The following is a 57,045-nucleotide window of genomic DNA, read 5'->3' as shown; positions in this document are numbered from 1 at the left end:
TACAATTTTTGCAGAAATAAGTACCCATCCTGCATGACAGATTGCACCAACTAACTTATTAGACTCAAACATTTTTCTAACAAATGTGAGGACTTTTTCATTTCTTCTAAGTAAGTCTGGTGCATATCCTCCAGGTATTATAACACCATCAAATTCGTCGAAGTTTATTTCATCAATTGATTTCTCAGCCTTCATCTCTAATCCTACTTTAGAATGATAGGTTTTTAGTTGGGGGCCTACAAGAATTGATTCAAAACCTTCTTCTTTTAATCTATAGTAGGGATAAATTAGCTCAAATTCGTTAAAATTGTCTTCAATAAGAACTGCTATTTTTTTCATAATGTTCACCTCCACTTAATTATACTATAAAGCTTTCTATTTATACAAGTTTGTGATAGAATTACAAAAGTGGAGGTTATAAATGAATGGATTAAAGGAAGCCGTAATTTTAGGTATCATTCAAGGAGCAACTGAATTTTTGCCAATAAGCTCCTCTGGTCATCTTGTTCTGGTGTCTGCATTGTTTAACTTAAAAATTCCAAATCTTTCATTTACATTGGGACTTCATGCAGGAACTTTGCTGTCTCTTATAGTGTATTTTTATCGGGAAGTAATCGGTCTTTTAAAGGGTTTCATTACTGTTTTTAAGCAAAAGAAAACTGAGGAAGAAAAATTTTACCAAAGGCTTCTTCTTATGATTATCATAGCTGTAATTCCTGCAGGAATTGCTGGTGTTTTGTTTTCCAAAAGAGTTGATTTACTGTTTCAAGATCCCAAAAAAGTTTCTTACCTGTTTTTCATCACAGCAGCTTTTCTTGTATTAGCAAGCATCTTATCTAATAAAAATAAGAGAACCTTAAAAGATATTAATCAAATAGATGCAATTATTGTGGGAATTTTTCAAATATTTGCACTTCCTCCGGGTATTTCTAGATCAGGATCTACAATAACAGGTGGAATAATTTCAGGTTTAGATAAAGATAGTGCCTCAAGATTTTCTTTTCTTATTGCAATCCCAGTTATATTAGGAGCAACCCTTTTGGAAGTACGAGGAAATGTTCTTGGTACATTTACTCTACTTGATCTTCTAATAGGCATCTTAGTTTCTTTTATTGTAGGACTAATTTCTTTATGGATATTCTTCCCATTGATAAAAAAGACAAATTTTTATGTTTTTGCTGGGTATTGTATTTTTATTGGTTTGTTTGGATTAATTTTTATAAAATAGGAGGGTAAAGATGATCCAAAAAATTTTATTTCCATTCGATTTTTCTAAGTTTAGCGAGCAGGTAATTCCTTACATAGCAAAGTTGAAAGAATTTGGTGCTAAAGAAGTAATAGTTGTAAATGTTCTTGAATATGAGGAATTTACATGGAGGAGCTCTTCTAAGCTCGAAATTGAAGAATATAGAAAAAGGAATTTTGAAAGGATGAAATACGTGAAAGAAGAGCTTGAAGAAAAAGGCTTCAATGTAACTTTGAGAGTCGAATTCGGAATTCCTTCAAAGGTTATTACATCTTTAGCAGAGGAAGAAAAAGCACAATTGATAACAATAGCCTCTACTGGTGCAGGATTTACCCCTACTTTAATTGGAAGTACAGTTCAAAATGTAATTAGACTTTCGAAAATTCCTGTCTTAGTTATTCCATCAGTCTAATTCAATAATTCCTGCTACTTCAAGACATGCACCCATTGGCAACGAATTTACACCTACTGCAATGCGGGTATGCTTTCCTCTTTCTCCGAAGATACTCACAAGTAAGTTAGAAACTTCATTCATAACTTTTGGTTGATCCTCAAAATCTTCGGTACAATTTACATAACCTTCAATTTTTACTATTTGTTTGATTCTTGAAAAATCTTGAGTTATTTCTCTTATATTGGCAAGAATTGAAAGCACAATTAATTGTGCAGGTTTTTTGGCTTCCTCTAATCTTAGATTCTTACCAAATTTACCCTTTATTACTTCCCCATTTTCAACGGGAATAACACCAGAAAAGAAAAGTAATTTAGAATCAATTACAATAGTTGGAACATAACTTCCAAGAGTCTTTGATGGTTTTGGTAATTCTAAACCTAATGACTTTAAATTGTCTTCAATGCCCATTTTACTACCTCCTTTTATTTATTCAATAATATACCCTAACTTCTTTAATTTTCCTTCGAGTTTTGGCCAATCCTCCTCAACTTTAACTTGTAACTCAAGATAGATTGGTTTTTTCAAGATTTCTTGAAGTTCAAGTCTTGTTGTAGTTCCAATTTTTTTAATCATTGAGCCATTTGCTCCAATAACTATACCCTTTTGAGACTCTTTTGCAACATGTATTACTGCATTTATATAAAGGACGCCATTTTCTCTTTCTTTTACTTCCTCAACTGTCACTGCGGTTTCATAAGGAAGTTCTTGTTTAAGTAACAAATATAACTTTTCCCTAATCAACTCTGCAACCTGAAGATGAAATGGAAGGTCTGTTACTTCTCCTTCTCCAAAGTAGCGAGGTCCTTCAGGGAGATATTCGACAGTTTTTTCAATTAAAGCATCAACATTCTTACCAGTTAGCGCAGATATCTTAAAAACCTCTTTAAAATCATAAAGACCTCTAAAGACTTCCTCAGTTTTCCTTATATCTTCATCTTTATACATATCAATTTTATTAATTACTAAAAATACGGGCACTGTTAAACCTTTAAGATGTTTGAGCAATTCAGGATATTCTTCTCCAATATAGTCTTTAACTTCAACCATTAGGTACACAAGATCAGCCCCTTCAAGACTTTTTATTGCAACATTAACCATATACTTGTTTAAGGCACTTTTTGCCAAATGAAAACCAGGAGTATCTGCAAACACGATTTGAGCATCTTTTAGGTTTTTTACTCCTAAAATTCGAAATCTTGTTGTCTGTGGTTTTGGAGTAACAATTGATATTTTTCTCTGTACAATATAGTTAAGAAGAGTTGATTTACCAACATTGGGTCTTCCTAAAATTGTTACAATTCCACTTTTCACTTTGCACCTCAGTTTATTTTTTGTTTTTAAATTATACAATCTTTTCTCAAACTTGCAAAAAATAGCAAAATTATTAGAATAATACTTAGCAAGGAGGTAAATAAAAAAATGTATAAAAAGGTTTTAATTCTTATTGATAATTCCTCAATTATTGAAGAAGTTGTTCAATATACCTATAATCTTTTTCCTGATTCAACTCTATTTCTTCTAAGTGTTATAAATCTTGGTCCCTTTGCTGGTTACTATACAAAGACAGTTTTTAGAGAAATGAAGTCACTTGCAGAGGAAACTCTTAACAAATTAGAGTTGTTATTGGAAGAAAAGGGTGCAAAGTTTCAAACAGAGGTAATAGAAGGAAATCCTGTGCATGTACTTCTTAATTATGCAAGGAGAAAAAATATTGATCTAATAGTTATAGAAACTCATGCAGGATTAGGGGCAAATAAGATAAAGATAGGAACAACTACTTATAATCTTTTAATTAACTCTCATATACCGGTGCTTCTTTTGGGCGAAAATCTGGAGATAAAGAAATCCCCAAAAATTCTACATCCTACATCTGGCAGTAAATATTCAGAGATTGCAACAGTAGAGGTTGGAAAGTTAGCTTCTTTTTGGAATTCTGAAGTTGAAGCATTAATTTTAAGAGAGCCTAAAGAGAAAATTGCAGAAAGGGTCAAAGAACTACTTAATAATTATCATGTAAATTACACTATCACTTATGCAGAAGAAAGCGAAATTAACTCAATTCTAAAAAGAGCAGAATTTTCTGACTTAATAGTTGGTTCGAGAGGTTCTCCAAGACCGTCTTACACTCTTCATAACATTTTTAAGCCATTTTCATTAGATGCAACTCTTAAATTGGTTGTTGCCTTTCTTCCAAAACCATTGCTTTTAATTTGCGATTAAACTGGAGGTAAACATGAATCCACAAGCTCTAACTTCTTCATTAATTTTTATTTTAGTTTATGCTTTAATAATCGCAGACTTATTGCCAAGGTCGATAACAACATTGAGTGGAGCTGTTTTGTTATTTATTTTAGGTATCATAAAAGATACGCAGGTAGTATCATTGATAAATTGGGAAGCCATGGGGCTTATCTTGGGTATGTTTATTCTCGTTAGAATCCTTGTTGAAAGTGGCTTCTTTGATTTTTTGGGCTCATATGTTGTAAAATTTTCAAAAGGGAAACCTTCAATAATTTTCATTGGATTGGCTGTAGTTACTGGAGTTCTTGCTGCTTTTATGGATAGTATTACCGTGATGCTTTTTATGGCTTCACTTAGTATTCAAATTGCTAAACAACTTGATGCAAATCCTGTTCCTTTTGTTTTGTCCCAAGTAGCAGCATCAAATTTGGGCGGTTCGGCAACACTTATGGGAAACCCACCAAATATTATTCTTGGAACAGGTTTAGGTATTTCCCTTGAACAGTATGTGATTTACTTAGCACCATTAGTGATAATTCTTCTTTTCTTAAACGCATTTCTATTCTATTTTGTAAATAAAAATGAATTTGCTAAAGCAAAAAAATTAAGTGAAAGTTATGTAACGTCAATAAAACCTTTTGAGCATATAAAAGACTCATACATGTTTTATTCTGGTATTTTTAGTTTTTTGCTTACAGTTCTATTTCTCATTATCCATGATAAGATTGGGATAAGCGTAGGACATGTGGGAATTATTGGCGCCACTATTGGATTGATACTAAATGCTCGCCAATTAGGAAATATTTGGGAAAAGATAGATTGGGAAGTAATTGTGTTTTTCGCAACACTATTCATAATTATCGGGGCTCTTGAGGTGACGGGAGTTATTCAGTCAATTGCAAACCTAATAATTATTTTTGCAAAGGGAAGTTCATTTATCACTAAGAACATCCTACTTTGGACTTCAAGTATTTTATCAGCTTTTATTGACAATGTTCCATTTGCTGCTTCTATGGTTCCTTTGATAAGATCGCTTGCGGGTAAAGTGCCCGTAACTATAATAAGTATGGCTCTTATAACTACTTTTGGAACTGATGTAGGAGGCTCGATGACTCCAATAGGTGCTTCGCCTAATGTAGTTGGCCTTTCTATTCTCAAAAACGCTGGAATTGAAGTCAGTTGGGGCGAATATATAAAGAGAGTTGCTCCTATAACATTGCTTGAAATAATAATTTCTGATTTAGTATTTATTCTACTCTACCATTAGAATAGTAAGAAGGATTTTATTAATTGATAAAACATTAGACATCAAAAGCACTTGGCGCAAGTTCCACGCAAAAGTTACATTTAATGCATTTTGATTTATTTATTGAGTATTGAGAATTTTTATTTTCGATTGCTCCGGTTGGACAGAAAATACTTATGGATTCAATCTCTTTATCCTGATTTATTAATTGAGGATGTATTTTCTTATCAAAGTATTTTTTAAACTTCAACTTTTTTGTAAGTTCTTTTCTAAGCTTTATAAAATCTTCTCCATCTATTACTACTTCTTTCAAAAGACCATGTCCTAAGTCATATATTGAACCTAACTTATTTGATTCAATGTCGGAAGAACGAAAACCTATAAGAACTGAAATTACAGAATCTAAAGAGAGAAGATCATTAGATGAAAAGAGTACTCCAAAGTCATCGTCGTCAGTTTTAGTTAGATCACCAACTATACCATCAACTAAACCAAATAAAATTGAATTTTTTATTACGCCATAAACATCAAGCAATGCGTCGGTAAATTTCAAAGAGAGTGCTTTTAGAAATATTTCAGATCTCACGTTTGTTGGGACCATATATAGCAAAGAGTTTATAAATCCACCGATTTTGTTAATAGGGGAATCTTTTAGTTTTATTACTGGAATTATGTAATCACTTGATGCTATTGATTCTGGAATAAATATTTTTTTAAGAGTTCTCACCTTGAAAATGTCTGAGTTTTCAAAAGCTTTTTCTGTTTGATATTGTGATGGAGAGAGAACTTGATATCCAAAAAAATGTTGGCTCTTTTTACTTTTTAAGTCGACCCCAAATTCTTCATACGGTTCATTTCTAAAATCATGCAAAATGAAACCCTGTTTTTCAATTTCAGATATCAAATTTTTTTGCATTTTCGTCATTACTGAAGTTCCAAATTCAATAGACTTTGCACCGTTAGATTTTAGGAGATTGAACAATGTTTTTAATATTAGCAAATTAGGCGTTGAATAATCAAAAAATATCAAAATTTTTTTGTCTTGGACTTCTTTTAAATTTACCCAATCTAAAACCTCAGTCAATTTTTCCTTTAATAAATCTTCGTCGTATGAGACCTGATCTACAATTCTAACTATACTCATTTTTAACTCCTTTCTTAAGGCAATCTTTATTTAAAGGACAATTGTTACAATTTGGCTTATTTTTGCAGAAATTCTTTCCTAACTCAACAATAAGAGCGTGCATTTCTTTAAATGTTTGTAAGGTAATGTTAATATCCTTATTTTTTAGGGAGCTTTCAAACAAATCTCTTACCTTGTCATAAGAAATATCTTCATCAAGTATGCCAAAACGCATACCAAATCGTTTCGTGTAGTTATCTACTACAAATATTGGCTTATTAAGTGCATAAAGAATTATTGAATCTGCAGTTTCTTTTCCAATGCCTTTTACGCTCAATAATTCTTCTCTTAAAGAAAAAATATCCTTATCTTTCAATTTATCGAGGTCAAAATTATAATTCTTGAAGAACTCCAAAAAATTTTTCAGTCTTTGTGCCTTTAATCTGTAAAAACCAGTTTCTCTTATCAGTTCTGCAAGCTTTTCTATCGGAAGGCTAAAAAGTGCTTTAGGGTCTAAAAGGCCATTCTTTTTTAATCTTGTAATTGCCTTTTCAACATTTTTCCAAGAAGTTTGGTGTGTTAAAATGGATCCAACAATCACTTCGAATGGCGTTTCGGCAGGCCACCAATTTTGTCTTCCAAAATATTCAACGAGTAAGTTAAATGTTTTCGAAATTAACTTCTGCCTCTTTTTTAACCCTTGAGAGGTAACTTCTAAGCTCATCACCCTGGAGTGTCTCTTTTTGCTTAAGAACATCAACTATTTCAAAGATAAGTTCTTTATTTATTTCAATCACTTTCTTTGCCTTATTATAAGCTAATTCTACAAATCTTTTTACCTCTGCATCAATGAGATCAGCAGTTTTTTCACTGTAATTTCTTTGCTCTCCCAATTCTTTTCCAAGGAAAATGAGCTCCTCTTGCTTACCAAAAGTAATTGGACCAAGCTTTTCTGACATGCCATAAGCTCTAACCATTTTTCTTGCAATATCCGTAGCTCGCTCAAGATCATTTGCAGCCCCCGTTGAAACTTCACCTATAAATATTTCTTCCGCAGCTCGTCCGCCAAGAAGTGCAGCAATTTTATTAATAAGTTCGCTCTTTTTCTGAAGATATTTATCTTTTTCAGGTAACTGAACATTATAACCAAGAGCTAAGCCTCTTGAAACAATGGAGATTCTATGAACTACATCACCAGAAGGGAGAGCGGTAGTGACAACTGCATGACCTGTTTCATGGAAACATACAATTTTTTTCTCTTCTTCGGAAAGGACAAGTGACTTTTTCTCTGGACCTGCAATAATTTTGTCTATTGCTTCTTCAATCTCTTTTTGGGTTATTTTTTCTTGTCCCTTTCTAACAGCAATTAATGCTGCTTCGTTTAATAGATTCTCAAGATCTGCTCCAGTAAAGCCTGCAGTCTGTTGTGCAATTGCGGTAAGGTTTACATCCTCTGCTAAAGGTTTTCCTCTTGCATGAAGCTTTAATATTTCTTCTCTTTCTTTAGTATCTGGGAGACCAACAACAATTCTTCTGTCAAATCGTCCTGGTCTTAGTAATGCTGGATCAAGTATATCGGGTCTATTTGTTGCAGCAATAACAATAATTCCAGTATGCGGATCGAAACCATCCATTTCTACAAGAAGTTGGTTTAATGTTTGTTCTCTTTCATCATGTCCACCACCAATTCCTGCGCCCCTGTATCTTCCAACTGCATCAATTTCATCTATGAAAACAATGCATGGTGCATATTTTCTTGCTTGATCAAACAGATCTCTTACACGTGAGGCTCCAACTCCAACAAACATCTCTACAAATTCTGAACCAGATACAGAGAAAAAGGGAACATCTGCTTCTCCTGCGATTGCTTTGGCTATTAATGTTTTTCCACAACCGGGAGGACCAACTAACAAAACTCCTTTAGGTATTTTGGCTCCGTATTTGGTGAATTTACGAGGATTTTTAAGAAACTCAATAATCTCTTTAACTTCTTCTTTTACTTCATCTGCTCCTGCAACATCTTTAAATGTTATTTGTGGCTTGTTTTCTAAAAAGAGTTTTGCCTTACTCTTTCCAAAACTAAATGCTTGATTTGAAGAGGATGAAGCACCACCAAGCATTCTTTGCATTAAAAACCACCAAAGAGCTATCATAATGACCCATGGCACAATATTCCAGAGGATATTAACAAATGTGGAACTTGTCTGTTGAACGTCGTATGTTGTCCCGGACTTTTTTAGCTCATCTTCAAGAACAGTTGAATATGGTAATGTTTTTGCTTGTACTTGCCTTCCATCTTTTAAGGTGCCAACAACCATTGTCATTACATTATCCTGTGTTTTTATTACAACATTAGTAAATTCTTTTTGCTCAACATAGTTTAAAAATTGCGAAAATGGAATAGTTTCAACTGTAGTATTATTACCACTAAATAAAAATTTAGAAGCAAAGAATAAAACAATAATTAGAAGTATCCATCCAATTGCTTCTCTTATCATTGTATTTTTTAAATTATCATTTTTTGGTGCCATTAATTCATTAACCTCCCTTATAAACTCTTTCTTTTAAAATGCCTATGTAAGGTAAATTCCTATATTTTTCTTCATAATCAAGACCATATCCCACCACAAAACTATTTGGAATTCTAAAACCATAGTAATCAACTTTGACATTTATAATCCTTCTTTCAACTTTATCCAACAGGGTGCAAATTTTGATGCTTTTAGGTTTTCTTGTTTTAAGTAATCTTGTCACAGCATCCATAGTTAAGCCAGTGTCAACTATATCCTCAATAATCAAAACATGTCTATCTTCGATTGGAGTATCTAAATCTTTAAGTATTTTAACTTGTCCACTTGATTCAGTTTTCCCGCTATAACTTGAAATTGCCATGAAATCAACTGATATGGGGATATCAACTTCTCTTACCAGGTCTGCAAGAAACACAAATGCTCCTCTTAAAATACAAACAAAAAGAGGAAATTTGTCCTTATAATCTTTAGAAATTTCCTTTCCTAACTCTTTTACTCTGTTTTTTATCTCTTCTTGAGATACTAAGATTTTTTCAATATCTTCATGCATACTGCAATTATATCATAAATTTTCCTTAATTAAAACCGCTCTAAGACAAAGTGCTTTTTTTGTATCTTTCTCAATACGAGCTCTTGTGCTTCTTCTTAAGCCACAAACCCATAGAATTTTATCATCATTATCAACTACAATTGGTATTTTGTATCTAATGTCTCGTCTTATCTTTAAGTCAACGAATAGATCTTGCAATTTCTTTTTTCCATTTTCAATTTCTATAGTATCTCCCTCTTTTCTAAATCTAACAAAAATCGGGAATTTTAGTGCGCTAAAATCGAAAATAGCAATGTTTTTATCATTTAGATTAAATCCATCTAATCCTTTGTCAATATCTACAATTTCTGTAATTACTTTAAGCCCGGCTTCAGGTATTAAAGTTTCTCCAGGTACTTCCAAAATGTAAGATTTGTCAATTGTAAATGGAAAAGCACGTTCAAAATAAAATGAATCTTTTGTTTTTGAAATGTAGAGGTCCTTTCCGATATTCATCCTTTTTTTATTACTATTAAGAAATTCTATTACCATATTGATGCGTTCAAAGTTAGCATTTTCTTCTAAAAGCTTTTTTAATATTCTTCTCTTTATTGACAAATGAAGAGCCTTGAAAAGTGCAATTGAATACTCATTCTCACTCTTTTTAATGCCTTTCAGTTCTATTTTATTTATTTTTTCAAGAATATTATTATCGTAAAACATAATATCTGAAACATTAAAGATGTGGTCTACAAAATTTTTGTATGAAGACATTATTAAAGGAATAATCTGATATCTTAATCTGTTCCTTTCATAGCTAAGGTTATAGTTTGTTAGATCTACAACGTATGGTATATTTTCATTTCTTGCATAAGTTTCGATTTCTTCACGCTTTACTTCAATTAACGGTCTTATCAAATCCCCATCTTTATTTAACATACTCGTTAACCCGCTTAGCCCAGATCCTTTAAATAGATGCATAAGAAATGTCTCTACAAAGTCGTTTTTATTGTGTGCAAGTGCAATTTTACTAAAGCCATTTTTGTCTTTTACTTCTCTTAAAAAATTAAACCTTTGACTTCTTGCAACATCCTCAAGGTTTTGTTTTGTTTCCAAATGCAATTCAAGAGCATTACCCTTTCCGTAGAAGAATGGGACATTCAATTTTTTGGAAAATTCTTCAACTATTTTTATTTCTTCCGCACTTTCTCTTCTTATTCCATGATCAAATGTAGCAACGCCTATTTCAATTTCAAGGATGTTTCGTAGTTTATGAAGAATATAAAGCATAGTCATTGAGTCAATTCCACCAGAAACCGCAAGTAGAATTTTCTCTCTTCTTCTAATTAATTCATACTTTTTTATAGTGTTTAATACCTTCTCTAAAATTTCTTCCATCACAATATTTTATTAAAATCTCTAATATTTTTAAATCTTGTTTTAGTTCTTGACTAAAATCAAAATTGTAATATTATATATTGGTACTTAGGTAAGCTAAATTTATTTTTCTTTTACACTCAAGCGAGGTGGTTTATGTTTTCTGATTTACCCTTAAAAGAATTTATTGAAGAGTTATCATCTTCTAACCCTACTCCTGGTGGTGGGGCTGCATCTGCTATTGTAGGAGCGTTTGGATTTGCACTTGTAAGTATGGTATTATCAATTCGACAAAAGAAAAATCCAGATGCTGAAACAGAATTACTCATTAAAGATGCAAAAGAAAAATTAAATCTTCTTATTGAGCTTTCTTCAAAAGATGCAAACGCTTTTGATCATTTTATGGAAGCTTTGGAACTTCCAAAAGAATCAGAGGAACAAAAGGAAATAAGAAAAAGGAAAATCCAGGAAGCACTTAAAGAGTCAACAATTGTGCCGTTTGAAGTTATCAATGTCCTATATGAAGGAAGTAAAATGTTAAATAAAGTAAAGGAATTATGTCCAAAATCTGCGATTTCTGACTTATATACAGCAATAGGTTTTTTTGAGGCTTCATTTGAAGGTGCAAAATCGAATGTATTAATAAATTTACAATCTGTAAAGGATGAGAAATTTGTCTTAGATATTAATTCTAAACTTTCGGTTATAGAGAGTGAGCTTAAAAGTCGTTTCTATACATTGAAGGATGAAATTTATAGCACTTTAAAGCTTAAGGAGGCATAATCTAAATGGATGAAATATTAAATTTATCTGAAAGCGATTTAAATGCAATGACTGCAAGGGAGCTTTACAAAATTTCTCAAATTGTAAAATTAAAGAATTATTCTCATTATAGAAAAGATGAACTTGTTAAAGAATTGTATAGGCTAATTCAGTCTTTAAAGCAGTCTTCTAATAACAAAAAAGAAACTTTAAGAGAACCAGCAAAAGAATCTTCTGTGAAAACTAAAAATACACCAAATGAGTCTCACGAGCAAAGAACAAAAGAAGAAAAAGTCGAACAAAAAGAAAGTCTTCAAGATTTACTTGATACCTCCAAAGGGACAGCTGAGACGGCTTATGTAAAGGTTGAAAATGAACCTCAACTTTATTTTAAAGGACTTTTTGAGGCACACCCCGACGGATATGGATTCTTAAGAGCAAATTATTTTCCATCATTCACTGACATTTATGTTTCTCCTCCATTGATCCGTAAGTTTGGATTAAGAACGGGTGATGTTGTATCTGGTCCTGTCCAAAGACCACAAAAAGAAGGTGAAAGATATCCTGCTCTTGTTAATGTTGATACTATAAATGGAATTAAAGTTTCAGGATATTTAAAACGCCCTATATTTGAGAACTTAACCCCGTATTATCCTACAGAGAGGGTTGTTCTTGAAACTCCTGGTTGTAATATTGCATTAAGAGTTATTGATCTTATCGCACCTCTTGGAAAGGGACAAAGAGGATTGATTGTTTCTGCTCCAAAAGCTGGTAAAACAACTCTTATGAAAGAAATAGCTAAAAGTGTTGTGAAAAATCATCCAGAAATTTATCTTATGATTCTTCTCATCGATGAACGTCCTGAAGAGGTTACCGATATGAAGAATTCTGTTGCAGCAGAAGTTGTTAGTTCTACGTTTGATCAGCCACCCGAAAATCATATTAGAGTTGTTGAGTTAGCACTCGAAAAGGCAAAACGACTTGTTGAAATTGGAAAAGATGTAATGATTCTACTTGATGGTATTACAAGACTTACACGCGCTTATAACCTTCTCAGTTCAACAAGTGGAAAAACCCTTTCTGGTGGTCTTGATCCTGCTGCAATTAGAGGACCTAAAAAGTTCTTAGGTGCAGCAAGAAGTATTTTAAACGGTGGTAGTCTTACAATACTTGCAACTGCATTAATTGATACAGGCTCAAAATTAGACCAAGTTATTTATGAGGAATTCAAAGGGACTGGAAATATGGAAATTGTCCTTGATAGAGAGCTTGCAGAAGAAAGAATATTTCCGGCGATTGATATTAAGAAGTCTGGCACAAGAAGAGAAGAACTTTTGTATAGCGAGGATGAATACAAAAGAATTTTGACTTTAAGAAAGTTTATAAGTTCCCTTGAGCCTGGAGAAGCTCTTGAAAGACTTATAGAAATGTTAAAGCAGACAAGAACAAACGAAGAACTTTTAAGGAGTATAGTGCCAGATGAAAGGTAAAATTGGAAAAATTGAAGTAGTAACTGGTTGTATGTTTTCTGGAAAAAGTGAAGAATTGATAAGAAGAGTAAAAAGAGCAAAGATTGCAAAACAGAAAGTTCAGGTTTTTAAGCCAGCCATAGATACAAGATATTCGGTTGTTGAAGTCGTTTCTCATGCAGGCGAGAAAGTTGAAGCAATCCCAGTTTCATCAACAAAAGAACTTTTAGAAAAAGTCGATGAAGATACAGCGGTTATCGGAATAGACGAAGCTCAATTTTTTGATAACGAAATTGTAGATGCCTTAAGAAAGCTTTCAAGGCTTGGCAAAAGAATAATTGTTGCAGGTCTTGATATGGATTTTAGGGGAGAACCTTTTGGACCAATGCCTTTTATAATGGCAATTGCAGATGAAGTGTTGAAGCTTCATGCAATTTGTACCGTATGTGGCGAGGATGCAACTATGACTCAAAGACTTATAAATGGAGAGCCTGCAAACTATAATGATCCAGTAATAATGATTGGAGCAAGTGAATCATATGAAGCACGGTGTAAATTGCATCATTATGTAAAGGGTGGTAAGAATGATTGATCGACTTGAAAAAACTGTCGAAAGATATAATGAACTTTCAAGATTGCTCTCCGATTCATCTGTAATTTCAAATCCTGATTTATTTAAAAGATATTCAATAGAATACAAGGAACTCGAGCCAATAGTAAATCTATATTTGAATTATAAAAGAGTTGAGTCTGAAATAAAAGATGTTTTGGATCTTCTTAGTACTGGGGATCCTGAACTTCAAGAATTGTCAAAAGCCGAACTGGAACATTTGGAACAGGAAAAAGAGAGAATTTTAAAAGAACTTAAAATTCTTTTGATTCCAAAGGATCCATACGAGGGTAAAAATATAATTATGGAAATACGTGCTGGAGTTGGCGGAGAAGAAGCAGCACTCTTTGCAAAAGATCTTTATAAAATGTATCTTGGATATGCGGATAAAATGGGTTTTAAAGTCGAAGTTCTGGACTCCCATGAAACTGACCTTGGAGGATTTAAGGAAATTATTTTTTCTATTTCGGGAAAAGATGTGTATAAACATCTAAAGTATGAAAGCGGAGTACATAGGGTACAGCGTGTGCCAGAAACAGAAGCTTCAGGAAGAATTCATACTTCTACTGCAACAGTTGCGGTTTTACCTGAAGCAGAGGAAGTTGATGTTCAAATCAACCCTGATGATTTGAGAATTGATGTATTCCACGCGAGTGGACATGGTGGACAGAATGTTCAAAAAGTTGCAACAGCTATTAGAATCATTCATAAACCTACTGGTATAATGGTTACATGCCAAGATGAACGCTCTCAACTTCAAAATAAAATCAAGGCAATGAGAATTTTAAGGGCAAGACTCCTTGATCTTTATGAACAGCAAAAGGAACAAGAAATAATAAGTGCAAGACGTGCTCAGATAGGTAGGGGCAATAGAAACGAAAGAATTAGAACATATAATTTTCCCCAGGGGAGAGTAACTGATCATAGAATAAATCTTTCTCTTTATAATCTTCCCGAGATTATGGAAGGAAATTTAGACGAACTTATTAACGCTCTTATGGAGAATGAAAGAGCACAACTTCTTGAAGAATACTTTGGAAAGTCATGACAGTAAAAGAGGCTTTTTTGGAGTCAATACGGGCTCTAAAAGGTATAAGTGATGAATATTACCTTGAGAGCTTAATTTTGTTATCTTATATATTGAATACAAGTAAAGAAAAGGTTTATCTTAAAGAAAGCGAAAGTTTAAATGAAAGTCAGATTGAGCTGTTTAAAACTTCCCTTGAAAAATTAAAGAATAAATACCCTCTGCCATATCTAATAAAACGTAAGGAGTTTATGGGTCTTGATTTCTATGTTGATGAAGGCGTATTAATTCCTCGACCTGAAACAGAAACTCTTGTAGAACTTGCAATCGAGTATGGATGTAAAATGGAAAATTTTTTAGACATTGGTTGTGGTTCTGGCGTAATTGTTCTTTCTATTTTGTACTACTGTAAGAGTCTTAAGGGACATGCGATTGATATCTCAAGTGATGCGATAAAGATAACAAAATTAAATGCCGGACGTCTAAAGGTATCTGACAGACTTGAATTAACCTTGGGTGATTTTAGAGATTTTAATTTAGATATTAAATTTGACTTTATAGTATCCAATCCTCCTTACGTCAGAAAAAGCAATCTAAAAAATCTTTTCTATGAGCCGTTGATTGCCCTTGACGGTGGCGATGATGGTTTTGAGATTTACCCTGATTTGATTAAAAAATCAGTACGTTTACTTAAGAATGATGGTTTTGTAATCTTTGAGATTGATCCATCTATAAGGGATAAGGTTCTAATTGAAATGAGAAAATACTTCAAAAAAGTTACCATAATCAAAGATTTGGCACAGTTCGATAGATTTGTTATCGGGAGGTTTTGACAATGAAAAGACAATATGAAGAAGCTCTCAAACATCTCAATAATCATGGAGTTATAGCATTTAAAACTGACACAGTTATGGGGCTTGGTGTTAATGGACTCGATAATATTGCAGTGAAGAATTTGTTTGATATTAAAGGTAGATCTTATGATAAGCCCTTATATCTTCTTGCTTATTCCATTGAGCAAATATATGATTATGTATATGGTGTGACTGAAGAAGCACTCAGCTTAATGGAAAAACATTTTCCTGGGGCGCTTGCAATTATTCTGAGATCCCAAAAGAAACTCTACACAAAGCCCAATGAAAAGGGGGAAACTTTGGGTGTAAGAATCCCTAATTATCCTGACTTATTGGATTTTTTAGCATTTATTAAACTTCCAATTTTGAATACTAGCGCTAACATTTCAAATTCGCCACCTTTACTTACGAAAGAGAGTGTTATTCAAACGTTTGATGACAAAGTACTGTATATTGAATTTGAACATGATATAGAGATGCTCGAATTGCCTTCTACCGTTGTTGACCTAACTTCTGGAAAACCTACTATAATAAGAAAAGGGGCAGTTGAAATATGAGGATATATACATATGGACACCCGATTTTAAGAAAGAAGGCAAAAAAATTAACAAAAGTAGATAGAGAAATTGAGAAGATTATTAATGATATGTTTAAGACTATGCAACTTAATACACCCAAAGGTATTGGACTTGCAGCAACTCAAGTTGGGGTTACTTACTCCTTTTTTGTATATGAATTAGAAGACGACAGAGGGGTTGTTATAAACCCAGAAATTCTAGAAAAAAGGAAAGAAACAGAAAATGAAGAAGAAGGTTGTCTCTCAGTTCCAGGTATATATGGAATTGTGGAGCGACCCAAGGAAATCGTTGTTAGGTATTTAGATCTTGACGGGAAAGTCCATGAAGAGATATTAAGTGGCTTAAAGGGAAGAGTTTTTCAGCACGAGATAGATCATCTCAATGGAATAATTTTTACAGATTATATCGATAGTATTGATAAGTTGGAAGTTGATGAAGGGTACGAAATACCAAAAGAACTTATCAAAAGATACATGGAGAAATGAGAATTGTTTTTTTTAGTGGATCTGAGATTTCTATTCCTTTTGCTAGAGCTTTAATTGAGGACATTATTTTATTTGTTACGCTTCCACCAAAAATAAGAGGAAGAGGAAATAAAATATCTCCGAATCCTATAAAAGTATTTGCAGAAGAGCATGGGAAGGCTACAGTAGAATTAGATAATTTTTCAGATGGAGCTGTAAATAAAATAGCATCTTATAATCCTGATGCACTTTTAGTTTTTTCTTTCGGAAAAATTTTACCAAAGTCGATCCTCGATTTGACAAAATGTCCCCTAAATATTCATCCTTCGGATCTTCCACAATATAGAGGTGCAAGTCCTATCGAAAGACAACTTATGGATGGAGTTAGTCGATCTGCAGTTACTATAATAAGAATGAATGAGGAGATCGATAAAGGAGAAATAATTCTCAAGAAACACTTTGATGTTTCAGTATATGATGATTATTATTCTTTTCTAAAAAAAGTTTATGATATTGGCATCCCTCTTGTGAAAGAAGCTCTTGTGTGTTGTCTTAGTTCAACGTGTGTCAAAATTCCTCAGGAAGGAGAAGGGAGTTATGCAAAAAAGATACGCAAAGAAGAAGAAAAAATAGATTGGAGTAATGATGCATTCAGTATACACAATAAAGTTAGGGCACTCACAAGGATTGGTGCTTATACAATTTTTAGAGGGAAAAAATTGAAAATTTTCAAAACAGACTTTATAATTGATTTTTATACTAGCTTCTTACCTGGTACAATAGTTGACGTTAAAAATGACTACTTTCTTGTTTCAAGTGGAAAGGGTTGTCTTAAGATTATCTCAGTTCAGCCAGAAGGAAAAAAAATAATGGATTCAAAAGATTTTATAAATGGATACAAACCAAAAGTTTCAGAGGTGCTATTATGAAAATCATTGTTCTCGTAAAAGTTGTTCCGAAAAAGGTAGAATTTGATAAGGATAAAAAGAGATTGAAAAGATCTCAAGAAAGTATGATAAATCCGAGTGATTATTTTGCTTTAGGAGCTGCAATAGAGCTAAAAAATAAGTTTGGGTTTAACGTTCACGCGGTTAGTATGGCTCCACCAAACTCAAAAGATTTATTGGTTAAACTCTACGATTACGGAGTAGACCAAATATTTTTACTATCTGATAGTTTGTTTGCAAATTCTGATGTATTTGCAACTTCAAACGTATTAACAAATTTTATTAATAAATTTGATAGTAATTATGACTACATATTTGCTGGAAATTTTTCTTCCGATGGTCTCACAGGAGTTCTTCCTGGAGAAATTGCTTCTAAGCTTTCAATTTTCTATTTTTCAAATGTAGTAGCAGTAGATTACCAAGAAAATCATCTAATAATTGAAAAAGCAAACATTAATCAAATAATTCGATTTAGGATTGAAAAAAAGGCTTTGTTGAGTTTCTCTGATAAGGGTATGTTTAAAGCACTACCAAACTTGTATTATGCATTTGAGTCAAAAGAAAAAACAATTGAAATATTATCAAACGATACTTTAAAACTTTCTACGCTCGATGTGGGTACTGAAGGATCAAAAACAAGCATAAAAGATATATTTGAAATAAAATTAGATATTCAAAATGATCTGATAAAAGAGAACGGCAGTATGGTTATTACTGAGATCCTTTTGAAAGAGGTGTTAAATGAAAGCATTGGTGATTTATGAAAACAATTTACCTAATATAAAATTGTTAGCTTGTAACTTTGATAGTATAAAAGTTGCGAGCTTTAAAAAAGATAACGCCGCAGATTATCTACCTTCTAATCCCATTAAGTTTAGCCATGAAGGTTTTGATTTTATTTCTAAGATCAAAGATATAAAAGATTACGATGTAATCTTTTTTTCTAACGAAGTTTTGTCCAAAGAAGTTGCATCGCTGTATGCAGGAAAAAATGCGCTTGGTGTTATATCACATGTAAGTGAAATCAAGGTTCACAAAGACAATTCCCTATCTTTTATAGTTTATGGATGGGGAAATCTTGCAGTTGAAATAATGTCTAAAACAAAACCAACAGTTTGTATCTTACATAGCAGTACTTCTAAAGACAAATATAATCCTTTAACAATAGATTTAATTGAGGTTTCAAATGATGAGTCGTTGAATTTAATTGAAACACGTTATCAAAACATTGATGACAAAATAAAAACTAAAATTGCTATTGGTATTGGTCTTGGGGTATCAAAAGACTTATTTGAAAAAATATTCTTCATCGCGGAAAAACTTGGTGCTGAAATAGTTTGCACTCGTCCTGTTTCAGACATGGGCTATCTTCCTTATGAAAAAGTTATTGGAGATACAGGAAAGGAGATCGAAACTGATTTTTATATTGCTTTAGGTATTTCAGGATCGATTCAACATTTAAGCGGAGTCCAAGCAAAAACGATCATTGCTGTGAATTCAGATCCAAATGCTCCTATATTTGCAAAGGCACAAATTAAAATAAATGATAGCGTAGAAAGAGTTATTGAGGGATTATTCCAATGGGCGAAAAGTTTCTAACTGTTTATTCTCCCGATGAAGTAATTGAAAAAATTTTGAATCTTTTTATTATTAATAAGAAAAATCTTTCTATTCCTGTTGAGAATTCTTATGGATATTATGCTGCAAACGATGTTTATTCTCAAATTGACTTACCACCTTTTAGAAAATCTCTTGTTGATGGTTTTGCAGTAAACTCTAAAGATGTCAAGGGTGCAAGTTTTGAAAACCCTGTTTTTTTGAAAAATTTAGGGGAAATAAAAATTGGTACTAAACCTGAGATATTAATTTCCAATGGAACTACGTGTTATGTGCCGACAGGAGGGGTAGTACCTGAGGGAGCTGATGCAGTTGTAATGGTTGAAGATAGTGAAGTTAAGGGTGATACAGTTTTTATTTTTAAAGATATTCAGTCAACACAAAATATGTTTGAGGAAGGAAGCGAACTTAAAAAAGGCTCAGTCATTTTAAGAAAAGGAGAAAGAGTTGATGAAAGGATTATTGGGCTTTTAAATTTTGTAGGTGTTCGATTTGTTGATGTTCTTTCACCCATAAAAATAGGCATAATTTCAACAGGAGATGAAATAAGCGATGAATATCCACTACCTTTCGGAAAAATATTCGACTATAACGGGATAACATTAAAATATTTAATCTTGAAAGATGGCTTTTCTCCTTCATTTTATGGTGTGATTAAGGATAATGCTATAAATATTAAGTATGCTTTAAGTATTGCATTACAAGAAAATGATCTTGTAATAATGACAGGAGGAACAAGTAAGGGTAATTTTGACTTAACTGTTGATACCATTAATTCGCTTGGAAAACCAGGAGTTATTGTTCATGGATTAAATGTATCTCCGGGAAAGCCTACAATATTTGGTGTAGTTAATGGTAAATTGATAGTTGGTCTTTCTGGAAATCCTCTAGCAGCCTTTATGATATACTCAACTGTTATAAGAAAAATGATTTTTGAAAAACTTGGTATCAGATTGCCTCTGAAGAAAGTTATTGGTAAGCTTTCAACTCAAATAAGTTCAAGAAAAGGAAGAACCGAATTTGTTCCGGGAAGATTAAGAATAGAAAATAGTGATAATATAATAGATCCATTGCTATCTGATTCCTCTTTTACTTTCATTCTAAGTGATTCACACGGATATTTCAAGGTGCCACAGGAAAAAGAAGGACTGTTAGCAAACGAACTCGTGGAGTTTTTTCTTTGGTAGGGATTTTTATTCTTTCATTTTCAAATGTTCTTTAATCTCTTTTATCAGTTGGGCCGGTGTGTTTATAGGATACTGTAAATGTGGCAATATTTCAATCAATTTTACCTCCTTAAATGTTATATCTTTCAATTTTTCCTGTAATATTTCGTAAGTATTAATTGGGAAATTCAACCCTTTTATTCTCTTTAAAACCATATATGCCCAGGGAATTTCTAATGCCTTCATCATGTCTTCAAGTACAATTGAACTGAAGTTAACAATGACTTTTGCATCCTCCCCACCTTTTACAAGTTTATAGGCTAACTTTGCGATTCCTCCTGCCGTGTGAGTTTTGAGATCTTTTGTTTCTTCTTTTGTTAGCTCTTCAATTTTTTGAATTTTCTCAAGTGCCAGTCCTGGATCTGCCCTTATTATGCTTCGTACAGTGTTTTTTGTTATTCCCACCTTTTGTGCAATCTCTTCTTCAGAACGTAAATACTCTTCCCTCAAAACAACTGTAAGAGTTGCTCTTGCAAGAGAGGGAAGCCAAGTTAAAGTTCTGTATTCAGCAAGTTTTACAATGCCACCTAATAGGTCAATAGCCTTTGAAAACACTCGAGCGACAAGGTCTTCAAATTCTGATTGAGGTATTTCTTTTCCTTGCACTATAATCATAATTCTTCACCTCCTCCTGAAATTGGTTCTTTAATTTTAACAAGGCCTGTTTCTGTTATTTCTAAAAAGCGTGTTTTGGTATCATGACCAGAGAGTCTACACCCATCTATCCTAAAAAGTCTTACAATATCACCTAAAGGTTTTTTGTAGATTTTTGCTTTATATTGCGAATCAATAAGATCCTTTGCAAGTACAATCGTTCCGTCAACTATATGGCCAACGGCATAACCTCCTGCCGCTTCTGCTGTTAGTTCTTCATGCCCGCTCCTTTTTTGCGACACAAAAAGTGCGGTTTGATACCAAGATTTCATAAAGTTGAACAACCTTCTTACAATAGCCCTTGCGAACATCTCTTTGCTTTCAAAAAGCCCTGTAACAGAATCGATTATTGTGAACCTTGCTTTAAAATTTTGAATAACATAAGCAAGAGTTGCTAAAAGATCAGGAATGTTTTCTCTGAGGTTGTATGAAGAAGCAGCATCAATTAAGATAATATTGTCTTCAAAATCCTTGAAATTATATCCCATTGCAGTAGCTCTAATTTGAAGTGATGCTGCAACAAAATTTGCGGGAGACTCCACAGTAATAAAAACTACCTTGGATCCTTTATTTGCCTGTTCAATTGCAAACTGCTCAACCATAAGTGATTTTCCAGTATCACTTACACCAGTAATATTCATAACTGAATATGCAGGGATTCCACCAAGAGACTTTTTTACAAGTTTACCTTTCTCTTCTCGTACAATGTAGAAAAGTTCGTCGAGTCCTTCTATTCCACTCTGAATTCCATAAATTTTTGGGGCCTTCTCAAGTGCTTGGCTACCTGTGTATATGTTTTTAAAATCAACTTTTGGCTGAGTCCCTTTTTCTTCTTCATTATAAAGATCCTTCTCTTCCATTTTTGCCTCCTAATAAATTTTAATCCTTATTTGATTTTTACAAAAGATATTTTTCTTAAAACTTAAAAATTTTTTGCAATCTATTAGAGTACATTTAAGCAATAGGTATCTTATTGCTTAATATATAATAAGGGACTCCTTGAAAAATAAATGTATTTTATACCTTGGAAGAAATTAGAGGCTAATCCTAAAATGTTGTATAGTTTTTTCAATTAACAATTAATAAAACTTATTTTTCAAATGTAAAAAGCGGGGCAATTAAAAGCCCCGCTAGGATGGAAATTGGATTTTTATATTATTCTAACGCCTTTTAAGAAAATATGAGTTGTTATTGCGTTAGTATCGTATGGACTGTTATCAAAAGCAACAATATTTGGAATTCCTTCAGCCCTAAGTGTCCCGAGGTTTTCTTTTCCAATGATTTTTGCAGGATTAAGAGTTATAGTTTTTAAGGCATCGACTTCGTTAAGTCCTTCTTTTACAAGAAGCCCTGCATTTAACCTGAGATACTTGCTCGGGAACATGGGATGTCCCGTCGTAAGTGCAGTTAAGATGCCTTCATTGATTAGTTCAATAGGTACATTTGGAGAAAGTCCTTTGAGTTCAATTGACCAACGTGGGAACATTACCGGTCCATAAATGACAGGAACATTATTTTCCTTAATTAAATTTTTAACTAAATTTGATTGAATACCATAAAGGATTGCCGATTTCAAATTAAACTCCTTAGCAATTCTCAGGGATGTCGCAATATCATCTGCTCTAAAACTTGCGAATATTGCAAGATCATTTTGAGAAATTAAATCTTGTAAAGCTTCATATGCAAGATTAAGTTCTTTGTGTTCATTCTTGTATTCAATTGCTTTATAAAGTGTATCTCTTATAACATATGCAATACCCATTCTTGTTGATGGAGTTTTGTTTTTGGATCCGTAAATAGATTTTGGTTCAGAATTAATTGAAAATTTAACTCCCAAAGGATTCTGAATTAGCATATCAAGAACATGCTTACCCTTGTTGTAAATAAGAGCTCCACGACCACCTATTGGATTTGCATTTCCTGGAAGTACCAAGCTTATAAGCGTTCCACCTCTAATCGCCTTCTCAAATGCTTCATCGTATGGATTTATACCATCAAGAGTTAATAATTCAGGTGTAACAGGATTGGTTGCCTCATCCAAATCATCGCCTTCTATTTTGCCAAGGGATTCTTCTTTTAGCCCAATTCCTGAGCCAAGGTCTATAATTGGGGGCATTACAAAATTTGCAGTATAGGTTTCTTTGGCAGATTCGTTTATGTCATCTCCAATGTGATAAATTTTATTTTCGTCAAAAAGAATTACTCTATCCTCTAAAATTTCTTCACCAGTGAAAAGCTTCTTTGCATAGAGTTTATACATATTTTCCTCCTTCAATTATCACATTTCCTTCCAAAATAACTGTATTCGCCTTAGAAGTTACTGAAAAGGGATTTTTATCAAACATAACAAGATTTGCGATTTTTCCTTCTTCGATGCTTCCATAATCGTTATCAATCTTTAAAATTTGTGCTGGATTTATTGTAATAAGTCGAAGCGTTTCATCAAATCCTAGCCCACCCTCGTATGCAACGAGTCCTGCCTGAATTAGCGCAAAACCAATAGAAACAACTGGATGATCAGTCATAAGAGCGACTTTTACTCCTGCATCAACCAGTTTTTTAGGATTTTCAAAGGAGTTTGGTTTAGTTTCAACCTTCGGAGAAACATCAAGGATAGGTCCTAAGATTACAGGGATATTTTCCTTAGCAAGGAAATCTCTAATTTTTGCAGAATCTGTTCCGTGTTCAATTACAACATCAAGACCAAATTCATGCTTTGCTATTCTTACTGCTGTAACAATATCATTTGCTCTATGAGAGTGGATTCTAAGCGGTATTTGATGATCAAAGACGAGATAAAGGCTTTCCATGTTTAAATCAAAGTCAACTTTCTCACCTCTCTTTTTCTTTTCGTAATAACTTTTGCCCTTGAAAAGTGTTTCTCGAAATACTTTAGCAGTTCCCATTCGTGTTGTAGGTAGTTGATTTTTAGAAGAGTAAACTCTTTTTGGATTCTCGCCAAAAGCGCATTTAAGACCAGCAGGGTTTCTAATTACCATTTCATCAACAATCTTACCATAGGTTTTCATAACTACACTCAAGCCACCAATTACATTTCCTGAACCTGCTCCAGTAAATACAATTTCGAAACCTGTTTCAAAGGCCTCCTGAAACGCAGGATCATATGGGTTAATAGAATCGATAGCTCTAAGTCCAGGAGTTGCAGGATTAGTCATTTCATTACCATCTTCATCCATCTCTGTTCCTTCAAGAGAAAATGTGCCGAGGTGAGTGTGAGCATCAATAAACGAAGGAAAAAGCAATTTCCCTTGTGCGTCTAAAACTTTTGTGTTTGTTTCGTCCACATCAATTTTTTCAGAACTAACTCTTTTAATTCTATTACCTTCAATTAGGATGTTTCCGTTCTCAAGAACACCCTGTGTGACAGTGTAAACTTTAGCATTTTTAATTAAAAGCATTTTTCGCCTCCTTCCTTTGCTATTTTACTCCATAATAATGATTTTAAAAAGTTTTCTATATTAAAATAAAATGATAAAATTATTAAATTATAAGTTAGTTTTAGGAGGTAAAATTGTATCCCAAAATAGTAATTGAACATTTTATGAAGCCAAGGAATGTTGGCACAATTAAAAACGCAACTGCGATAGGTTACTCGGAAACTCAGGGTGGCGGTAAGGCTGTAATTTATTTGCTTATCGAAAATGGATTAATAAAGGATTTTAAATATCAGGTTGATGGTTGTCCTTTTGCAATAGCAAGCGCATCAATTCTGTCTGAAAATTTTAAAGGAAACAAAATTGAAGAAATTAATCGCCTTAACACAAACTATTTCTTAATGTTCTTTGATATTCCGGAAGACAAAGTGAAGTGTATAGAACTTGTTGTTAATGCTTTTAACGATGCTTTAAGTAAAGTTAAGGATAAATAGACTTACCAGCAAGAAAGATTTTTAATTCTTGATTTTTAAGCACTACACTTACTTTACCAGTTACTAAAGTGAAATCTTGTGGAAGTATTTCGCAATTTTGAAAGTTCAGGATAAGATACTCTTTATTTACTGATTGGTTAGCATAGAATTTTTTTATTAAGATCTTCTTTTCTTGAAGCTCGTTAATTTGAGCTCCTTCTTTAATCGTCGGATTTTTAAGAAGAAAAATTGCATCTATGTAGTTAATACCGCTCCTTTTGACAAAACTATAAAGAGTATTTGGTGAATATGTTTCTGAATTTTTAATAATTAGAAGGTTTCTTCCTTGATTTTTTAAAAGAATTAATTGGGAGTTTTGGAAATTTTCAATTATGAAATCAGTTGTATGTGCATTAAGAGTTACAAAGAAAATTAACAAAAATAAAAGGGTTAATACAACTAATCCCTTCTTTCGAGCATGAGCTTTGCTAAAAAAGAAAAATGTTGCAAACAATATAAACGATTCTAGAAAAAAGAATTGCTTAGAATTCAGAGTTCCAAAAATTGAAGAAACTCGTAGTTTAGAAGTGACATCAACAACAAAAATTAAAAAGCCATACAAAGCATTAATAAATGGAGATAAAATTGAAGCTACTTTTAGCGAGGCAAGAGAGACTAAAGTATACATTAAACCTATCGGAAGAAGAAAACTTATGTATGGGATTACAAAAAGATTTAGTGGAATGGAAATGATTGGTATAGTATTAAAGAAAAACAAGACTAATGGAGATTCATATAGATTTACAAAGAAAGAAGTGTTTAATAAGTTGAGAATTTTTTGCTTAAAATCGAAATTTAAAGCTGTAATAATGCCAAGTATAGCAAGGCAAGATAAATAGAAACTTATAGATATAATTGATTCTGGAAAAACAGCCAGGATGAATGCCATTGCTACAAGAAGTGAGTTCAGAAGATTTTTTCCTCTGCCAAGATAGTTTCCTAAAGCCATAATTGTAAGCATTAAAAAAGCTCTTATTGCAGAAAATTTGAGTCCAATGAAAACTATAAATAAAAAAGTAAAAAGTATTGAAATGATTGGCGCAAAAGGATTTAGAAGTTTGAAAATTGACATGAAAAACAAATAAATTACCCCTATGTGAAGTCCTGAAATTGCAAATATATGAGCTGTACCAGTTAATTCAAAACTTTCCTTCGTCTCATTCTCCAATGTATTAATTCCAACAAGCGTTGAAATAAGCAAATTACCTTGCTCGCTTTTTAGAGTAGTCCTAATACTATTGATAACTTTCGTTCGCAAATTTGTCAAAAAAGTATAAAATTTTGATTTTCTAAATATTTTTATCCTATTGGGATAAAATGTTAACGTATTTTGATAATAGATCAATTTTGTATCACTTTTAGTTATTTTTCCATTAATTTGTATTATCGAATTTTTCGGAGGAGGAATTTCTTTGGAGTAGACTTTAATTACAATGTCACTCCTGTGGCCATTGATAGAAGATACATTTAAATAGTAAATGTAGTTTTCTCCACTAATTTCATAAAAGTCTTTTACAGATCCGCTAATTTCTACATTTGTATTTGCAACTGGAACGTAGTTTATTGTGTTAAAAACTTTTTTAAAAGTAAATGCACCATTTATAATTGTTAATAAAAAGATAAAAATTAGACCTAAACGAAAATTTTTCTTCGAAATAATTATGACTAAAAAGAAACTTAAAATTAGAATAAAAGCAATAAAATAATTTTTGATCTCAAAAGTTATGGATATGCCTAAACCTAAGAGAGTTGTTAACAGGACAAGAAAGGAGAGCATTATACGGTAATTAGATCTTTAATTTTCTCGAAGGTCTTCTCTCCAATTCCTGAAACGTTCACAATATCATGTATGCTTTTGAATGGACCATTCTTTGTTCTGTAATCTATTATGGCATTGGCTTTTACTTCCCCAATTCCTGGTAATGTCATCAATTCTTCCTTTGTTGCACTATTTATATTTATTTTGCCAGTTTTAGCATTTGACGCCGAAACAGTTGAATTACTTGTTGAGTTTTCTTTTGCTGGAACTATTACTTCTTCACCATCTGTAAGTTTCTTTGCAAGATTAATAGCTATTAGGTCTGCATTTTCAGTTACTCCACCTGCAAGAGTAATAGCATCTTTTATAATTGAATTTTCTTGGAGTTCATATACATCCGGATGTTTAACTTCGCCTGTAACATAAACTTTTATCTTTTGTGGAGAAAGTTCTTGAGTGTTTTGGATATCTAAAGTTTGAGTTTGTTCTTTATTGCTTACCAAGTATGTTTTTCCTATATACATACCTATTCCAAGAGCAATAAACACGAGCAAAATTAAAATGACAATTAATTTCTTGTTGTCAATTGAATCCATAATTTACCTCTGACATTTTGGACAGAAGTAAGACGTTCTTCCGCCAATTTTTATTGTTTCTATTTGAGTACTACAAACTGGACACTTTTCTCCTTCTTTCTTGTGGACAGAAAAGTGTTTATGGAAAACTCCTTTTGTTCCATCAAGATGGACGAACGACAATTCGCTTGCACCACCAAACTTCTTTGACTTTTCTAAAATTTTAAAAATATTTTTATAGATAATTTCTACTTCGGCGAAGGATAAATCTTTTGCCTTTCTTTTAGGGTGTATTTTTGATTCAAAAAGGATTTCGTCCGAGTAAGCATTTCCAAGACCTGCAATAATACTTTGGTCAAGAAGAATATCTTTTATGGTTTTGTTTTTATTTTCTTCCACTATTTCTTTGAATTTTTCTACTGTAAATTTTTCATCAAGTACGTCTATTCCAAGTTCTTTTAACTCTTCTAAATCCTCTATTTTCTTTCCTTTGTGAAAATGAATAAAGCCATTTGACATAATGCCGAAAATTCCGAGAGATCTTTCATCATCAAACTTTAGATATGCCTGAGTTTTCTCTTTTTCAGATTCTTCTATTAATCGCATATAGCCTGTGAGAAGAAAATGAATAAGCAGATACTTATCGTTTGAAAATTTTAGAATCAAAATTTTTCCATGTCTTTTTACATCCTCAAGTAATTCTCCGGTTAGCTCTTTCTCAAACTCTTTTTTCTTTATATTTGCAATCTTTTCATTTCTTAAAATTGCCTCTACCACTCTCTTTCCGAGAAAAGCAGAGGCAATTTCATCTTTTAAAAAATTTACTTCTATAATTTCTGGCATATTACTTTAGGAATTTCTTGAAAACTCCTAATCCTGCAAATTGAGCAGCTTCACCTAATTCTTCCTCGATTCTAATTAGTTCGTTATACTTTTCTACTCTTTCTATTCTTGCGGGTGCACCACTTTTAATCTGTCCAGTATTCATACCCACAACAAGATGTGAGATAAAAGCATCAGACGTCTCCCCTGACCTATGAGATACAATTGCATTAAATCCGTTGAATTTTGCAAACTGGATAACTTTTAACGTCTCAGAAAGGGTTCCAATTTGATTTAATTTAATAAGAATAGAATTACTAGCACTTATTTCAACGCCTTTGGAAAATCTTTCTATATTTGTAACATACAAGTCGTCACCTATAATCTGTATCTTTTTACCAAGCCTATTTGTAAGCTCTACCCAGCCTTCCCAGTCTTCTTCGGCAAGTCCATCTTCAATAGAAATTATTGGAAATTTGCTCAAAAGACTTTCGTAAAAATCTACCATTTCTTTTGAGGTTAATTTTGCACCTTCAAAGTGATAATATCCATCTTTGAAGAATTCGGAAGAAGCCGCATCAATACCAAGAAAAATATCTTTTCCTGCTATGTAGTTTGCATTAGTTATTGCTTCAACTATTAAGCTCAATGCTTCCTCTGTATTTTTAACCTTAGGGGCAAAACCACCTTCATCTCCAATTCCAACAGAGTAGCCTTTCTCTTTAAGAATTTTTTCGAGGCTTCTATAAACTTCTGCACCTGCTCTTATCGCTTCTTTAAATGAAGTAAAATTGGCAGGTAAAATAAGAAATTCCTGTATATCAAGCCCAGAATCTGCATGAGCTCCACCGTTTAAAATGTTCAATTGTGGGACGGGCAGAAGATTCGCATTTATTCCACCTAAATATTGGTACAATGATACACCAAGTTCATTTGCCTGTGCTCTTGCAACTGCAAGAGATACGCTTAAGATTGCATTAGCTCCAAGTTTGCCTTTATTTGGTGTACCATCTAACTCGATCATGGTTTTATCGATAAGATACTGATCTGATGCTTCCATACCAATTATGTTTTCGGCTATAATTTCATTCACATTTTTTACTGCATTCAGAACACCTTTGCCGTTGAACCTTGACTTATCACCATCTCTTAGTTCAATTGCTTCAAATTTTCCTGTTGATTTTCCAGATGGTACTGCTGCAACTCCTACAGCGCCACTTTCAAGCACGATTTCAGTTTCAACTGTAGGGTTTCCTCTTGAGTCTAAAATTTCTCTTGCTTTCACAAAAACAATTTCACTCATTTGAACCTCCTAAACTTTATTTGTATTCCTTTCTTTCTTTAATTGCCATTGAAAGTGTTAAAGTATCTGCAAGTCCTATTTCTGCTTCTTTCGGTAAACCAACTGCAATCCGAGTAATTCTAATATTCATTTTAATAGAATTGATAAGTTTTGCAATATATGTTGCAGTCATATCACCACTGAAATCAGGATTTGTCGCAAGAATAATTTCTTTAATTTCTGTACTTTTTATTCTATCAAGCAGTTCTTTTAACTTTATTTGTTCGGGACCTCTATGGTTTATTGGATCAATATCTCCATGAAGTACATGATAAACTCCCTTATAAGAGCCAGTTTTTTCAATTGCAAGCAAATCACTTACTTCCTCGACGACGCAAATTACAGACTTTTCCCTCGATTCATCACTACATATCTCGCAAATTTCCTTGTCTGTAAGGTTAAAACAGATGGGACACAAATGCAAGTTGGCTCTTGCATCGTTTATGGTTTCTATAAACTTTTTTATTTCCTGTTCGTCTTGAGATAATAGATAAAGGGCTATTCTTTCGGCTGTTTTAGGTCCGATAGAAGGCAATTTTTCAATTTCTTCAATCAGAGATTTTAGTTTACTATTAGTTGATTCCATTTGGAAAATTAGGTAACAACCCCCCCCAATGCACCTAAAGAAGCAAACTTCTCCTGCGCAATTAATTTTGCTTTGTTCTGTGCATCTTTTATAACAACTACTATGAGGTCTTCGAGCATTTCTTTATCTAAATCTGTGAAGTTTTCTTGTAAAATTTCAATAGAAATAACCTCTAACTTTCCATTAACTTTAGCTTTAACCATATTCTGTGCAGTTGCTTCAATTTCCATTTGTTCAAGTTCTGCATTTATTTGTTCAAGTTTTTTCTGTAGTTCTTGTGCTTGTCTTAAAATTTCATTAAAATTTCTCATTTTTTGTCCTCCTTAATATCTACTATTGTCCCTTCAAAAAGTTCTAATATTTCTTTTATTTCTTTTTTGTTCTCAATTTCTTTAATTTTTTCCTCTTTTGTTATTTTTGGTTCTATTTTTGGCTCAAGGTAAGTTACTTTAAAAGTCTTACCAGTAATTTTCTTTAGAATCTCTTCTAAAATTTCAATGTTTTCCCTTGTCTTTAGAACATTCAAAGCAAATGGTTTATCAGGCAGTATTTCTATTATTCCGTCTTTTACTGAAACGGGAGTTGCTTTTGATAGCAAAGTTCCAGCAGGAATATTTCTTTGTTTTACCTCATTAACGATTGTTTCCCACAGTAATTTTATTCGTTCAATATCGAGATTCTGTTCTATTATGGTCGGTTCTTCTTTAACTAATTCCTTTTTTTGAACTAACAAATTCTCACTAATATTTTCTTCCACAGTAGATTCTATTACAGCTTTTGATTCTATTTTTTGCTTTATTTCTAAAGTTTCTTCCAAAATTCCTAAATTATCAAGGAAGTCAATGAGCATTGCAAAGTAAACATCCTTATAAAATTTTACTTTGTTAGAAATATCTAAGAGGATTTTCGAAATTTCAATAAGTTTTTTCAAAGATGTAAATTTTAGTAGTTCTTTCATTTCAGAGACAATAGCTGCATCTCTTTTATATTCGATACTTTCGCTATTTCCTAGCTTCATAATCAGTAAATCTTCAAAAAACTCGCTTAGCTCATTTATGAATGTTTTGGGGTCTTTTCCGTTTACTTCAATTTGGCGAATTCCTTCAAAAATTGAATCAACTTTACCCTGAATTAGCGCGCTTGAAAAGTTGAGAATAAATTTCTCATCAGGTATGTCAAGAAGATTCCTTACAGTGCTTTCATCAATTAGATCAGAAACTGTTATTACTTGTTCAAGTAAACTCAGAGCATTTCTTAAAGATCCGGATGAAACTCTTGCAATTAGCTCTGCTGCCGCATCACTTATTTGTGCTCCTTCTAATTTTGTTATTTCCTTTATTTTATTACTTAAACCTTGAATACTTATAGGTTTAAAATATAACCTTTCACATCTTGAGATAATTGTTGGAGGGATTTTATCAGCTTCGGTTGTTGCAAGGATGAATACTACATTTTGTGGAGGTTCTTCGAGTGTTTTTAATAGAGCATTAAATGCTTGCGGAGTAAGCATATGTGCTTCGTCGATTATATACACTTTGTATTTTGAGCTTACCGGAACATACTGTACGTGTTCTTTAAGACTTCTAATCTCGTCAATTCCTCTATTTGAAGCAGCATCTATTTCAATGACATCAAGGCTTGTTCCGTTTGCAATTGAAACACAGTTATCACATTTAAGACACGGTGTGTCAGTTGGACCATTCACGCAATTGAGTCCCTTTGCAAAAATCCTTGCAATAGTAGTCTTACCAGAGCCTTTCGGCCCTGCAAAGAGATAGGCATGCGATATTTTCTTTTGCTTTAATTCAGCTTTTAGAACTTTTACAACAGAATTTTGTTCTACTACTTCATCAAATGTCTGAGGTCTATATTTCCTATAAAGCGCAATGTAATCCATATTAACATTATAACATTAAAATTACGGTTTTCAAACTAAATTATCACTAAATTATCCTTGATTAAAAGTAACAAATTTATAAAATATTGAAGAGGTGATAAATATGGAAGAAATTTCAAAAGATTATTTACGCAGTATTATTGACCACACGCTTTTGAAACCTGATGCAACTCCAAAGGATATTGAAAAGTTATGCAAGGAAGCAATTGAAAACAACTTCTTTGCAGTTTGCGTTAATTCTTCGTATGTAGAATTAGTAAAGAGTTTTTTAAGTGGGAGTAGTATAAAGATTGCTTCAGTAGTCGGGTTTCCTCTTGGTGCTTCTTCAACATACGCAAAGGTAGCAGAAACTGAAAAAGCAATAAAAGATGGCGCAGATGAAATAGATATGGTAATTCACATTGGTCTTTTAAAAGCAAAAGAATATGCAAAAGTTGAAAATGATATACGAGAAGTAGTCAAGGCGGCCTCTAATAGGATTGTAAAAGTAATAATTGAAACATGTCTTCTTACTCAGGAAGAGAAAATTATTGCTTCAACACTTTCTGTATCTGCAGGTGCGAATTTTGTAAAAACCTCAACAGGATTTAGCACAGCTGGAGCAACTGTTGAGGATATACAACTTATAAGGTCTGTAGTTCCAAGTTATATTGGGGTTAAAGCATCGGGGGGTATTAGAGATTACGAAACAGCGGTAAAAATGGTTAAGGCTGGTGCAACAAGAATAGGTGCAAGCAAGAGTGTTGAAATAGTCTCTTAATGGGTTACATAAACGTTTACGGACTTACAATCACTGCATTTCCTTCTAAAGATTCCGATAGGTATGTTGTAATACTTACTGATAGGCTTGGTAAGATCATTGTAAAATTTCGCTCAGTAAGAAGCTCAGCATCAAAACGTTCTGGGTATACTGGTTCATTTGTATACGAAAAATTGCAGTTATACAAAAAGGGAAATACATATATTGCAACAGAAATTGAGATGTTAAACGATTTTAGAAATACAAAAGAGGAATTTCCTAAGATGCTTATCCTTTTGTATCTGCAAGAGCTTCTAATTCTTTTACTTCCTTATGAAGAGGAAAACTTAAAAGTCTTAGAATTGACAATAGAAACCCTTCAATTTTTGAATTTGATTGATCAAGAATATTCGCAACTAGCGCTAATCTACTATATGTTTCATCTTCTCAGACTTCTTGGAAGCCCAATCAATTTTCCAAAAAAACAACCAAAAGCTATTTACTTCTCCATTGAAAATAACGGATTTAATGAAATTTCAGGCTTCCCTGTAGATAAAACGTTATATGAAGAAGCATTATATCTAAATAAAATGGATCATCCCGAATTGATAAAACTTTCCAAAAGTAAAGGTATAATAGACTTGCTTAATTACTATATAATTCAAAAGTTTGAACTTGACGATTACAAAAAATTTTTAGAGAGTATAGAGAATGTAGAGAATATAGAGAATATAGAGAATATAAAGACTTTGTATGCGAGGTGATATATGTACTTTCAGGAGTTAATTTTTAAATTAGAGCATTTCTGGCAAAAGCAAGGATGTATAATTTTACCACCCTTCGATCAGGAAGTCGGAGCTGGAACCCTGAGTCCTTATACGTTTCTAAAAGTTTTGGGTAAAAAACCATGGAAAGTTGCATACGTTCAGCCATCAAGGCGACCTGCTGATGGACGCTATGGAGAGAATCCAAATAGACTTTACATGCATCATCAATTTCAAGTCATTATAAAGCCACCAATAGAAAACATAAAAGATATTTATCTTGAAAGTTTAAAGCATCTTGGTTTAAAACTTGCAAAGCATGAAATAAAATTCATAGAAGATAATTGGGAGACAGCGGTTCTTGGCGCTCAAGGAGTTGGCTGGGAGGTAAGACTCGATGGCCTTGAAATAACACAATTCACTTACTTTCAAATTGCAGCAGGTGTAGCTCTTGATCCAGTATCAGTTGAAATTACCTATGGTCTTGAGCGACTCGCAATGTTTTTACAGGATAAAGATAATGTTTTTGAAATTCAATGGAACGAAACTACAACTTATGGAGATTTGAGAAAACAGGAAGAAAGAGAGGAATGTATTTATTCTTTTGATGAAAGCGATCCAAATTTACTATTTGAACTTTTTGAAGAGTATGAGAAAGAGGCTGCAAGGATATTAGAAAAAGGTATTTTAACACCTGGCTATATGTATCTTTTGAAATGTTCGCATGCTTTTAATTTACTTGATGCGCGGGGAGTTATAAGTGCTTCCGAACGACAAAATATGATTGCGCGTATGAGACATCTTGCAGAGCTTTCAGCGAAAATAGTTTTAGAAAGAGAGGTAAAATATGAAGGACTTTCTCTTTGAGATATATACTGAAGAAATGCCTGCAAAACTTTTGAACGATATTTCTAAACAGTTAAAGGAATTGGCAGAAAGAAATTTTAGTTATACTAACATTAATCACGGAGAAATTCAAACATTTTCAACACCACGAAGGCTTGTACTTTTTGTTAAGGACGTTGAAGAGAAAGAAAGTGAGAGGGTAATAGAAATAAAAGGCCCGCCGTACAAAATTGCATACGATGAAAAAGGTACTCCAACTCAGGTTTTCAAAAAGTTCCTTGAGAGCAATGATTTGAAAGAAGATGAAATAATAATAAAAGAGATAAAGGATAATAAGTACATTTTCGGCTTTAAAAAGGTTCAAGGAAGAGATGCAAAAGAAATTCTTCCAGCAATTGTAATCGAATCTCTAAAAAATTTAGTTTTTCCTCGCGGAATGAGATGGAATAGTTCGAATGTTGTATTTTTACGGCCTATACGAAGCATCCTTGCACTTTTTGATAACGAGGTTATTAATTTAGAATATGCTGGAATTCACTCTTCAAATAAATCTTTTGGTTTCTATTTTGATTCTCCACTTGAATTTATATGTAAAAATACACAAGATTACTTTAAGAAAGTTAGAGAACGTTATGTCATCCTTGACTACAAGGAAAGAGAAACCTTAGTAAAAAAAGACCTTGAGAAACTTGCTTCTTCTGTTGAAGGAAGAGTAAAATATGAAAACGAATTTTTAGAAGAAGTTGTAAATTTAACAGAATTTCCGACACCATTCCTCTGTGAATTAAAGCTTGGTAAATTTGATATTCCAGATTGTATCGTAGAAAGTGTTATAAAGGACCATCTGAAGTCATTTCCAATTTATTCCAAAGATCTAACAAAAGTTTTGCCTTTCTTTGTAGGAGTTAGAAATGGTATTTCTGACTTTATTGAAAATGTCAGAAAAGGCTATGAAAAAGTTGCAATGGCTAGGCTTTATGATGGTGCATTTTTCTTTGAGGAAGACAAAAAAGAAAAACTTGAATTCAGAGTTCCGAAACTAAAAGATATTATTTTTATAAGTGGTTTGGGAACGTTGTTTGATAAAACACAACGACTTGTTAAAATTTCAGAATATTTAAGCGAGGTTCTTGAATTAGATGCAAAAAGTAGAGATCTTTTAAAAAGGGCATCTCTTCTTTCTAAGGCTGATATAACTACTCAAGTTGTAAAAGAGTTTCCAGAATTGCAGGGAACTATGGGTGGTATTTACGCAAGGATTCAAGGAGAACCTGAAGAAGTTGCCTTAGCTATTTCAGAGCAATATCTTCCAAGATTTTCTCATGACGAAGTTCCCAAAACTAGGCTTGGAAAATATTTGAGTATCATAGATAAGCTCGATACGTTAGTATTGAGCGTTGGGAAAGGTTTTGAATTTACGAGTTCTAAAGACCCGCTTGGTTTAAGAAGAAGTGCACTTCAAATTGTAGAAGTAGTTTTTACCCTTGAAGAAAATGTCTTTCCAATATCTAATTTAATTAATTTTATAATTGGACTAGATTCGTTTACAAGAAATATCCAAGAAATTCTTCAGGATGTATTGAATCTTTTGCGAGAGAGAGCAAATTATTTGATAAGGTCTAACAACATAAGTTACGACAGCGCAAATGCAGTTACAGCACTTCCAATTGATTTAATGCCGACTTTCTTGGACAGAGCAAAAACTTTGGAGAAGTACTCTAAGGATGAGAAATTTAAAGAAATTGTAGTCGTTCATAAAAGGATAAGAAATATCTTGCAGAAAACAAACATTGAGAGTGATCTTGTGTCTTATGACCTTTTACTTGAAGATGCTGAGAAAGAGTTATTTACAGTTACAAGTGAAAGCGAAAAACTTTTAAAGGAGATGCTTAAATCGAGAGATTACGATGCAATAATTCATCTCTTATATCTGTATGTTCCAAGTGTAAATAAGTTTTTTGATAAAGTCCTCGTTATGGAAAAAGATGAGAGAATAAGAAATAACAGGCTTGCACAACTTATGAAAGTTTTGAAACTTTTCGAAAGTTTTGCTATGTTTTCTGAAGTTGTAATTGAAAAATAGTAATTTTACTTAATTTGTGGTAAAATATATAACTGTGAAATTAAATTTTAAGACGGAGGTAATTATGGCAAAATGGGTTTATGATTTCGAAGAAGGCAGTGAACAAATGAGAAATCTACTTGGTGGCAAAGGCGCTGGACTTGCTGAAATGACGCGAATTGGTTTACCGGTGCCACCAGGATTTACAATTACCACAGAGGCATGTAAAGACTATCAAAAACGGGGCTACATAAGCGAAGAAATTAAACAGGAAACCTTAGAGCACTTAAAAAGATTAGAACAAAAAACTGGTAAAAAATTTGGTGACCCAGAGAATCCTCTTCTTGTCTCTGTTAGATCAGGCGCTCCTGTTTCCATGCCAGGAATGATGGATACAATTCTTAACCTTGGCTTAAATGACGAAGCAGTTGAAGGCTTAAAAAAATTGACACAAAATGGAAGATTTGCTTATGATAGTTATCGTAGATTTATCCAGATGTTTGGTGATGTGGTAATGGGTGTCCCTCATGAAGAATTCGAGAAAATACTTACCTATCACAAAGATAAAAATGGTTTTAAGAGCGACGTAGAACTTACTGAAGAAGTCTTAAAAGAAGTCATTGCAGACTACAAAAAACTCTACAAAGAACATACAGGTAAGGATTTTCCTCAAGATCCAATGGAACAACTCTTTCTTGCAATTGAAGCAGTGTTTAAATCTTGGAATAACCCACGCGCAATAACTTACAGAATGCTCAATAAAATTTCTGATGATTTAGGAACTGCAGTAAACATAGTTATGATGGTCTTTGGAAACATGGGAAATGACTCAGCAACTGGTGTTGCTTTTACAAGAAATCCTTCCACTGGCGAGAAAAAATTGTATGGCGAGTATCTTGTAAATGCTCAAGGTGAGGACGTTGTTGCTGGAATAAGGACTCCAAAGCAGATTGATGAACTTGCAAATGAAATGCCTGAAGCCTACAAAGAACTCTTGAGAGTTGCAGATATTCTTGAACATCATTATCGAGATATGCAGGATATGGAATTTACAATTGAACGAGGAAAACTATATATGCTTCAAACACGTTCTGGTAAGAGAACTGCTCGTGCAGCTGTAAAGATTGCAGTTGATATGGTAAAAGAAAGCCTTATTACAAAAGAAGAGGCAGTTTTAAGAGTATCAACTGATCAAATTGACCAGCTTTTACACAAGATGATAGATCCAAAAGCTGAAGTTAGAGTTATTGCAAAAGGCTTGCCAGCATCTCCTGGTGCAGCATCTGGGAAAGTTGTTTTTGATGTAAAGGAAGCGGCGTCAAGAGGAAAGGCGGGAGAACCTGTAATCCTTGTAAGACCAGAAACTACCCCAGAAGATCTTGAAGGAATGGCTCATTCTCAAGGTATTTTAACGACTCGTGGTGGAATGACTGCGCATGCTGCAGTAGTTGCTAGAGGAATGGGAATTCCGTGCATAGTAGGAGCTGAATCAATAAAACTTGATTTAGAAAATAAAACTTTTACTGTAAATGGTGTTACAGTAAAAGAGAATGATGTCATTACTATCGATGGAACTACAGGAAATGTAATTTTAGGCGAGGTTCCAATGGTTGAACCTGAACTTTCCGGTGAATTTGAAGAATTTTTAAAAATTGCCGACGAATTAAGGAAACTTGGAGTAAAAGCCAATGCTAATACACCCGATGAAGCAAGGAGAGCAAGAAGTTATGGAGCAGAAGGTATTGGGCTTTGTAGAACCGAAAGAATGTTCTTACAACCAGATAGACTTCCAATAATGCAAGATATGATAATTGCAGAGACCGCAGAAGAAAGAAGAGAACATCTAAGTAAACTTGAACCTCTTCAGAAGAAGGACTTTTACGAAATACTCAAAGAGATGGATGGTTTTCCAGTAATAATAAGATTACTCGACCCACCTCTTCATGAGTTCTTACCGCAAAAAGAAAGACTTGAAAAGGAAATCGAAGAATTGAGAAGTACAAATAGTAATCCGGAGCTCCTTCAAAAGAAAGAGCGTCAATTAAAGAGGTCAAAGGAACTTGCTGAGTTTAACCCTATGATTGGATTCAGAGGCTGTCGTGTCGGAATAATATATCCTGAAATTTATGAAATGCAAACACAAGCGATTGTAGATGCTTGCGTGCAGTTGAAAAAAGAAGGTTTTAATCCGAAACCAAAGATAATGTTACCCCTGATTGGACATGTCAACGAAATGAAAATTTTGCGTGAGAAAATTGAAAAAATTGTAAAAGATAAGCTTGCTGAAGCTGGAATGGATGTCAAAATTGAAATTGGTACTATGGTAGAAGTTCCAAGAGCAGCACTTACTGCTGATCAGATAGCGCAATATGCAGATTTCTTCTCCTATGGAACAAACGATTTGACACAAACTACCTTTGCATATAGTAGAGATGATGCAGAAGGAACATTCTTGCCATATTATCTTGATCATAAGATTTTAGAGAAAGATCCCTTCATGACTATCGATAGAGATGGTGTCGGTAAACTTGTAAGAATTGGTGTTGTCTTAGGGCGACATACAAACCCCTCGCTTGAAATTGGAGTTTGTGGAGAACATGGTGGAGATCCGGAATCAATAGAGTTTTTCCACTATGCAGGACTTGATTATGTAAGTTGCTCGCCGTTTAGAGTTCCTATTGCAAGACTCGCAGCAGCTCAGGTCGCAGTTAAAGAAAAAGGAAAATCAGTTTTTATAGATAAGTGATAAGAGAAGAATACGAAGAATTAGAAGAAAAACTGCTCTCTCCAGTTGCTTGCCTTAGTAAAAACTCACTGGGGAGAGCAGTCCCTGAAGAGAAAGATCCATATAGAACTGATTTTCAAAGAGATGTAGACAGAATAATTTATTCAAAGGCCTTTCGCCGTCTTCAATATAAAACACAAGTCTTCATTGCCCCCAAAGGAGATCATTATAGAAATAGATTAACTCATACTCTTGAAGTAATGGCTATCGCAAGATCAATATCAAGAGCACTTCGCTTGAATCCTGATTTAACAGAAGCAATTGCAGTTGGTCATGATCTAGGGCATGCTCCTTTTGGACATGCAGGCGAAGAAGTCCTGAATGAAAAAGTTAAAGAATATTTTCCTGATATGCAGTTTGTTCATACTGAGCAGAGCTTACGAGTAGTAGATTTACTTGAGAAACGTTTAAAATCTGATGGCACTGAAGTATTTGGCTTAAACTTGACCTATGAAGTTCGTGAAGGGATTGCAAAACATAGCAAAGGATTGAAAGATCTGAAAGATTTTTCTGAAGATCTTCTCCCTTCAACGCTTGAAGGGCAAGTTGTAAGACTTTCTGACAGAATTGCTTATCTTCATCATGATCTTGATGATGCAATACGAGCAAAAATTATAAAAGAAAGCGATGTTCCAAAATTAGTCAAAAAAATTTTGGGAGATAACAATAGCAAAAGACTTTCAACTATAATTTTAAATGTCATAGAAGAAAGCCGCGGTAAAGAGAAGATCGTGATTTCAAATGATGTTGAAGCTGCTATGGATGAGTGGAAAAATTTTCTTTCAGAAAAAGTGTATGTTGGATCTGAACCAAAGAAGGAGGAAGAAAAAGTAAAGATTATATTGAATTTTCTTTTTGATTATTATATGAAAAATATTGAAAAATTAAAGAATTATCTAACCTCACATCCTGTTATTCTTAAGCACAAAGATCCTGTAAGTTATCTACAACAGGATGAGCGAGAGAGGATTAGGATAATTGCGGATTATATTTCTTCAATGACTGACAGATTTGCAATAGAATTGGTCCAAAATATAATGTTTCCTAATCCAATTTCATAACTTATCTCTCTAATTACATAAAAATTTTATATCATAAGAGGAAATTGATATCAAATTTTCGTATTTATAGTTGATGAAAGACTTAAGAGAAATTATCGAAGAAATACATTCGAAAGTTGATATAGTTGATTTTATTGGTAAGTATGTAAAACTCAAAAAACAAGGCTCAAATTATGTGGGTTTATGCCCATTCCATCAGGAGAAGACCCCCTCTTTCGTAGTAAGTCCGACAAAGCAACTTTATCATTGTTTTGGATGTGGAGCAAGTGGCGATGTAGTTACATTTCTTATGAAAATTGAAAATATGTCTTTTAAAGACGCACTCAAACAACTTGCTGATATCGCACAAATTGATATTCCAACATATTTTCCAAAAGAGAATCTTGACAGAGAAATCCTTTATTCTATTAATGAAGAGACTAAAAATTATTTTGTTGAAAAATTAAAAGGAAAACCATATGAGTATCTTCTAAAACGTGGCCTAGATGATAAAAGTATAAGGTTTTATCAATTAGGATTTATAGATGATGACAATAAGGAAATATATGATTATCTTATTTCAAAAGGCTTCAAAAGAGAAGATATTTTAAAAACGGGAAATTTCAGGGTCGATAATTCTGGAAATATAGTTTCTTACTTTTATAACAGAATCATGATTCCGATCTTTGATTTAAGTGGTAAAATCATAGGTTTTAGTGGACGAAGTTTTGCCAATCAAGAACCTAAATACTTAAATTCTGTTGATTCACCATTATTCAAAAAAGGCGAGACTCTTTATCTAATGAATTTTTCAAAAGATTACATAAGAGAAAAAAATGAAGCAATTATTGTTGAAGGATATTTTGATGCGATTATTCTTTTTGAAAACGGAATAAAAAATGTAGTTTCAACGATGGGAACTGCATTCACTGAGCAACATGCAAAAGTCATAAAAAGATTTGCATCGACAATTTATTTCTTTTTTGATAGTGATCTTGGTGGCAGAAATGGAGCTGAAAGAGCGATCGATGTTTGCTATAAGTTTGATTTGAAACCCTTGATTGTTACAAGTAATAATAGTCTTGATCCTGACGAAATTATTTTAAAAGATGGAACTGACACTGTTTTAAATATGCTTAAAGATGCAAAAGATCCTGTGTTCTTTATTCTAGACTTTGAATTATCAAAAACTGATGGAAGTATTCAATCTAAAAACATAGCAATTCAAAAGACAATTGAGACAATTTCTAAAATTGAAAGTAAAACACTTGTTTTTGAATATATTAAAGAAATATCTATTAAAAGTAAAATAGATGAAAGGTTCCTAATAGATGCTTATAATAAAATTATTGGGAAAAGTAGAAATATTATAAGTAAAGATTTAATTAGTCTTGCTCCAAAATTGCAGGATAGAATTTACCGGATTCAAGAGATATTCACTCAAGCAATTTTACAGAATTCACCACTAATAAATGAAATTTTGAATGTTTGTCCCTTAACTGAATTTCGAGACCCTTTTCGAAAGATTGTAGGCAAAGCACTCGAAGATATAGAAAATAAAAATCTTCCAGACCCCTCAAGCTGGCTTGAGCTTGATCAGGAAACGTACAATAAAGCCGTTGAACTTTACATGAGAGACGAATTTCTTGTAAGGGAAGAATCAATAAGGGAACATATTGAGTCTTATAAAGACATAAAAATCTATGAATCAAAACTAAACGAGTTGTATAATGAAATCCAAAACATCGAAGGCGAAGAAAAACTACAAAAAATAAGAGAATTTAATGCTCTTATTAAACAATATAAAGGAAGGTGACATTATGCAAGAAAAAGACACTTCACTACAGCTAATTAAAAACTATTTAAAGAAACTAAAAGAGTTAAGTAAAGATGAAAAAGAAGTAGTAAGAAAACTAATTGAAAGAGGCAGAGTAACTGGATTTCTCTCTTATGAGGAGATTGCAGATGCGCTTGAGAGGATGCCACTAACAGCTGATGAAATTGATGAAATGTTTATACTTTTACAAAAACTTAAAGTTAAGTTCGGTGATAAAGAGAGACTCGAAAGAATAAAAGGAAAACTCACAAGAAAAGCAGTAGAAGAGGTTGAAATTACCGAACTTAAAAATCCAATACAGTCTTATCTTGCAACGATTGGTTCAGTAGATCTCCTCACTCCAGAAGAGGAAATGGAACTTGCCAAGAAAATTGCACATGGAACTGAAGAAGAAAAAAAGTGGGCAAAAGAAAAGCTGCTTAGGGCTAATCTAAGACTTGTTGTTAGCATTGCAAAAAGATACACAGGTCACGGACTTTCATTTCTCGACCTAATACAAGAAGGCAATCTTGGACTTATAAGAGCTGCAGAGAAATTTGACTATAGAAAAGGCTTTAGATTTTCAACTTATGCGACTTGGTGGATTAGACAGGCAATTACGAGAGCACTTGCAGATCAATCAAGACTTATAAGAGTCCCTGTGCATATGGTTGATAGTATTAATAAAATAGAGAAGGCATCCAAGGAACTGATGCAAGAGTTGGGTAGAGAACCAACTTATAAAGAGCTTGCCGAAAGAACAGGTATCTCAGAAAAAAAGATTAGCAAATATTTAAGACTTGCTCAACAACCTCTTTCACTTGAAATGCCTGTAGGAGATGAAGAGGAAAGTAGGCTTGAAAATTTCATTGAGGATAACAGACATCTTACACCAGAAGGTGAAAGTCTCAATCAGTATTACAAAGAACAAATAGAAAAAGTATTGAACAAACTAACACCCCGCGAAAGGGAAATTCTAAAATACCGAATGGGACTTGATGGAGAATATCCTCATACTCTCGAAGAAGTAGGGACAATTTTTGGTGTAACAAGAGAAAGGATTCGACAGGTTGAAGCAAAAGCAAAGCGTAAATTAGCACAATATTTGAAACAATTAGAAAAAGAGGAAGGCACTTTAGAGGAAGAAAGTGGATATGAAGATAACGAGGAATTTCAGGATTAAACTAAAAAGCCTTAGCTATTAGAGTAATAATGTTTTTAACAACTTCTTTTGCTTTTTCCATGGCTTGAATTGAAGCAAACTCATATATGCTGTGGTAGTTATGTCCGCCTGAAAAAATGTTTGGTGTGGGTATACCCATATACGTTAGTCTTGCTCCGTCTGTTCCACCTCTTATTGGCTTAGTTTTGAATTCAAGACCCGCTTTTTCAAAGGCCTTTTTAGCTATATCTAGTATTTCTGGATGCTGTTCAATAATTTCCTTCATGTTGTAGTATTGATCTTTTATTTCGATTGAAACAGTCCCTTCACCATATTTGTCGTTAAGAAAATTAGCAATATTTTCTGCAAAATATTTTCTAAATTGGAATTTTGTCTTATTGTGATCTCTTATAATCGCTTTTAAATTTAATTCCTCTACTCCACCATTGATCTCATAGAAATGATAAAAACCTTCATAGCCTTCGGTTGCTTCTGGCGTTTCAAGTGATGGAAATAGAAACATTAACTCTTGAGAAATCCTGATTGCATTCTTCATTGCTCCTTTTGCGGTTCCAGGATGCGTGTTTATTCCATGAATCTTGTATTTTAGTAAGGCCGCATTAAAGTTTTCGTATTCAAAAACTCCGTATCCTTCTCCATCTACGGTATAAGCAAAGTCAGGTTTAAAAAAAGATAGATCAATTTTATCTACACCGCGGCCTACTTCTTCATCCGGAGTAAATACAACATAAATATCTCCATGGGGGAGATTTTGTTCTTTTATTTCTTTGATTGCCTGTATTATTTCAACAATTCCTGCTTTATCATCTGCACCAAGGAGAGTTGTTCCATCTGTTACTATAAGATCATGTCCAATAAACTCTTCTAATATAGGAAATTTTTCTTTTGAAAGAATAATACCTTTCTCATGATTAAGTATAATATCTGTTCCATTATATTTTTCAATTATCTTTGGGTTAACATTTTGTCCAGATACCTCGGGTGAAGTATCAAGGTGTGCAAGAAATCCTACTTTTGGGACATCAGTTTCAATGTTCTTTGGAATTAATGTATAAACATATCCAAATTCACTAACATTTGCATCAAATCCAAGTTTATTTAGGTCTTCTTTAATGATATTTGCAAGTTCAAGTTGCTGAGAAGTACTTGGGAATGTTTCTGAATCTTCTTTTGACTGCGTATTTACTTTTACGTACCTAATAAATCTTTCTATTAATTCGTTCATATTTCACCTCTTAGAAATTATACCAAAATATATATAATATAGAAAATAAAAATGCTTATTGGAGGTTAATTATGGCACAATTTCATATTAGGTGCGAAAGTGAAGACATTTCACCCTATGCAATCCTTGTAGGAAATCCACAAAGAGCTGAAAAAATGTCAAAGCTTTTAGAAGGTGCAAAGCTTGTAAATGAATACAGGCTACTTTACGTCTATACTGGTTTTTACAAAGGAGAAAGAATTACTATAGCAACAACGGGAATGGGGGCACCATCGACTGCAATAGTACTAGAGGAGCTTATTAATCTAGGTGGTAAGGTTTTTATTCGTGTTGGATCTGCAGGAGGAATTGATCCTAAATTGGATGTTGGAGATATTGTTATTGCAACTGGAAGTGTTAGAGATGATGGAACAACACAAAATTATTTAAGACAAACCTTTCCAGCTGTAGCTAACTTCGATTTAACAAAAACACTTATCGAGGTAGGCAAAGAAATAAAACCAAATATAGCGTATGGAGTTGTAATTTCACAAGATGCCTTTTACGTGCCATATTCTGACGAAGAGATGGAAAAATTTGTAAAAGCACAAGTAAAAGCAGTAGAAATGGAAAGTGGATGTGTATTTATAGTTAGTCAGTTTAGAGGTGTTAAAGCAGGAGCACTTTTCGCTCTCGATGGAAATGTATATCTTAAAAAGATGAAACCATTTGATGCAGAAGAATTATTCAAGCGTGCTGAAGACGATGCAATAAAAATTGGACTCGAAGCAATTTATAGACTATCTAAGGAAGGACTAAAATGAGAATTTCAAATAAAGTTTTAAATGCGCTTAAAAATGGAGATCCAATTGTAGCTCTTGAAACAACGATTATTACTCATGGAATGCCTTATCCACAAAATATTGAAACAGCATTTGAGGTTGAAAACGTAGTAATAAAAAATGGTGCAGTACCTGCTACAATAGGGATACTCGACGGCGTTGTGATTGTCGGTTTGAGTCAAGATGAAATAGAGGCATTGGCAAAAAAGAAAGATATTATTAAAGTATCAACAAGAGAAATACCACTTGCAGTTGCAAAAGGATTATCTGGGGGGACAACTGTTTCTGCAACATCATTTCTTGCAGAAAAAACAAACATTAAAGTCTTTGCAACTGGTGGTATTGGTGGCGTTCACAGAGAAGTAAATGAAACTTTTGATATTTCGAGAGATCTTGAAGAACTTGCTGAGCGAGATATTATTGTTGTATCAAGCGGAGTAAAATCAATTCTTGACGTAGAAAAGACAATTGAGTATTTGGAGACAAAAGGCGTCCTCGTTTTGGGCTATAAAACTGATGAATTTCCAACATTTTATTCAAGAAAGAGCGGGATAAAGATTGATCCTACAGATGAGTTTGAAGTTTCAAAAATCTTAAGAGCAAAAAAACTATTCAATATTAAAGGATCAATTCTCGTTGCAAATCCGATACCAGAAGAATTTGAAATCGACTATAATACAATGGAAATATGGATTAATGAAGCTTTAGACGAAATGAAGAAGGTGGGTCTTAAAGGAAAAAGCGTAACTCCCTTTATATTGTCAAAGATTGTTGAACTAAGCAAAGGAAAGTCTCTTCAGGCTAATATCGCACTTATCAAGGATAATGCAAGAGTTGCCTCCTTAATATCGAAAGAAATTGCTTCACATGGACTGGACTAAAGATTATTTCGATGATATATATTTAAAATATTTTCTTCTTGCACAAAAAGAAGAAAGAACAAAAGAACAAGTAGACTTTATTGAAAAGTTTTTAGAAAAAGATTCATACATCCTTGATGCTGGATGTGGTATTGGAAGACATTCTATAGAGCTTGCTAAAAGAGGCTATAAAGTTTTAGGAATTGATACAAGCCCAATTTATATAAAGGTAGCAAATGAAACAAAAAGCCAGCTCAAACTTGAAAATGCATCATTTGATGTAATGGATATGAGAGAACTTTCTTTTGAAAATACCTTTGATGCAATAATAAATATGTGGTCTTCTTTTGGATATTTCGATGATGGCACAAATGAACATATCTTAAGGCTATTTTTTCAAGCTTTGAAAAAGAATGGTTTTCTAATTATTGACATTGAAAATAGAGATTACATACTAAAATATTTTATCCGCGAAACATTCAAAGAAAGAGAAGATGGCATTTTCATTCTTGAAAGACGAAAATTTAATCCTGTAACCTCTGTTGTTTCGACTCATCGTTACATTGTGGGACCAAATATAAGGAAAGACTATTTGAGACACATAAGGATATATTCTCTAACAGAAATGATAAATATCTTCAAACAAGTTGGTTTTAGCAAGTTAGAGTATTATGGGAATTACAACTTCGAAAAATTCCATGTAGACTCAGAAAGGATTTTAATAATTGGTTTTAAATAAATTGCCTTGTTTTTTTTGGAAATTGTAATATAATATTACTGTATTGGTAATAATTGAAAAGAGGTTAAAATGATTCTTACGACTCTTGAAGGATATGCAATAAAATCACTCATTTACATTGCAAGCAAGAAAGATAGACGTGCAACAGTTAGTGAGATTGCACAAAATAATAATGTCTCTTTCCCCTATATTTTAAGAATTTGCTCCATGTTAAGAGAACACCACATCCTTGAAAGCGAGAAGGGTAGAAGTGGTGGCTATATAATGGTCCGTGATCCAAAGGATATTAGTGTTCTTGAAATAATTCAAGCTGTAAAAAGAAATAGCATTGAGGTTAAATGTGAATTTGGTTTGAAGACTTCTAAATGCAAGCCAGCGGAGTGTATATCAATGCAATCTCTTGAATACCTCAAAAGCAGATTGGATGACTTTTTAAGTAAAATAACACTACAGGATTTGTTAGAAAGGAGTTTAAATTATGCCAATTTTACAAACACAGGTAATTGATGTACTTAAAACAACTTATGTTCCCAAACTCAAAAAATTGCTTCTGAACATTGGTAGTATTGATGGAGTTGAAGTTGTTGGGAAGAAAGTCAATATTGCACTTAGACTGAATCCACTTGATGAAGAGACACTTCAACAGCTTAAAGACATTATTTCAAAAAGACTTACACAACTCGGAGCAGAGGTTGTTGAATTTGAAATTACTTTTAAGGAGCAACCTAAGATAAAGTACATTATTGCAATTGGTTCAGGAAAGGGTGGAGTTGGAAAATCAACCGTTACCACAAATCTTGCAGTTGCACTTGCAAATCTTGGATACAAAGTTGGTATAATGGATGCAGATATTTACGGTCCAAATATACCTAAAATGTTTGGAGTAGAGCAAGAACTTCCAAAAGTAACCCAAGACAGAAAAATGATCCCAGTTGAAAAGTTTGGTGTTAAGCTCATTTCGATTGGTTTTTTGCTTGAAGATCCATCAACTCCAGTCATATGGAGGGGACCATTAGCAACTAAGGCTCTGGAACAGCTTTATGAAGATGTAGAATGGGGAGAACTGGATTTTCTTTTGATTGACTTGCCACCTGGAACAGGCGATGTAGCTTTAACAATTGCACAGACTATTCCAACTCACTATGGGATAATAGTAACAACACCCCAAAGCGTTTCTGTTTTAGATGCTTCAAAAGCACTGGTTATGTTTAAGCAAATGAACATGGAAGTTTTGGGAGTAATTGAGAATATGTCATATTTTAGATGTCCTCATTGTGGTACTAAGACCGAAATTTTTGGAGCAGGTGGTGGAAGGAAGCTCGCTGAATCTCAAGGCGTTCCATTCCTTGGAAGTGTCCCTCTTGAAGTTCAAGTACGTGAGGGTGGAGATGAAGGAATACCTTCGTTTTTTGTTGAGGGTAATAGTGAAGTAAGAGAAGCTTTTACCAAAATTTCTAACGAAATTCTAAATATCCTAAAATAATGTTTTGAGATTGATCGTATTTCTGCTATTCTATAATTAGATAATGGGAGAAGATACCGAGGTAATACGACTTAAAAATTCTAAAAACATACTAAAAATAACAGGTGTGTTAGATGAAAACTTTAGGGTATTAGAAGAAAACTTAAATGTTAAAATCACACTAAGGGAAGAAAAAATATACATAAGTGGAAAAAATGAAAACGTTCAGTTAGCTAAAAAAATACTGAAAGAAATAGAGCGACTTGCTGATAAAAGTTATCCTTTTTCTATAGAGGAGTTAATTTACTCAACAAAAATTAAAGATAGTGATTTTCTAAAAGAGCTACCCGCAAGTATCATTATTGAGGACGTTAAAGGCAGAGGTATTGTTCCAAAAACCCTAGGTCAGAAAAAGTTTATAGAAGCTGTTAATAAAAACGATATAACGTTTGTTATTGGTCCAGCTGGTACTGGAAAGACCTTCTTGTCTGTAGCTATGGCAGTGAAATATTTTTTATCAAACAAAATTTCGCGTATAATATTAACTCGACCTGTTGTTGAGGTAGGAGAAAAAATAGGTTATCTTCCAGGTGATATACAACAAAAAGTTGACCCATATTTTAGACCTATATACGATGCATTGTTTGAGTTCCTTGGTCAAGAAAAGACTCAAAGACTTATCAGTAATAAAACAATAGAAATAGCTCCCCTTGCATTCATGCGGGGAAGAACTTTAAATGACGCCTTTATCATAATGGACGAGGCTCAGAACACAACATTCTCCCAAATGAAAATGTTTCTTACAAGACTTGGTATGGGTTCAAAAATGGTTGTCACTGGTGATCTAACTCAGAGTGATTTACTGGCAAGCCAAGGAAAAAATGGATTAGAACTAGCTGTCGAGATTTTGAAGAATGTAGATGGAATTGAATTTGTTTATCTTGATGTAACCGATATTGTGAGACATAACCTTGTTCAAAAGATAATAAATGCATATGAAAAATTTGAGAATAAATCGAAAAATAAATCCTAGATTAATAGTAAATTTTTTTGCACAAGAGTTAAAACTTTTAGCTTTTATATTTGTTTTATTTCTTACCTTAAACTACATTCTTTTATTTCTGTCTTTAAAAGGTCAAATAAATATTTCTGTTAACAAACCTGCTCCTCAAGATATAATCGTACCAGCGACAATTTCGTATATAGATGAAACAAAAACTGCACAGGCTATTGAAAATGCAAAGAAATCCGTAAAACCTCTATATAAATACGATGCAAATGTTGAAATTGAAGTTCAGAACAATATAGTAAACTTTATTAATGAAATAAATTCTGTGAAAGAGGACTCAACAATAACGGTCAGCGAAAAACTTAGTTCAATAAAAGAGATATGTAATAATGATTCCGAAATTGCAAATCTTTTATTTGAAATTAAAACAGATAAGTTAAATTTCTTAAAGAATTTTATTGCAAACGAGTTAAACAATTTATATAAAAAAGGTTTAAGAGATACTGAACTCAGTGACGTAATTAAGTCAATTGAAAAAGATGCAGATTCCTTAGGTCTAAATAGTAACGATAAGCTTATTATCTCATGGCTTGTTCAAAAATTTGTAAAACCAAATTTCATATATGATGAAGATGCAACAGACAAAGCTATACAGGATGCTGTAAAAAATGTAAAACCAGTCGTAGTAGTATTGCAAGAAGGGACCAAAATTATTGAAAAAGGACAGAAAGTCACCGAAGAAGATATTAAATTACTTGAGAAAATTGGGCTATATAAGAGATTTAGTTTCTTCACTTTAAGTCTTCTGTTTTTTCTTTCTATAATTGAAGGAACTCTTGCATTTTATATAGTACATGATAAGAAAAAGAAACTTCAAAAGATTTCAGAATATTTTACTTTGCTTACTTTAGTTTTGATTGCATCATATTCTCTTGGAAGCTTCTCTATTTATACAATCCCAGCATTGCTATTTTTAATAATGGTTAATGAATTTTTTTCATTTAGGGATGTTCTTATTTCTACGCTTATTTTTTTATTGAATTTGTTAACATTCATTAGCCAACCACTTTTTGTCTTACTAGTCTTTTTGTCTATTTCAATTCCAATTGTTTATTACATCAATAAAACAAAGAAAATCTCAAGTTATTTTGTTTCAAGCATTATTGGAGGAACATTTGTTTCTTTTGTGGTATTTATTCTTAATAAAAACTTTTCGTTGCCCAACCAACTTTCTTTTAGTAACGCGTTTTATTCATTTTTAAATTTTATGTTTTCACCAATTGTTGCTATCGCAATAGTATACATATTCGAGCATATCTTTAATGAGGCTACATTTCTTAGACTTCTTGAATTAAACGATTTAAACACCCCACTCCTCAAGGAAATGTCTGTTAAAGCACCAGGTACATTTGCCCATAGTCTTTTTGTTGCAAATATTTCATCGCAAGCAGCTGATGCCATTAACGCAAATTCGCTTTTGGCAAGAGTCGGTGCATTATATCATGACATAGGGAAATTACTTTATCCTTTTTACTTCACAGAGAATCAGACAGACATAGCAAATATTCATAACACTATTTCGCCCAGCTTAAGTAAAGTAATTATTATTAATCATGTGAAGGACGGAATAGAACTTGCAAAAAGGTATAGACTCCCTGATGATATAATTCACTTCATTGAGACACATCATGGAAAAAGTGTAATTATGTATTTTTATCTTAAAGCAAAAGAAGTTGATCCAAACGTTTCTATGGACGATTTTAGATACCCAGGACCTCTCCCAGATACTAAGGAAACTGTTATAGTTTCTCTTGCAGATGCAGTTGAAGCAGCTTCAAAGAGTCTTGGCAACGAAGAAATAGATTACAGAAAAATTGAAGAACTTGTTAATAGATTGGTTGAGGACAGAATAAAACAGGGAGAATTAGCAAATGCAGAAATTACTTTTTCTGAACTTGAAAAGGTAAAAGTTTCATTTGTAAAAAGTCTACTTTCAATATATCATAAAAGAGAGAGGTATCCTGATGGAAAGTAAGGTTAGAGTGGAAATCTTAAATAAGGTTAGAAAATTTAAGGTAAATAAAACTGGTATAAAGAATGTTGTAGATTCTATTTTTAATGAATTAAATGTTAAAGAAAAGGGACAAATTAGTATTGTGCTTCTGTCTAAAAATGCCATAAGAGAAATAAATAAAAGATATAGGAAAAAAGATAAACCTACAAATGTCCTTTCATTCCAGATCGATTATGAAAAAGGAAAAAATATCTACGGAGAAATTTTAATTTCTCCTGAAGTAGCTCAAAATGAGGCAAAAAAACTCGGTAACAATTTTAATGACTATTTTATATTTTTAATTATTCATGGGGTACTTCATCTTCTTGGATATGATCATGAAAAAGATGAGGAGAGGATTGTTATGGAACAGTTAGAGGAAAAACTTCTCAAGGAAATTTTAGTTAAAATTAAAAGGCAGGTGGTTAAACTTTGTCTTCGTTAGGTTTAAGTATCATATTAATTATTGTATTACTGTTTTTCTCTGCTATATTCACTATGCTTGAATCTGCAATGTTTAATTCATCGCTATTAAGAATTCAAACAGCAGCGAAAAGGAACTTTATTTACAAACTTATATTGGAGCACAAAAAGAGGCCAGAAAATTTCATAAGTGCAGTTGTAATAGGGAATAATTTTGTAAATTTTCTAATTTCAGCGTTAATTACAAATATTGCAGTTATTTATTCAAATAAGTTCGGGTTTTCAAATGAAATTGTTATTCTGCTTGCAACTATAACTACTACTCTTATTGTGGTTATTTTTGGCGAAACTGTGCCAAAAACAATAGGAAGCACAATTCCAGAGAAGAGTTTAGGAGCAACATTTACAATTTTTCTTCCATTCTACTACATTTTAAAGCCATTCGCTTTTATTCTTTCAAAGATTTCAGAATTTATACTCTTTATTTTTGGTATAAAAGGTGGCGAAAAGCGATTTTTTGAATCTGAAGATGAAGTTATTTCAATGATTGAACTTGGGAAAAGAGAAGGCTTAATAGAACATGAGGAAGAAAAAATGATATATTCAATCTTTGAATTCGGCGATACTATAGTCAAAGAAATTATGACCCCAAGGGTTGATATAGTTGCAATTGATATCGAAAGTGATCTTGATGAGATACTTGATATTATAACAAAAAGTGGTCACTCAAGATTGCCAGTTTATGAGGAAAAAATTGATAATGTAATAGGAATCTTGTATGTAAAGGATTTACTAAAAGTCATCGCCAAAAAGGAAAAGCCTGAAATAAGGAAAATTTTACGTGCCCCATTTTTTGTACCGGAGACAAAAAGAGTTGATGAATTGTTCAAAGAGATGCAAAAGAATAAAATTCAAATTGCCCTTGTTTTCGATGAATATGGAGGCGTTTCGGGACTTGTTACCATAGAAGATATTCTTGAGGAAATCGTTGGAGAGATACAAGATGAGTTTGATATTGAAGAAAAGCCAGTTCAGAGGCTCGATGATAATGCATACCTTATTTCCGGAGCATTTAACATTGATGACTTTAACGAAATGTTTAACGTCCAGCTTTCAGGTGAAGAAGCATCTACAATAGGAGGATTACTTTTAGAACATTTTGGAAGATTGCCAAATCCAGGAGAAGAAATTATAATTGATAATGTAAAATTCATAGTAAGTAAAGTTAGAAATAGAAGAATAGTGCAAGTCAAAGTAATTTTTGTAGAAGAGAGGAAAGAAGGTGAAACAAATGAAAAAGAATGAGGTAATAGAAAAAGCAATAGAAGCAATGAACAAGGCTTATGCACCATATTCAAAGTTTAAAGTTGGTGCAGCACTTCTAACTAAAAGTGGAAAGATTTTTACAGGTTGTAATATTGAAAATTCAAGTTATGGTGCAAGTGTTTGTGCAGAAAGAGTTGCGATTTTTAAGGCAGTAAGTGAGGGCGAATATGAGTTTGAATTGCTTGTTGTTGCAACAAAAACTGATGAACCATCACCACCGTGTGGAATTTGTAGACAGGTGATTTCAGAATTCTCAAATGATCTTCCTATTATACTTGTTAACGAAAAAGGTTCTATTATTGAGACAAATATAAAAGAATTATTACCATTTCCTTTTTTAAAAGAAAAACTTGATGGGAGGTAAAAAATGAAAAAATACTTTCTTTTTGCGAACTGGAAAATGCATAAGACAATAAAGGAATCTTTAGAATATGCAGATTGTTTAAAAAATTTTAAGGATTATGCAGAAGAAGTTAAAATTGGAATATTTCCTCCATTTACAGCGTTAGAAAGTTTTGCTAAGTCTGTGAGATCTTTACCCGTAAGTGTAGGAGCGCAAAACATGTACCATGAAGAAAAAGGAGCATTTACTGGCGAGATTTCACCACTAATGCTTAATGAAATTGGAGTTAAGTATGTTCTTATTGGACACTCAGAGAGACGTCATATATTCAATGAAGATAACAGTCTAATAAACAAGAAAGTCTTGTCAGCGATGGGACATGGAATAATGCCTGTCCTTTGTGTTGGCGAAACATTAGATGAGAGAAACGAAAACAAAACAAAAGAAGTTATAAGAGAACAGATAGTTAAAGGTCTAAACGGTGTTAATACAACCAACTTTGTAATTGCATATGAGCCTGTGTGGGCAATAGGAACAGGGATAAATGCAACTCCTGAACAGGCAAAAGAAGTCCATCAATTTATAAAAGAATTACTTCACGAGAAATTCGGAGACAGTTCTTCCGAAATTTCTATTCTTTATGGTGGAAGCATAAAATCTGATAACTTCAACAGTCTTGCATCTGTTGAAGAAATTGACGGAGGACTCGTAGGTGGAGCAAGTCTTGATTGTAAAACATTTATTGAACTTTATAAAATATTGATGAATAAAAAGTTAAAATAAAAAGTGCTTGAGCATTTGATAAGAGAAATAAGGTCGTCTGAAACTTACAAAGGACAAATTGTTAAGCTATTTGAAATTGAAGGTCAAAATTATGAAGTTTTTGACTTCCCAGATGAGTTGCATAAAGACCTAAAAGAAAAATTAAAGAATAAGGGCATTTTTGGTTTATACAAGCATCAACTTGAAACATTTGATCTGCTGAACAAGGGTTTGAATTTAATTATTACTTCTTCAACTGCGTCAGGAAAAACCCTAGCTTTTAATATTCCAATAATTAATAAATTGAGCAAAGACAGAAATGCCTCTGCCTTATATCTATATCCCACTAAAGCTTTAGCACAAGACCAGTTAGAAAAACTCGTAGAATTCACACAAATTACTGCTTATACATATGATGGGGATACACCAGCCGAAGAAAGACACTATCTTAGAAAATTCGGAAGAATTATTATTTCAAATCCAGATATACTTCATGTAGGAATGCTTCCCAACCATATCTTGTGGAGTCGTTTTTTAAGTAATCTAAAGTTTGTAGTAATTGATGAAGCTCATTATTATTCAGGAGTTCTTGGCTCACATATTTCAATGGTTCTACGAAGGCTTAGAAGAATTTTATCTTACTACGGAAGCTACCCACAATTCATCTTATCTTCCGCAACTCTTGAGAATCCACTTGAGTTCGCATATAAATTAGTAGGAGAAAGATTTGAATTGGTTAAAGGTCCTATCAATTCACCATTCAAAAAACTATTCATAATTTACAATCCACCTATTGTGAATGAAGCTATGAATTTGAGAAAAAATATTATACAAGAGGCAACAAATCTGATTGAAATATTATTAAAAACTAACCAGACAGTAATTGTTTTCGTAAAATCCCGTCAAGGTGTTGAAATATTAACTAAACTTCTCCAGGAAAGGCTGGGTGAGTCTTTCCTAATTTCTTCTTACAGAGCAGGTTATTCTAAAGAACTTAGAAGATCGATTGAAAAAAAAATAAAAAGTGGAGAAATTAAATGTATTGTTGCAACAAACGCACTCGAGCTTGGAATTGATATTGGGGAGCTAGATTCAACTGTAATTGTTGGATATCCTGGCACAATTGCAAGCCTATTCCAGCAATCAGGAAGATCGGGGAGAACTCATGAGTCAACTACTTTCTTCTTGACAAGTAGTAATCCCTTAGACCAATACTTTACAAAAGATCCGGATTATCTTTTTCGTGGAAAATTTGAGAGTTTAAATATTGATTTAAATAATCCTTATATCCTAAAACCACATATCTTGTGTGCAGCTTATGAACTTCCCATCCAAATTGATGTAGACAGCGAATATTTTGGAAATACATTAAAAGAAACTATAAGCGATTTACAGAAAGAAAATTTAATTTTAAAAAAAGGTGATAAGCACTTTTTCAATGGTAGAAAATCGCCTGCACCTCAGGTGAATTTAAGAAGTTCTGGAGAAGAAAACATAAAGTTGATTGATTTAGAAAAGAACACTATCCTTGAAAGAATATCAAAAAATCGAGCACTTGAAGAAGCATTTTTGGGTGCAGTTTATCTTCACTTAGGTGAAACTTACTTGGTAAAGAAGATGGATCTTGAAAATAAAGAAATTTATCTCAAAAAAGAAATGACTGATTATTATACTGATTCTCTTGCGATAGAAACTATCTTGATAGACAATATATTAAAAGAAAAAAATGTGTTCAAGGTTAAAGCATACTTTGGTGAAGTTACAGTAGAAGAAGTTATAAGAGGATTTGTAAAAAAACAATTTTTCACAGACAGAAAAATAGAAACCCTACCCTTAGAATTACCGAAAATCGATTTCAAAACAAAAGCACTTTGGATAACGATTGACAACAATATTACAGAGAAAATAAAGAAGATTGACGATTTTTTAGGTGCAATTCATGCAGCAGAACATGCAATGGTTGGTATATTACCTCTTATTGTACAATGTAATAGAAACGATATAGGCGGTGTTTCCCACCCAATGCATCCTGATACAAATCAAACAACGATTTTCTTATACGACGGAATTGAGGGAGGAGTTGGCATAACAGAAAAGGCATTTGAAAGACTTGATGAACTTATTGAAACTGCTTTGAAAAGCATTACTTCTTGTCCCTGCAAAGATGGTTGTCCTTCTTGTATTTATTCGCCAAAGTGTGGCAATGAAAATAATCCTCTAAGTAAAAGTGGAGCCGTAATGCTATTAAGAGAGATAATATCATGATTAAAAAAATTCTTATAATTCTTATAGTTTTTATATTAATACTTCTACCTTTATTTACAATACTTCTTCTAAATCATTTAATTTTTTCCTATCTTTACGATAAATTAGATTTAAAAGACTACAACAATATCGAGAAAAAAGATTACTTAAATAAAGTTTCGCAAATTGTGTGGTACTTTTTCAATAACAAACCATTTTTAGAAATGCAGGAATTGTCCTACATAGAAAAAATTCATATGAAGGATGTTAAAACTCTGATATGTTTTGCACTTTTTGTTTTTATACTATCAATTATGGGCATTTTGATATTTAAGAAACAAGTAGATAAATTAATCATGAAGCAAGCATCTTTTATCGCTTTAGCGATTGTTGCTTTAATTCTTACTTTCAGTTTAACTAATTTTGACTCAGCGTTTATAATTTTTCATAAAATACTTTTCAGGAACAGTTTTTGGCTTTTAGATCCCTCTACTCTCCTTATAAGACTCTTTCCCGAGAGTGTTTTTATGAATCTTGCTTATGTTTGGTTTGTAAGCATAACAATCCTATCAATCCTTATAATTTTTCTTGTCTCTATGTAGATATGCATAAGCATTGTGATTGTGTATACTTTCATAGCTTATAGCTTCAACTTCATAATAAGTAATTCTATCATCTT

General features: G+C 32.9%; 58 protein-coding genes (2 of these 58 cut by a window edge). 37 read left to right on the top strand and 21 right to left on the bottom strand.

Annotation, left to right across the window (positions count from 1 at the left end):
- A protein-coding gene (locus ACMV0E_RS01765) for a type 1 glutamine amidotransferase domain-containing protein (protein ID WP_416084655.1) crosses the window boundary here: on the bottom strand, positions 1-339 show its 5' portion. Its footprint begins 168 nt before the window's first position; the window shows 339 of its 507 coding nt (coding positions 1-339); it begins with the start codon at positions 337-339; the stop codon falls past the left edge of the window.
- A gap of 82 nt (positions 340-421) precedes the next feature.
- Between ACMV0E_RS01765 and uppP the strand changes: the two genes are divergently transcribed.
- Together uppP and ACMV0E_RS01755 are read left to right on the top strand one after the other, a co-directional pair.
- Entirely contained in the window at positions 422-1,228 is an 807-nt protein-coding gene (gene uppP, locus ACMV0E_RS01760) for an undecaprenyl-diphosphatase UppP (protein WP_416084654.1), read from the top strand.
- 10 nt (positions 1,229-1,238) lie between these two features.
- Positions 1,239-1,658, top strand: a complete 420-nt coding sequence (locus ACMV0E_RS01755; RefSeq protein WP_416084653.1) for a universal stress protein — start codon at positions 1,239-1,241, stop codon at positions 1,656-1,658.
- Here the strand turns inward: ACMV0E_RS01755 and ACMV0E_RS01750 are convergent.
- On the bottom strand, positions 1,650-2,108 hold the full coding sequence (locus tag ACMV0E_RS01750) for a RidA family protein (RefSeq protein ID WP_416084652.1): 459 nt from the start codon (positions 2,106-2,108) through the stop codon (positions 1,650-1,652). The two genes, ACMV0E_RS01755 and ACMV0E_RS01750, sit on opposite strands and share 9 nt — an antisense overlap.
- 18 nt (positions 2,109-2,126) lie before the next feature.
- Complete coding sequence (gene era, locus ACMV0E_RS01745) at positions 2,127-3,011, bottom strand: GTPase Era (RefSeq protein WP_416084651.1); 885 nt, start codon at positions 3,009-3,011, stop codon at positions 2,127-2,129.
- Between the two features lie 108 nt (positions 3,012-3,119).
- On the opposite strand from era, the gene ACMV0E_RS01740 reads away from it, so the two are divergent.
- Together ACMV0E_RS01740 and ACMV0E_RS01735 are read left to right on the top strand one after the other, a co-directional pair.
- Positions 3,120-3,920 (top strand): universal stress protein, encoded by an 801-nt coding sequence (locus ACMV0E_RS01740; protein ID WP_416084650.1) that lies wholly within the window; start codon positions 3,120-3,122, stop codon positions 3,918-3,920.
- Positions 3,921-3,933: 13 nt separating this feature from the next.
- Positions 3,934-5,208: an ArsB/NhaD family transporter gene (locus ACMV0E_RS01735; protein ID WP_416084649.1), complete on the top strand. Its 1,275-nt coding sequence runs from the start codon at positions 3,934-3,936 to the stop codon at positions 5,206-5,208.
- A 34-nt stretch (positions 5,209-5,242) separates the two neighbouring features.
- Here ACMV0E_RS01735 and ACMV0E_RS01730 read toward each other — a convergent pair whose 3' ends face one another.
- From ACMV0E_RS01730 to tilS, 5 genes are read right to left on the bottom strand one after another with little or no spacing between them, the layout of a single operon-like run.
- Positions 5,243-6,331, bottom strand: a complete 1,089-nt coding sequence (locus ACMV0E_RS01730; protein WP_416084648.1) for a DUF362 domain-containing protein — start codon at positions 6,329-6,331, stop codon at positions 5,243-5,245.
- Positions 6,318-7,034, bottom strand: a complete 717-nt coding sequence (locus tag ACMV0E_RS01725) for an endonuclease III domain-containing protein (RefSeq protein ID WP_416084647.1) — start codon at positions 7,032-7,034, stop codon at positions 6,318-6,320. The genes ACMV0E_RS01730 and ACMV0E_RS01725 overlap by 14 nt, the downstream gene beginning before the upstream one ends.
- Entirely contained in the window at positions 6,970-8,841 is a 1,872-nt protein-coding gene (ftsH, locus tag ACMV0E_RS01720; RefSeq protein ID WP_416084646.1) for an ATP-dependent zinc metalloprotease FtsH, read from the bottom strand. The genes ACMV0E_RS01725 and ftsH overlap by 65 nt, the downstream gene beginning before the upstream one ends.
- A 7-nt stretch (positions 8,842-8,848) precedes the next feature.
- Positions 8,849-9,391, bottom strand: coding sequence for a hypoxanthine phosphoribosyltransferase (gene hpt, locus ACMV0E_RS01715; RefSeq protein WP_416084645.1), 543 nt, complete (start codon positions 9,389-9,391; stop codon positions 8,849-8,851).
- A gap of 12 nt (positions 9,392-9,403) precedes the next feature.
- Entirely contained in the window at positions 9,404-10,768 is a 1,365-nt protein-coding gene (gene tilS, locus ACMV0E_RS01710) for a tRNA lysidine(34) synthetase TilS (RefSeq protein WP_416084644.1), read from the bottom strand.
- 135 nt (positions 10,769-10,903) lie between these two features.
- Here tilS and ACMV0E_RS01705 point away from each other — a divergent pair, with 135 nt between their 5' ends.
- Genes ACMV0E_RS01705 through ACMV0E_RS01655 form a run of 11 tightly spaced genes read left to right on the top strand, consistent with a single transcriptional unit; the run spans position 10,904 to position 20,262 of the window.
- Positions 10,904-11,530 carry a cyclodeaminase/cyclohydrolase family protein gene (locus ACMV0E_RS01705; protein WP_416084643.1) on the top strand — a complete coding sequence of 209 codons (627 nt, stop codon included), beginning with the start codon at positions 10,904-10,906 and terminating at the stop codon, positions 11,528-11,530.
- Between the two features lie 5 nt (positions 11,531-11,535).
- Positions 11,536-12,999: a transcription termination factor Rho gene (gene rho, locus ACMV0E_RS01700; RefSeq protein ID WP_416084642.1), complete on the top strand. Its 1,464-nt coding sequence runs from the start codon at positions 11,536-11,538 to the stop codon at positions 12,997-12,999.
- Positions 12,989-13,570, top strand: coding sequence for a thymidine kinase (locus ACMV0E_RS01695; RefSeq protein ID WP_416084641.1), 582 nt, complete (start codon positions 12,989-12,991; stop codon positions 13,568-13,570). The genes rho and ACMV0E_RS01695 overlap by 11 nt, the downstream gene beginning before the upstream one ends.
- The gene (gene prfA, locus ACMV0E_RS01690; protein ID WP_416084640.1) at positions 13,563-14,636 is read left to right on the top strand and encodes a peptide chain release factor 1; all 1,074 of its coding nucleotides are present in this window, start codon (positions 13,563-13,565) and stop codon (positions 14,634-14,636) included. The genes ACMV0E_RS01695 and prfA overlap by 8 nt, the downstream gene beginning before the upstream one ends.
- A gap of 17 nt (positions 14,637-14,653) precedes the next feature.
- Positions 14,654-15,448 (top strand): peptide chain release factor N(5)-glutamine methyltransferase, encoded by a 795-nt coding sequence (prmC, locus tag ACMV0E_RS01685; RefSeq protein ID WP_416084639.1) that lies wholly within the window; start codon positions 14,654-14,656, stop codon positions 15,446-15,448.
- A 2-nt stretch (positions 15,449-15,450) separates the two neighbouring features.
- Positions 15,451-16,026, top strand: a complete 576-nt coding sequence (locus ACMV0E_RS01680; RefSeq protein ID WP_416084638.1) for an L-threonylcarbamoyladenylate synthase — start codon at positions 15,451-15,453, stop codon at positions 16,024-16,026.
- Complete coding sequence (def, locus tag ACMV0E_RS01675; protein ID WP_416084637.1) at positions 16,023-16,532, top strand: peptide deformylase; 510 nt, start codon at positions 16,023-16,025, stop codon at positions 16,530-16,532. Before ACMV0E_RS01680 ends, def begins: the two co-directional genes overlap by 4 nt.
- Complete coding sequence (gene fmt / locus ACMV0E_RS01670) at positions 16,529-17,440, top strand: methionyl-tRNA formyltransferase (RefSeq protein ID WP_416084636.1); 912 nt, start codon at positions 16,529-16,531, stop codon at positions 17,438-17,440. The genes def and fmt overlap by 4 nt, the downstream gene beginning before the upstream one ends.
- Complete coding sequence (locus ACMV0E_RS01665; RefSeq protein ID WP_416084635.1) at positions 17,437-18,222, top strand: electron transfer flavoprotein subunit beta/FixA family protein; 786 nt, start codon at positions 17,437-17,439, stop codon at positions 18,220-18,222. The genes fmt and ACMV0E_RS01665 overlap by 4 nt, the downstream gene beginning before the upstream one ends.
- Entirely contained in the window at positions 18,200-19,057 is an 858-nt protein-coding gene (locus ACMV0E_RS01660; protein WP_416084634.1) for an electron transfer flavoprotein subunit alpha/FixB family protein, read from the top strand. Before ACMV0E_RS01665 ends, ACMV0E_RS01660 begins: the two co-directional genes overlap by 23 nt.
- Positions 19,039-20,262 carry a molybdopterin molybdotransferase MoeA gene (locus ACMV0E_RS01655; protein ID WP_416084633.1) on the top strand — a complete coding sequence of 408 codons (1,224 nt, stop codon included), beginning with the start codon at positions 19,039-19,041 and terminating at the stop codon, positions 20,260-20,262. Before ACMV0E_RS01660 ends, ACMV0E_RS01655 begins: the two co-directional genes overlap by 19 nt.
- Positions 20,263-20,268: 6 nt before the next feature.
- On the opposite strand, the gene ACMV0E_RS01650 is transcribed toward ACMV0E_RS01655, so the two are convergent.
- From ACMV0E_RS01650 to ACMV0E_RS01635, 4 genes are all read right to left on the bottom strand, one after another.
- The gene (locus ACMV0E_RS01650) at positions 20,269-20,916 is read right to left on the bottom strand and encodes a bacterio-opsin activator (RefSeq protein WP_416084632.1); all 648 of its coding nucleotides are present in this window, start codon (positions 20,914-20,916) and stop codon (positions 20,269-20,271) included.
- The gene (locus ACMV0E_RS01645) at positions 20,913-21,815 is read right to left on the bottom strand and encodes a KaiC domain-containing protein (RefSeq protein WP_416084631.1); all 903 of its coding nucleotides are present in this window, start codon (positions 21,813-21,815) and stop codon (positions 20,913-20,915) included. Before ACMV0E_RS01645 ends, ACMV0E_RS01650 begins: the two co-directional genes overlap by 4 nt.
- A 290-nt stretch (positions 21,816-22,105) precedes the next feature.
- Positions 22,106-23,215 (bottom strand): amidohydrolase family protein, encoded by a 1,110-nt coding sequence (locus tag ACMV0E_RS01640; RefSeq protein ID WP_416084630.1) that lies wholly within the window; start codon positions 23,213-23,215, stop codon positions 22,106-22,108.
- Positions 23,208-24,374, bottom strand: a complete 1,167-nt coding sequence (locus ACMV0E_RS01635; RefSeq protein WP_416084629.1) for an amidohydrolase family protein — start codon at positions 24,372-24,374, stop codon at positions 23,208-23,210. The genes ACMV0E_RS01640 and ACMV0E_RS01635 overlap by 8 nt, the downstream gene beginning before the upstream one ends.
- Before the next feature lie 113 nt (positions 24,375-24,487).
- Between ACMV0E_RS01635 and ACMV0E_RS01630 the strand changes: the two genes are divergently transcribed.
- Positions 24,488-24,844 carry an iron-sulfur cluster assembly scaffold protein gene (locus tag ACMV0E_RS01630; RefSeq protein WP_416084628.1) on the top strand — a complete coding sequence of 119 codons (357 nt, stop codon included), beginning with the start codon at positions 24,488-24,490 and terminating at the stop codon, positions 24,842-24,844.
- Here the strand turns inward: ACMV0E_RS01630 and ACMV0E_RS01625 are convergent.
- From ACMV0E_RS01625 to dnaX, 7 genes are read right to left on the bottom strand one after another with little or no spacing between them, the layout of a single operon-like run.
- The gene (locus ACMV0E_RS01625) at positions 24,831-26,660 is read right to left on the bottom strand and encodes a ComEC/Rec2 family competence protein (RefSeq protein ID WP_416084627.1); all 1,830 of its coding nucleotides are present in this window, start codon (positions 26,658-26,660) and stop codon (positions 24,831-24,833) included. The genes ACMV0E_RS01630 and ACMV0E_RS01625 overlap by 14 nt on opposite strands.
- A complete protein-coding gene (locus tag ACMV0E_RS01620) occupies positions 26,660-27,238 on the bottom strand; it encodes a helix-hairpin-helix domain-containing protein (protein ID WP_416084626.1) in 579 nt (192 codons plus the stop codon). Before ACMV0E_RS01620 ends, ACMV0E_RS01625 begins: the two co-directional genes overlap by 1 nt.
- Positions 27,239-27,241: 3 nt before the next feature.
- Positions 27,242-28,060 (bottom strand): bifunctional DNA-formamidopyrimidine glycosylase/DNA-(apurinic or apyrimidinic site) lyase, encoded by an 819-nt coding sequence (mutM, locus tag ACMV0E_RS01615; RefSeq protein ID WP_416084625.1) that lies wholly within the window; start codon positions 28,058-28,060, stop codon positions 27,242-27,244.
- 1 nt (position 28,061) lies between these two features.
- Positions 28,062-29,342 (bottom strand): phosphopyruvate hydratase, encoded by a 1,281-nt coding sequence (eno, locus tag ACMV0E_RS01610; protein ID WP_416084624.1) that lies wholly within the window; start codon positions 29,340-29,342, stop codon positions 28,062-28,064.
- 16 nt (positions 29,343-29,358) lie between these two features.
- Positions 29,359-29,967 (bottom strand): recombination mediator RecR, encoded by a 609-nt coding sequence (recR, locus tag ACMV0E_RS01605; protein ID WP_416084623.1) that lies wholly within the window; start codon positions 29,965-29,967, stop codon positions 29,359-29,361.
- An 8-nt stretch (positions 29,968-29,975) separates the two neighbouring features.
- Positions 29,976-30,278 (bottom strand): YbaB/EbfC family nucleoid-associated protein, encoded by a 303-nt coding sequence (locus tag ACMV0E_RS01600; protein WP_416084622.1) that lies wholly within the window; start codon positions 30,276-30,278, stop codon positions 29,976-29,978.
- A complete protein-coding gene (gene dnaX, locus ACMV0E_RS01595; protein ID WP_416084621.1) occupies positions 30,275-31,864 on the bottom strand; it encodes a DNA polymerase III subunit gamma/tau in 1,590 nt (529 codons plus the stop codon). The genes ACMV0E_RS01600 and dnaX overlap by 4 nt, the downstream gene beginning before the upstream one ends.
- A gap of 103 nt (positions 31,865-31,967) precedes the next feature.
- Here dnaX and deoC point away from each other — a divergent pair, with 103 nt between their 5' ends.
- The 8 genes from deoC to ACMV0E_RS01555 all read left to right on the top strand — a co-directional run bounded on the left by deoC (position 31,968) and on the right by ACMV0E_RS01555 (position 43,099).
- Positions 31,968-32,624: a deoxyribose-phosphate aldolase gene (gene deoC, locus ACMV0E_RS01590; protein ID WP_416084620.1), complete on the top strand. Its 657-nt coding sequence runs from the start codon at positions 31,968-31,970 to the stop codon at positions 32,622-32,624.
- The gene (recO, locus tag ACMV0E_RS01585; RefSeq protein WP_416084619.1) at positions 32,624-33,367 is read left to right on the top strand and encodes a DNA repair protein RecO; all 744 of its coding nucleotides are present in this window, start codon (positions 32,624-32,626) and stop codon (positions 33,365-33,367) included. The genes deoC and recO overlap by 1 nt, the downstream gene beginning before the upstream one ends.
- A 3-nt stretch (positions 33,368-33,370) precedes the next feature.
- Positions 33,371-34,234, top strand: coding sequence for a glycine--tRNA ligase subunit alpha (locus tag ACMV0E_RS01580; RefSeq protein ID WP_416084618.1), 864 nt, complete (start codon positions 33,371-33,373; stop codon positions 34,232-34,234).
- Entirely contained in the window at positions 34,215-36,296 is a 2,082-nt protein-coding gene (glyS, locus tag ACMV0E_RS01575) for a glycine--tRNA ligase subunit beta (protein WP_416084617.1), read from the top strand. Before ACMV0E_RS01580 ends, glyS begins: the two co-directional genes overlap by 20 nt.
- 64 nt (positions 36,297-36,360) lie before the next feature.
- Positions 36,361-39,021, top strand: a complete 2,661-nt coding sequence (ppdK, locus tag ACMV0E_RS01570; protein WP_416084616.1) for a pyruvate, phosphate dikinase — start codon at positions 36,361-36,363, stop codon at positions 39,019-39,021.
- Positions 39,018-40,121 carry a deoxyguanosinetriphosphate triphosphohydrolase gene (locus ACMV0E_RS01565; RefSeq protein ID WP_416084615.1) on the top strand — a complete coding sequence of 368 codons (1,104 nt, stop codon included), beginning with the start codon at positions 39,018-39,020 and terminating at the stop codon, positions 40,119-40,121. The genes ppdK and ACMV0E_RS01565 overlap by 4 nt, the downstream gene beginning before the upstream one ends.
- A gap of 73 nt (positions 40,122-40,194) precedes the next feature.
- The gene (gene dnaG / locus ACMV0E_RS01560; protein ID WP_416084614.1) at positions 40,195-41,916 is read left to right on the top strand and encodes a DNA primase; all 1,722 of its coding nucleotides are present in this window, start codon (positions 40,195-40,197) and stop codon (positions 41,914-41,916) included.
- A gap of 4 nt (positions 41,917-41,920) precedes the next feature.
- Positions 41,921-43,099 carry a sigma-70 family RNA polymerase sigma factor gene (locus ACMV0E_RS01555; protein WP_416084613.1) on the top strand — a complete coding sequence of 393 codons (1,179 nt, stop codon included), beginning with the start codon at positions 41,921-41,923 and terminating at the stop codon, positions 43,097-43,099.
- Position 43,100: 1 nt separating this feature from the next.
- Here ACMV0E_RS01555 and pepT read toward each other — a convergent pair whose 3' ends face one another.
- Positions 43,101-44,324 carry a peptidase T gene (pepT, locus tag ACMV0E_RS01550; protein WP_416084612.1) on the bottom strand — a complete coding sequence of 408 codons (1,224 nt, stop codon included), beginning with the start codon at positions 44,322-44,324 and terminating at the stop codon, positions 43,101-43,103.
- 71 nt (positions 44,325-44,395) lie between these two features.
- On the opposite strand from pepT, the gene ACMV0E_RS01545 reads away from it, so the two are divergent.
- The 13 genes from ACMV0E_RS01545 (at position 44,396) to ACMV0E_RS01485 (ending at position 56,968) form a co-directional block, all read left to right on the top strand.
- Positions 44,396-45,127, top strand: coding sequence for a nucleoside phosphorylase (locus tag ACMV0E_RS01545; protein ID WP_416084611.1), 732 nt, complete (start codon positions 44,396-44,398; stop codon positions 45,125-45,127).
- A complete protein-coding gene (locus ACMV0E_RS01540; RefSeq protein ID WP_416084610.1) occupies positions 45,124-46,026 on the top strand; it encodes a pseudouridine-5'-phosphate glycosidase in 903 nt (300 codons plus the stop codon). The genes ACMV0E_RS01545 and ACMV0E_RS01540 overlap by 4 nt, the downstream gene beginning before the upstream one ends.
- A complete protein-coding gene (locus ACMV0E_RS01535) occupies positions 46,013-46,744 on the top strand; it encodes a class I SAM-dependent methyltransferase (protein WP_416084609.1) in 732 nt (243 codons plus the stop codon). The genes ACMV0E_RS01540 and ACMV0E_RS01535 overlap by 14 nt, the downstream gene beginning before the upstream one ends.
- A 69-nt stretch (positions 46,745-46,813) precedes the next feature.
- Complete coding sequence (locus ACMV0E_RS01530) at positions 46,814-47,251, top strand: RrF2 family transcriptional regulator (protein ID WP_416084608.1); 438 nt, start codon at positions 46,814-46,816, stop codon at positions 47,249-47,251.
- Positions 47,223-48,227, top strand: coding sequence for an Mrp/NBP35 family ATP-binding protein (locus tag ACMV0E_RS01525; protein ID WP_416084607.1), 1,005 nt, complete (start codon positions 47,223-47,225; stop codon positions 48,225-48,227). The genes ACMV0E_RS01530 and ACMV0E_RS01525 overlap by 29 nt, the downstream gene beginning before the upstream one ends.
- A gap of 43 nt (positions 48,228-48,270) precedes the next feature.
- Positions 48,271-49,239: a PhoH family protein gene (locus tag ACMV0E_RS01520; RefSeq protein ID WP_416084606.1), complete on the top strand. Its 969-nt coding sequence runs from the start codon at positions 48,271-48,273 to the stop codon at positions 49,237-49,239.
- Positions 49,202-51,250 carry an HD family phosphohydrolase gene (locus ACMV0E_RS01515; RefSeq protein ID WP_416084605.1) on the top strand — a complete coding sequence of 683 codons (2,049 nt, stop codon included), beginning with the start codon at positions 49,202-49,204 and terminating at the stop codon, positions 51,248-51,250. The genes ACMV0E_RS01520 and ACMV0E_RS01515 overlap by 38 nt, the downstream gene beginning before the upstream one ends.
- Positions 51,240-51,713, top strand: coding sequence for an rRNA maturation RNase YbeY (gene ybeY, locus ACMV0E_RS01510; protein ID WP_416084604.1), 474 nt, complete (start codon positions 51,240-51,242; stop codon positions 51,711-51,713). The genes ACMV0E_RS01515 and ybeY overlap by 11 nt, the downstream gene beginning before the upstream one ends.
- The gene (locus tag ACMV0E_RS01505; RefSeq protein ID WP_416084603.1) at positions 51,701-52,996 is read left to right on the top strand and encodes a hemolysin family protein; all 1,296 of its coding nucleotides are present in this window, start codon (positions 51,701-51,703) and stop codon (positions 52,994-52,996) included. The genes ybeY and ACMV0E_RS01505 overlap by 13 nt, the downstream gene beginning before the upstream one ends.
- Positions 52,983-53,381 carry a cytidine deaminase gene (gene cdd / locus ACMV0E_RS01500; protein WP_416084602.1) on the top strand — a complete coding sequence of 133 codons (399 nt, stop codon included), beginning with the start codon at positions 52,983-52,985 and terminating at the stop codon, positions 53,379-53,381. Before ACMV0E_RS01505 ends, cdd begins: the two co-directional genes overlap by 14 nt.
- Before the next feature lie 3 nt (positions 53,382-53,384).
- Complete coding sequence (gene tpiA, locus ACMV0E_RS01495; RefSeq protein WP_416084601.1) at positions 53,385-54,143, top strand: triose-phosphate isomerase; 759 nt, start codon at positions 53,385-53,387, stop codon at positions 54,141-54,143.
- Positions 54,144-54,146: 3 nt separating this feature from the next.
- Positions 54,147-56,387 carry a DEAD/DEAH box helicase gene (locus ACMV0E_RS01490; RefSeq protein ID WP_416084600.1) on the top strand — a complete coding sequence of 747 codons (2,241 nt, stop codon included), beginning with the start codon at positions 54,147-54,149 and terminating at the stop codon, positions 56,385-56,387.
- On the top strand, positions 56,384-56,968 hold the full coding sequence (locus tag ACMV0E_RS01485) for a lipoprotein intramolecular transacylase Lit (protein ID WP_416084599.1): 585 nt from the start codon (positions 56,384-56,386) through the stop codon (positions 56,966-56,968). Before ACMV0E_RS01490 ends, ACMV0E_RS01485 begins: the two co-directional genes overlap by 4 nt.
- Here the strand turns inward: ACMV0E_RS01485 and folE2 are convergent.
- Positions 56,936-57,045, bottom strand: partial view of a GTP cyclohydrolase FolE2 gene (gene folE2 / locus ACMV0E_RS01480; RefSeq protein ID WP_416084598.1) — the final stretch only. The gene runs 673 nt beyond the window's last position; 110 of the gene's 783 nt are visible here — the last part of the coding sequence; its start codon lies off the right edge, out of view; it ends in the stop codon at positions 56,936-56,938. The two genes, ACMV0E_RS01485 and folE2, sit on opposite strands and share 33 nt — an antisense overlap.

Origin of the sequence: Caldisericum insulae (genome assembly GCF_047785965.1) — a bacterium.
In the GTDB taxonomy this organism is placed as follows: Bacteria; Caldisericota; Caldisericia; order Caldisericales; family Caldisericaceae; genus Caldisericum; species Caldisericum exile_A.
This window is presented reverse-complemented; position numbering and strand designations above follow the sequence as displayed.

What these genes read in the sequence shown, in the direction of transcription:
- uppP (WP_416084654.1), top strand. Translation starts at nt 422, where the DNA reads ATGAATGGATTAAAGGAAGCCGTAATTTTAGGTATCATTCAAGGAGCA.
- ACMV0E_RS01755 (WP_416084653.1), top strand. Translation starts at nt 1,239, where the DNA reads ATGATCCAAAAAATTTTATTTCCATTCGATTTTTCTAAGTTTAGCGAG.
- ACMV0E_RS01750 (WP_416084652.1), bottom strand. Translation starts at nt 2,108, where the DNA reads ATGGGCATTGAAGACAATTTAAAGTCATTAGGTTTAGAATTACCAAAA.
- ACMV0E_RS01740 (WP_416084650.1), top strand. Translation starts at nt 3,120, where the DNA reads ATGTATAAAAAGGTTTTAATTCTTATTGATAATTCCTCAATTATTGAA.
- ACMV0E_RS01735 (WP_416084649.1), top strand. Translation starts at nt 3,934, where the DNA reads ATGAATCCACAAGCTCTAACTTCTTCATTAATTTTTATTTTAGTTTAT.
- ACMV0E_RS01730 (WP_416084648.1), bottom strand. Translation starts at nt 6,331, where the DNA reads ATGAGTATAGTTAGAATTGTAGATCAGGTCTCATACGACGAAGATTTA.
- ACMV0E_RS01725 (WP_416084647.1), bottom strand. Translation starts at nt 7,034, where the DNA reads ATGAGCTTAGAAGTTACCTCTCAAGGGTTAAAAAAGAGGCAGAAGTTA.
- ftsH (WP_416084646.1), bottom strand. Translation starts at nt 8,841, where the DNA reads ATGGCACCAAAAAATGATAATTTAAAAAATACAATGATAAGAGAAGCA.
- hpt (WP_416084645.1), bottom strand. Translation starts at nt 9,391, where the DNA reads ATGCATGAAGATATTGAAAAAATCTTAGTATCTCAAGAAGAGATAAAA.
- tilS (WP_416084644.1), bottom strand. Translation starts at nt 10,768, where the DNA reads ATGGAAGAAATTTTAGAGAAGGTATTAAACACTATAAAAAAGTATGAA.
- ACMV0E_RS01705 (WP_416084643.1), top strand. Translation starts at nt 10,904, where the DNA reads ATGTTTTCTGATTTACCCTTAAAAGAATTTATTGAAGAGTTATCATCT.
- rho (WP_416084642.1), top strand. Translation starts at nt 11,536, where the DNA reads ATGGATGAAATATTAAATTTATCTGAAAGCGATTTAAATGCAATGACT.
- ACMV0E_RS01695 (WP_416084641.1), top strand. Translation starts at nt 12,989, where the DNA reads ATGAAAGGTAAAATTGGAAAAATTGAAGTAGTAACTGGTTGTATGTTT.
- prfA (WP_416084640.1), top strand. Translation starts at nt 13,563, where the DNA reads ATGATTGATCGACTTGAAAAAACTGTCGAAAGATATAATGAACTTTCA.
- ACMV0E_RS01680 (WP_416084638.1), top strand. Translation starts at nt 15,451, where the DNA reads ATGAAAAGACAATATGAAGAAGCTCTCAAACATCTCAATAATCATGGA.
- def (WP_416084637.1), top strand. Translation starts at nt 16,023, where the DNA reads ATGAGGATATATACATATGGACACCCGATTTTAAGAAAGAAGGCAAAA.
- fmt (WP_416084636.1), top strand. Translation starts at nt 16,529, where the DNA reads ATGAGAATTGTTTTTTTTAGTGGATCTGAGATTTCTATTCCTTTTGCT.
- ACMV0E_RS01665 (WP_416084635.1), top strand. Translation starts at nt 17,437, where the DNA reads ATGAAAATCATTGTTCTCGTAAAAGTTGTTCCGAAAAAGGTAGAATTT.
- ACMV0E_RS01660 (WP_416084634.1), top strand. Translation starts at nt 18,200, where the DNA reads ATGAAAGCATTGGTGATTTATGAAAACAATTTACCTAATATAAAATTG.
- ACMV0E_RS01655 (WP_416084633.1), top strand. Translation starts at nt 19,039, where the DNA reads ATGGGCGAAAAGTTTCTAACTGTTTATTCTCCCGATGAAGTAATTGAA.
- ACMV0E_RS01650 (WP_416084632.1), bottom strand. Translation starts at nt 20,916, where the DNA reads ATGATTATAGTGCAAGGAAAAGAAATACCTCAATCAGAATTTGAAGAC.
- ACMV0E_RS01645 (WP_416084631.1), bottom strand. Translation starts at nt 21,815, where the DNA reads ATGGAAGAGAAGGATCTTTATAATGAAGAAGAAAAAGGGACTCAGCCA.
- ACMV0E_RS01640 (WP_416084630.1), bottom strand. Translation starts at nt 23,215, where the DNA reads ATGTATAAACTCTATGCAAAGAAGCTTTTCACTGGTGAAGAAATTTTA.
- ACMV0E_RS01635 (WP_416084629.1), bottom strand. Translation starts at nt 24,374, where the DNA reads ATGCTTTTAATTAAAAATGCTAAAGTTTACACTGTCACACAGGGTGTT.
- ACMV0E_RS01625 (WP_416084627.1), bottom strand. Translation starts at nt 26,660, where the DNA reads ATGCTCTCCTTTCTTGTCCTGTTAACAACTCTCTTAGGTTTAGGCATA.
- ACMV0E_RS01620 (WP_416084626.1), bottom strand. Translation starts at nt 27,238, where the DNA reads ATGGATTCAATTGACAACAAGAAATTAATTGTCATTTTAATTTTGCTC.
- mutM (WP_416084625.1), bottom strand. Translation starts at nt 28,060, where the DNA reads ATGCCAGAAATTATAGAAGTAAATTTTTTAAAAGATGAAATTGCCTCT.
- eno (WP_416084624.1), bottom strand. Translation starts at nt 29,342, where the DNA reads ATGAGTGAAATTGTTTTTGTGAAAGCAAGAGAAATTTTAGACTCAAGA.
- recR (WP_416084623.1), bottom strand. Translation starts at nt 29,967, where the DNA reads ATGGAATCAACTAATAGTAAACTAAAATCTCTGATTGAAGAAATTGAA.
- ACMV0E_RS01600 (WP_416084622.1), bottom strand. Translation starts at nt 30,278, where the DNA reads ATGAGAAATTTTAATGAAATTTTAAGACAAGCACAAGAACTACAGAAA.
- dnaX (WP_416084621.1), bottom strand. Translation starts at nt 31,864, where the DNA reads ATGGATTACATTGCGCTTTATAGGAAATATAGACCTCAGACATTTGAT.
- deoC (WP_416084620.1), top strand. Translation starts at nt 31,968, where the DNA reads ATGGAAGAAATTTCAAAAGATTATTTACGCAGTATTATTGACCACACG.
- recO (WP_416084619.1), top strand. Translation starts at nt 32,624, where the DNA reads ATGGGTTACATAAACGTTTACGGACTTACAATCACTGCATTTCCTTCT.
- ACMV0E_RS01580 (WP_416084618.1), top strand. Translation starts at nt 33,371, where the DNA reads ATGTACTTTCAGGAGTTAATTTTTAAATTAGAGCATTTCTGGCAAAAG.
- glyS (WP_416084617.1), top strand. Translation starts at nt 34,215, where the DNA reads ATGAAGGACTTTCTCTTTGAGATATATACTGAAGAAATGCCTGCAAAA.
- ppdK (WP_416084616.1), top strand. Translation starts at nt 36,361, where the DNA reads ATGGCAAAATGGGTTTATGATTTCGAAGAAGGCAGTGAACAAATGAGA.
- dnaG (WP_416084614.1), top strand. Translation starts at nt 40,195, where the DNA reads ATGAAAGACTTAAGAGAAATTATCGAAGAAATACATTCGAAAGTTGAT.
- ACMV0E_RS01555 (WP_416084613.1), top strand. Translation starts at nt 41,921, where the DNA reads ATGCAAGAAAAAGACACTTCACTACAGCTAATTAAAAACTATTTAAAG.
- pepT (WP_416084612.1), bottom strand. Translation starts at nt 44,324, where the DNA reads ATGAACGAATTAATAGAAAGATTTATTAGGTACGTAAAAGTAAATACG.
- ACMV0E_RS01545 (WP_416084611.1), top strand. Translation starts at nt 44,396, where the DNA reads ATGGCACAATTTCATATTAGGTGCGAAAGTGAAGACATTTCACCCTAT.
- ACMV0E_RS01540 (WP_416084610.1), top strand. Translation starts at nt 45,124, where the DNA reads ATGAGAATTTCAAATAAAGTTTTAAATGCGCTTAAAAATGGAGATCCA.
- ACMV0E_RS01535 (WP_416084609.1), top strand. Translation starts at nt 46,013, where the DNA reads ATGGACTGGACTAAAGATTATTTCGATGATATATATTTAAAATATTTT.
- ACMV0E_RS01530 (WP_416084608.1), top strand. Translation starts at nt 46,814, where the DNA reads ATGATTCTTACGACTCTTGAAGGATATGCAATAAAATCACTCATTTAC.
- ACMV0E_RS01525 (WP_416084607.1), top strand. Translation starts at nt 47,223, where the DNA reads ATGCCAATTTTACAAACACAGGTAATTGATGTACTTAAAACAACTTAT.
- ACMV0E_RS01520 (WP_416084606.1), top strand. Translation starts at nt 48,271, where the DNA reads ATGGGAGAAGATACCGAGGTAATACGACTTAAAAATTCTAAAAACATA.
- ACMV0E_RS01515 (WP_416084605.1), top strand. Translation starts at nt 49,202, where the DNA reads ATGAAAAATTTGAGAATAAATCGAAAAATAAATCCTAGATTAATAGTA.
- ybeY (WP_416084604.1), top strand. Translation starts at nt 51,240, where the DNA reads ATGGAAAGTAAGGTTAGAGTGGAAATCTTAAATAAGGTTAGAAAATTT.
- cdd (WP_416084602.1), top strand. Translation starts at nt 52,983, where the DNA reads ATGAAAAAGAATGAGGTAATAGAAAAAGCAATAGAAGCAATGAACAAG.
- tpiA (WP_416084601.1), top strand. Translation starts at nt 53,385, where the DNA reads ATGAAAAAATACTTTCTTTTTGCGAACTGGAAAATGCATAAGACAATA.
- ACMV0E_RS01485 (WP_416084599.1), top strand. Translation starts at nt 56,384, where the DNA reads ATGATTAAAAAAATTCTTATAATTCTTATAGTTTTTATATTAATACTT.